At 61.0% G+C, this 55,048-nt stretch carries 55 protein-coding genes and 1 pseudogene (1 of these 56 cut by a window edge); 27 read left to right on the top strand and 29 right to left on the bottom strand.

Annotated elements, in window-relative coordinates; all coding sequences use genetic code 11:
* Together EIY71_RS22000 and EIY71_RS21995 are read right to left on the bottom strand one after the other, a co-directional pair.
* On the bottom strand, window positions 1–419 hold the 5' portion of the coding sequence (locus EIY71_RS22000; protein ID WP_011333516.1) for a CoA transferase subunit B. Its footprint begins 247 nt before the window's first position; 419 of the gene's 666 nt are visible here — the first part of the coding sequence; its start codon is at window positions 417–419; its stop codon lies beyond the left edge, outside the window.
* Between the two features lie 24 nt (window positions 420–443).
* The gene (locus tag EIY71_RS21995; protein WP_064382369.1) at window positions 444–1,142 is read right to left on the bottom strand and encodes a CoA transferase subunit A; all 699 of its coding nucleotides are present in this window, start codon (window positions 1,140–1,142) and stop codon (window positions 444–446) included.
* 284 nt (window positions 1,143–1,426) lie between these two features.
* On the opposite strand from EIY71_RS21995, the gene EIY71_RS21990 reads away from it, so the two are divergent.
* The gene (locus EIY71_RS21990; protein ID WP_102718641.1) at window positions 1,427–2,305 is read left to right on the top strand and encodes a LysR family transcriptional regulator; all 879 of its coding nucleotides are present in this window, start codon (window positions 1,427–1,429) and stop codon (window positions 2,303–2,305) included.
* A gap of 10 nt (window positions 2,306–2,315) precedes the next feature.
* Here the strand turns inward: EIY71_RS21990 and EIY71_RS21985 are convergent, their stop codons facing one another.
* Together EIY71_RS21985 and EIY71_RS21980 are read right to left on the bottom strand one after the other, a co-directional pair.
* On the bottom strand, window positions 2,316–3,158 hold the full coding sequence (locus EIY71_RS21985) for an NAD-dependent protein deacetylase (protein ID WP_134023087.1): 843 nt from the start codon (window positions 3,156–3,158) through the stop codon (window positions 2,316–2,318).
* Between the two features lie 81 nt (window positions 3,159–3,239).
* The gene (locus EIY71_RS21980) at window positions 3,240–4,286 is read right to left on the bottom strand and encodes a class I SAM-dependent methyltransferase (RefSeq protein WP_134023085.1); all 1,047 of its coding nucleotides are present in this window, start codon (window positions 4,284–4,286) and stop codon (window positions 3,240–3,242) included.
* Between the two features lie 342 nt (window positions 4,287–4,628).
* Here EIY71_RS21980 and EIY71_RS21975 point away from each other — a divergent pair, with 342 nt between their 5' ends.
* Both EIY71_RS21975 and EIY71_RS21970 read left to right on the top strand, forming a co-directional pair.
* On the top strand, window positions 4,629–5,468 hold the full coding sequence (locus EIY71_RS21975; RefSeq protein ID WP_134023083.1) for a DUF692 domain-containing protein: 840 nt from the start codon (window positions 4,629–4,631) through the stop codon (window positions 5,466–5,468).
* Window positions 5,461–6,210 (top strand): DUF2063 domain-containing protein, encoded by a 750-nt coding sequence (locus EIY71_RS21970; RefSeq protein ID WP_134023081.1) that lies wholly within the window; start codon window positions 5,461–5,463, stop codon window positions 6,208–6,210. Before EIY71_RS21975 ends, EIY71_RS21970 begins: the two co-directional genes overlap by 8 nt.
* Before the next feature lie 59 nt (window positions 6,211–6,269).
* Here the strand turns inward: EIY71_RS21970 and EIY71_RS21965 are convergent, their stop codons facing one another.
* Window positions 6,270–7,577: an ATP-binding protein gene (locus EIY71_RS21965; protein ID WP_134023079.1), complete on the bottom strand. Its 1,308-nt coding sequence runs from the start codon at window positions 7,575–7,577 to the stop codon at window positions 6,270–6,272.
* Window positions 7,574–8,314 carry a response regulator gene (locus EIY71_RS21960; protein WP_011333526.1) on the bottom strand — a complete coding sequence of 247 codons (741 nt, stop codon included), beginning with the start codon at window positions 8,312–8,314 and terminating at the stop codon, window positions 7,574–7,576. The genes EIY71_RS21965 and EIY71_RS21960 overlap by 4 nt, the downstream gene beginning before the upstream one ends.
* A gap of 305 nt (window positions 8,315–8,619) precedes the next feature.
* Here EIY71_RS21960 and EIY71_RS21955 point away from each other — a divergent pair, with 305 nt between their 5' ends.
* The 3 genes from EIY71_RS21955 to EIY71_RS21945 all read left to right on the top strand — a co-directional run bounded on the left by EIY71_RS21955 (window position 8,620) and on the right by EIY71_RS21945 (window position 10,507).
* Window positions 8,620–8,889 (top strand): DUF2790 domain-containing protein, encoded by a 270-nt coding sequence (locus EIY71_RS21955; protein WP_007956290.1) that lies wholly within the window; start codon window positions 8,620–8,622, stop codon window positions 8,887–8,889.
* A gap of 29 nt (window positions 8,890–8,918) precedes the next feature.
* Complete coding sequence (locus EIY71_RS21950; protein ID WP_129974012.1) at window positions 8,919–9,215, top strand: hypothetical protein; 297 nt, start codon at window positions 8,919–8,921, stop codon at window positions 9,213–9,215.
* 77 nt (window positions 9,216–9,292) lie between these two features.
* Entirely contained in the window at window positions 9,293–10,507 is a 1,215-nt protein-coding gene (locus EIY71_RS21945) for a cytochrome c biogenesis protein DipZ (protein ID WP_134023077.1), read from the top strand.
* An 18-nt stretch (window positions 10,508–10,525) separates the two neighbouring features.
* Here EIY71_RS21945 and EIY71_RS21940 read toward each other — a convergent pair whose 3' ends face one another.
* On the bottom strand, window positions 10,526–10,987 hold the full coding sequence (locus EIY71_RS21940) for a GNAT family N-acetyltransferase (protein ID WP_134023075.1): 462 nt from the start codon (window positions 10,985–10,987) through the stop codon (window positions 10,526–10,528).
* A 230-nt stretch (window positions 10,988–11,217) separates the two neighbouring features.
* On the opposite strand from EIY71_RS21940, the gene EIY71_RS21935 reads away from it, so the two are divergent.
* Together EIY71_RS21935 and EIY71_RS21930 are read left to right on the top strand one after the other, a co-directional pair.
* Window positions 11,218–11,490, top strand: a complete 273-nt coding sequence (locus EIY71_RS21935) for a DUF4242 domain-containing protein (RefSeq protein ID WP_007957179.1) — start codon at window positions 11,218–11,220, stop codon at window positions 11,488–11,490.
* A 25-nt stretch (window positions 11,491–11,515) separates the two neighbouring features.
* Window positions 11,516–12,328, top strand: a complete 813-nt coding sequence (locus tag EIY71_RS21930; protein ID WP_085748256.1) for a class I SAM-dependent methyltransferase — start codon at window positions 11,516–11,518, stop codon at window positions 12,326–12,328.
* A gap of 41 nt (window positions 12,329–12,369) precedes the next feature.
* Here EIY71_RS21930 and pcsA read toward each other — a convergent pair whose 3' ends face one another.
* The 3 genes from pcsA to EIY71_RS21915 all read right to left on the bottom strand — a co-directional run bounded on the left by pcsA (window position 12,370) and on the right by EIY71_RS21915 (window position 16,010).
* Complete coding sequence (gene pcsA / locus EIY71_RS21925) at window positions 12,370–13,092, bottom strand: phosphatidylcholine synthase (RefSeq protein ID WP_039767868.1); 723 nt, start codon at window positions 13,090–13,092, stop codon at window positions 12,370–12,372.
* A gap of 190 nt (window positions 13,093–13,282) precedes the next feature.
* Entirely contained in the window at window positions 13,283–14,584 is a 1,302-nt protein-coding gene (locus EIY71_RS21920) for a cation:dicarboxylate symporter family transporter (RefSeq protein ID WP_102688473.1), read from the bottom strand.
* A 70-nt stretch (window positions 14,585–14,654) separates the two neighbouring features.
* The gene (locus EIY71_RS21915) at window positions 14,655–16,010 is read right to left on the bottom strand and encodes an adenylosuccinate lyase family protein (protein WP_085748258.1); all 1,356 of its coding nucleotides are present in this window, start codon (window positions 16,008–16,010) and stop codon (window positions 14,655–14,657) included.
* A gap of 117 nt (window positions 16,011–16,127) precedes the next feature.
* On the opposite strand from EIY71_RS21915, the gene EIY71_RS21910 reads away from it, so the two are divergent.
* The 5 genes from EIY71_RS21910 to ligD all read left to right on the top strand — a co-directional run bounded on the left by EIY71_RS21910 (window position 16,128) and on the right by ligD (window position 22,754).
* Window positions 16,128–16,862: a GntR family transcriptional regulator gene (locus tag EIY71_RS21910; RefSeq protein ID WP_007957169.1), complete on the top strand. Its 735-nt coding sequence runs from the start codon at window positions 16,128–16,130 to the stop codon at window positions 16,860–16,862.
* A gap of 92 nt (window positions 16,863–16,954) precedes the next feature.
* Complete coding sequence (locus EIY71_RS21905) at window positions 16,955–17,680, top strand: tellurite resistance TerB family protein (RefSeq protein ID WP_134023073.1); 726 nt, start codon at window positions 16,955–16,957, stop codon at window positions 17,678–17,680.
* Window positions 17,681–17,848: 168 nt separating this feature from the next.
* Complete coding sequence (locus tag EIY71_RS21900) at window positions 17,849–19,225, top strand: iron-containing redox enzyme family protein (protein ID WP_134023071.1); 1,377 nt, start codon at window positions 17,849–17,851, stop codon at window positions 19,223–19,225.
* Window positions 19,226–19,236: 11 nt separating this feature from the next.
* Complete coding sequence (locus tag EIY71_RS21895) at window positions 19,237–20,190, top strand: methyltransferase (RefSeq protein WP_134023069.1); 954 nt, start codon at window positions 19,237–19,239, stop codon at window positions 20,188–20,190.
* Between the two features lie 17 nt (window positions 20,191–20,207).
* Entirely contained in the window at window positions 20,208–22,754 is a 2,547-nt protein-coding gene (gene ligD, locus EIY71_RS21890) for a DNA ligase D (RefSeq protein ID WP_134023067.1), read from the top strand.
* On the opposite strand, the gene EIY71_RS21885 is transcribed toward ligD, so the two are convergent.
* Together EIY71_RS21885 and EIY71_RS21880 are read right to left on the bottom strand one after the other, a co-directional pair.
* A complete protein-coding gene (locus tag EIY71_RS21885; protein ID WP_173892852.1) occupies window positions 22,755–23,159 on the bottom strand; it encodes a hypothetical protein in 405 nt (134 codons plus the stop codon). It lies immediately after the preceding gene.
* A gap of 117 nt (window positions 23,160–23,276) precedes the next feature.
* Entirely contained in the window at window positions 23,277–23,591 is a 315-nt protein-coding gene (locus EIY71_RS21880) for a DUF2388 domain-containing protein (RefSeq protein ID WP_039770957.1), read from the bottom strand.
* 247 nt (window positions 23,592–23,838) lie between these two features.
* Here EIY71_RS21880 and EIY71_RS28975 point away from each other — a divergent pair.
* Window positions 23,839–24,597 (top strand): annotated as a pseudogene (locus EIY71_RS28975) (MCP four helix bundle domain-containing protein); the annotation flags it as partial.
* Window positions 24,589–25,452, top strand: a complete 864-nt coding sequence (locus EIY71_RS28970; protein ID WP_371915880.1) for a methyl-accepting chemotaxis protein — start codon at window positions 24,589–24,591, stop codon at window positions 25,450–25,452. The pseudogene EIY71_RS28975 and the gene EIY71_RS28970, both read left to right, overlap by 9 nt.
* A gap of 42 nt (window positions 25,453–25,494) precedes the next feature.
* On the opposite strand, the gene EIY71_RS21870 is transcribed toward EIY71_RS28970, so the two are convergent.
* The 3 genes from EIY71_RS21870 to EIY71_RS21860 form a co-directional block, all read right to left on the bottom strand.
* Complete coding sequence (locus tag EIY71_RS21870) at window positions 25,495–26,001, bottom strand: hypothetical protein (protein ID WP_134023065.1); 507 nt, start codon at window positions 25,999–26,001, stop codon at window positions 25,495–25,497.
* Window positions 25,998–27,233 carry an AAA family ATPase gene (locus tag EIY71_RS21865; protein ID WP_134023063.1) on the bottom strand — a complete coding sequence of 412 codons (1,236 nt, stop codon included), beginning with the start codon at window positions 27,231–27,233 and terminating at the stop codon, window positions 25,998–26,000. The genes EIY71_RS21870 and EIY71_RS21865 overlap by 4 nt, the downstream gene beginning before the upstream one ends.
* 157 nt (window positions 27,234–27,390) lie before the next feature.
* Window positions 27,391–27,816 (bottom strand): nuclear transport factor 2 family protein, encoded by a 426-nt coding sequence (locus EIY71_RS21860; protein WP_134023061.1) that lies wholly within the window; start codon window positions 27,814–27,816, stop codon window positions 27,391–27,393.
* 432 nt (window positions 27,817–28,248) lie between these two features.
* Here EIY71_RS21860 and mqo point away from each other — a divergent pair, with 432 nt between their 5' ends.
* Entirely contained in the window at window positions 28,249–29,898 is a 1,650-nt protein-coding gene (mqo, locus tag EIY71_RS21855; protein WP_064595368.1) for a malate dehydrogenase (quinone), read from the top strand.
* Between the two features lie 67 nt (window positions 29,899–29,965).
* On the opposite strand, the gene EIY71_RS21850 is transcribed toward mqo, so the two are convergent.
* From EIY71_RS21850 to EIY71_RS21835, 3 genes are all read right to left on the bottom strand, one after another.
* Complete coding sequence (locus tag EIY71_RS21850; RefSeq protein WP_134023059.1) at window positions 29,966–30,394, bottom strand: nuclear transport factor 2 family protein; 429 nt, start codon at window positions 30,392–30,394, stop codon at window positions 29,966–29,968.
* A gap of 402 nt (window positions 30,395–30,796) precedes the next feature.
* Window positions 30,797–31,663 carry a CAP domain-containing protein gene (locus EIY71_RS21840; protein WP_134023057.1) on the bottom strand — a complete coding sequence of 289 codons (867 nt, stop codon included), beginning with the start codon at window positions 31,661–31,663 and terminating at the stop codon, window positions 30,797–30,799.
* A 130-nt stretch (window positions 31,664–31,793) separates the two neighbouring features.
* Window positions 31,794–32,564, bottom strand: a complete 771-nt coding sequence (locus EIY71_RS21835; protein ID WP_134023055.1) for an alpha/beta hydrolase — start codon at window positions 32,562–32,564, stop codon at window positions 31,794–31,796.
* 111 nt (window positions 32,565–32,675) lie between these two features.
* Between EIY71_RS21835 and EIY71_RS21830 the strand changes: the two genes are divergently transcribed.
* On the top strand, window positions 32,676–33,620 hold the full coding sequence (locus tag EIY71_RS21830) for an aldo/keto reductase (protein WP_178083790.1): 945 nt from the start codon (window positions 32,676–32,678) through the stop codon (window positions 33,618–33,620).
* A 55-nt stretch (window positions 33,621–33,675) separates the two neighbouring features.
* Here the strand turns inward: EIY71_RS21830 and paoC are convergent, their stop codons facing one another.
* The 4 genes from paoC to EIY71_RS21810 all read right to left on the bottom strand — a co-directional run bounded on the left by paoC (window position 33,676) and on the right by EIY71_RS21810 (window position 39,444).
* The gene (gene paoC, locus EIY71_RS21825; protein ID WP_134023053.1) at window positions 33,676–35,874 is read right to left on the bottom strand and encodes an aldehyde oxidoreductase molybdenum-binding subunit PaoC; all 2,199 of its coding nucleotides are present in this window, start codon (window positions 35,872–35,874) and stop codon (window positions 33,676–33,678) included.
* Window positions 35,871–36,827 (bottom strand): xanthine dehydrogenase family protein subunit M, encoded by a 957-nt coding sequence (locus tag EIY71_RS21820; RefSeq protein ID WP_085748273.1) that lies wholly within the window; start codon window positions 36,825–36,827, stop codon window positions 35,871–35,873. The genes paoC and EIY71_RS21820 overlap by 4 nt, the downstream gene beginning before the upstream one ends.
* On the bottom strand, window positions 36,824–37,447 hold the full coding sequence (gene paoA / locus EIY71_RS21815) for an aldehyde dehydrogenase iron-sulfur subunit PaoA (RefSeq protein WP_064600752.1): 624 nt from the start codon (window positions 37,445–37,447) through the stop codon (window positions 36,824–36,826). The genes EIY71_RS21820 and paoA overlap by 4 nt, the downstream gene beginning before the upstream one ends.
* A gap of 242 nt (window positions 37,448–37,689) precedes the next feature.
* Window positions 37,690–39,444, bottom strand: a complete 1,755-nt coding sequence (locus tag EIY71_RS21810; protein WP_134023051.1) for an L-lactate permease — start codon at window positions 39,442–39,444, stop codon at window positions 37,690–37,692.
* 234 nt (window positions 39,445–39,678) lie between these two features.
* Here EIY71_RS21810 and EIY71_RS21805 point away from each other — a divergent pair, with 234 nt between their 5' ends.
* Entirely contained in the window at window positions 39,679–39,885 is a 207-nt protein-coding gene (locus EIY71_RS21805) for a hypothetical protein (protein WP_064382340.1), read from the top strand.
* Window positions 39,886–39,928: 43 nt separating this feature from the next.
* Here the strand turns inward: EIY71_RS21805 and EIY71_RS21800 are convergent, their stop codons facing one another.
* A complete protein-coding gene (locus tag EIY71_RS21800) occupies window positions 39,929–40,201 on the bottom strand; it encodes a hypothetical protein (protein WP_102688489.1) in 273 nt (90 codons plus the stop codon).
* Window positions 40,202–40,424: 223 nt separating this feature from the next.
* On the opposite strand from EIY71_RS21800, the gene EIY71_RS21795 reads away from it, so the two are divergent.
* Both EIY71_RS21795 and EIY71_RS21790 read left to right on the top strand, forming a co-directional pair.
* Complete coding sequence (locus EIY71_RS21795; protein WP_134023049.1) at window positions 40,425–41,504, top strand: hypothetical protein; 1,080 nt, start codon at window positions 40,425–40,427, stop codon at window positions 41,502–41,504.
* Between the two features lie 2 nt (window positions 41,505–41,506).
* Window positions 41,507–41,860 carry a DUF1428 domain-containing protein gene (locus EIY71_RS21790; protein ID WP_085748278.1) on the top strand — a complete coding sequence of 118 codons (354 nt, stop codon included), beginning with the start codon at window positions 41,507–41,509 and terminating at the stop codon, window positions 41,858–41,860.
* Window positions 41,861–41,875: 15 nt separating this feature from the next.
* Here the strand turns inward: EIY71_RS21790 and EIY71_RS21785 are convergent, their stop codons facing one another.
* Window positions 41,876–42,070 (bottom strand): hypothetical protein, encoded by a 195-nt coding sequence (locus EIY71_RS21785; protein WP_007957125.1) that lies wholly within the window; start codon window positions 42,068–42,070, stop codon window positions 41,876–41,878.
* A gap of 107 nt (window positions 42,071–42,177) precedes the next feature.
* On the opposite strand from EIY71_RS21785, the gene thpR reads away from it, so the two are divergent.
* Window positions 42,178–42,717, top strand: coding sequence for an RNA 2',3'-cyclic phosphodiesterase (gene thpR / locus EIY71_RS21780; protein WP_134023047.1), 540 nt, complete (start codon window positions 42,178–42,180; stop codon window positions 42,715–42,717).
* A gap of 121 nt (window positions 42,718–42,838) precedes the next feature.
* Here thpR and EIY71_RS21775 read toward each other — a convergent pair whose 3' ends face one another.
* From EIY71_RS21775 to EIY71_RS21755, 5 genes are all read right to left on the bottom strand, one after another.
* On the bottom strand, window positions 42,839–43,936 hold the full coding sequence (locus tag EIY71_RS21775; RefSeq protein WP_039770922.1) for a polyamine ABC transporter substrate-binding protein: 1,098 nt from the start codon (window positions 43,934–43,936) through the stop codon (window positions 42,839–42,841).
* A 69-nt stretch (window positions 43,937–44,005) separates the two neighbouring features.
* Window positions 44,006–44,890 carry an ABC transporter permease subunit gene (locus EIY71_RS21770; protein ID WP_007957119.1) on the bottom strand — a complete coding sequence of 295 codons (885 nt, stop codon included), beginning with the start codon at window positions 44,888–44,890 and terminating at the stop codon, window positions 44,006–44,008.
* Window positions 44,887–45,801: an ABC transporter permease subunit gene (locus EIY71_RS21765; protein ID WP_039770920.1), complete on the bottom strand. Its 915-nt coding sequence runs from the start codon at window positions 45,799–45,801 to the stop codon at window positions 44,887–44,889. Before EIY71_RS21765 ends, EIY71_RS21770 begins: the two co-directional genes overlap by 4 nt.
* Entirely contained in the window at window positions 45,798–46,940 is a 1,143-nt protein-coding gene (gene potA, locus EIY71_RS21760) for a polyamine ABC transporter ATP-binding protein (protein ID WP_134023045.1), read from the bottom strand. The genes EIY71_RS21765 and potA overlap by 4 nt, the downstream gene beginning before the upstream one ends.
* Before the next feature lie 219 nt (window positions 46,941–47,159).
* Window positions 47,160–47,921 (bottom strand): gamma-glutamyl-gamma-aminobutyrate hydrolase family protein, encoded by a 762-nt coding sequence (locus tag EIY71_RS21755; protein WP_102687367.1) that lies wholly within the window; start codon window positions 47,919–47,921, stop codon window positions 47,160–47,162.
* A gap of 282 nt (window positions 47,922–48,203) precedes the next feature.
* Between EIY71_RS21755 and EIY71_RS21750 the strand changes: the two genes are divergently transcribed.
* From EIY71_RS21750 to EIY71_RS21725, 6 genes are all read left to right on the top strand, one after another.
* Window positions 48,204–49,580 (top strand): glutamine synthetase family protein, encoded by a 1,377-nt coding sequence (locus EIY71_RS21750; RefSeq protein WP_011333558.1) that lies wholly within the window; start codon window positions 48,204–48,206, stop codon window positions 49,578–49,580.
* Window positions 49,581–49,838: 258 nt separating this feature from the next.
* Window positions 49,839–51,329, top strand: coding sequence for an aldehyde dehydrogenase (locus tag EIY71_RS21745; RefSeq protein ID WP_134023043.1), 1,491 nt, complete (start codon window positions 49,839–49,841; stop codon window positions 51,327–51,329).
* Between the two features lie 53 nt (window positions 51,330–51,382).
* Window positions 51,383–52,666, top strand: a complete 1,284-nt coding sequence (locus EIY71_RS21740) for an FAD-binding oxidoreductase (RefSeq protein ID WP_085607508.1) — start codon at window positions 51,383–51,385, stop codon at window positions 52,664–52,666.
* A 205-nt stretch (window positions 52,667–52,871) separates the two neighbouring features.
* A complete protein-coding gene (locus EIY71_RS21735; protein ID WP_011333561.1) occupies window positions 52,872–53,420 on the top strand; it encodes a cupin domain-containing protein in 549 nt (182 codons plus the stop codon).
* A 362-nt stretch (window positions 53,421–53,782) separates the two neighbouring features.
* Window positions 53,783–54,139 (top strand): hypothetical protein, encoded by a 357-nt coding sequence (locus tag EIY71_RS21730; protein ID WP_134023041.1) that lies wholly within the window; start codon window positions 53,783–53,785, stop codon window positions 54,137–54,139.
* Window positions 54,140–54,205: 66 nt separating this feature from the next.
* The gene (locus EIY71_RS21725; RefSeq protein ID WP_134023039.1) at window positions 54,206–54,805 is read left to right on the top strand and encodes a hypothetical protein; all 600 of its coding nucleotides are present in this window, start codon (window positions 54,206–54,208) and stop codon (window positions 54,803–54,805) included.
* Window positions 54,806–55,048 lie beyond the last annotated feature (243 nt).

Here is a 55,048-nt window from a genome sequence, read left to right as displayed (position 1 = left end):
ATGATGTTGTCGGCGCCGGCCACCAGGTCCATCGCGCCGCCCATGCCCTTGACCAGTTTGCCGGGGATCATCCACGAGGCGATGTTGCCTTGCACGTCGACTTCGAAGGCGCCGAGCACGGTCAGGTCGACGTGGCCGCCGCGGATCATCGCGAAGGACTCGGCGGAGTTGAAGATCGACGCGCCGATACGGGCGGTTACGGTCTGTTTGCCGGCATTGATCATGTCGGCGTCGATGGTGTCTTCAGTCGGGAAAGGCCCCATGCCGAGCAGGCCGTTTTCCGATTGCAGCATGACTTCCATGCCTTCGGGGATGTAGTTGGCGACCAGGGTCGGAATGCCGATACCGAGGTTCACGTAGTAGCCGTCCTGCATTTCGCGGGCGACGCGTTGAGCCATTTGTTCGCGGGTAAGTGCCATGTTCTTGTTCTCCGTCAGCCTGGATTATTTGCGGATGGTGCGTTGTTCGATGCGTTTTTCGAACGTGCCGCAAATGACCCGGTCGACGTAGATGCCGGGGGTGTGGATCTGCGACGGATCCAGTTCGCCGGGTTCGACGATTTCTTCGACTTCGACCACGGTGATCTTGCCGGCGGTAGCGGCCAGCGGGTTGAAATTCTGGGCGGTGTGGCGGTAGATGACGTTGCCGAAATGGTCGGCTTTCCAGCCTTTGACGATGGCGAAGTCGCCGGTGATGGACTCTTCCATCAGGTACTTGCGACCGTGGAACTCACGCACTTCCTTGCCTTCGGCGACCGGAGTGCCGACGCCGGTGGCGGTAAAGAAGGCCGGGATGCCGGCACCGCCTGCGCGCATTTTTTCGGCGAGGGTGCCTTGCGGGGTCAGGACGACTTCGATGTCGCCTTTGAGCAGTTGCTCTTCGAACAGTTTGTTTTCGCCGACGTAGGAGGCGACCACCTTGCTGATCTGGCGGTCGGTCAGCAGCACGCCGAGGCCGAAGCCATCAACGCCGCAGTTGTTGGAGACGACGGTGAGGTCGCGGGTGCCCTTGCGCTTGATCTCGGCGATCAGGTTTTCCGGGATGCCGCACAGGCCGAAGCCGCCGGCGATCACGGTCATGCCGTCTTCAAGACCTGCCATGGCTTCCTCGTAGGAATACACGCGCTTGTCGAAACCTGCCATATGCACCTCTTTTATTGTTTGTCGGGCGGCTGGCTAGCCGAATGACTGGAGTGTCGCGCTGAAGGATATATTTGTTAAGTTGATTTTTAAGGTTGATTGATTGATAAAGCTCAATAATTGACCTCGTTGATCGTTCCCACGCTCTGCGTGGGAATGCCTCTAGGGACGCTCCGCGTCCCAGTGACGCGGAGCGTCACGGGCTGCGTTACCACGCGGACGGTTCGACGCCTCGACGTGGGAACGATCAATGAGGTGTTCAGCTTAGTCCCTTGAGTGAATCGTTCATGACCATCAAGCAGATCCGCGCTTTTCTCGCCGTGGCCCAGAGCCTGAGCTTTGCCGTGGCCTGCGAGCGCCTGCACCTGTCTCAATCGGCGCTGAGCCTGACCATCAAGGCGCTGGAAGAAGGTCTGGGCGGGCGCCTGTTCAGCCGCAACACGCGCAACGTGGCGCTGACCCCGGAGGGCGAATCGCTGCTGCCGCTGGCCCGGCGCCTGATCGCCGACTGGGACAACGCCGAAGACGAAATGCGCCAGCGCTTCAGCCTGCAGCGTGGGCGGGTGACGCTGGCGGCGATGCCGTCGTTTGCCGGTAACCTGCTGCCGCCGATCCTCAAGACCTTCCGCGCGCGCTATCCAAACGTCAACGTGACAGTCAACGACGTGATCAACGAGCAAGTGCTGGAAATGGTGCGCGATCGTCAGGTCGAACTCGGCGTGGCGTTCGAGCCGATGCAGAGCACTTCGCTGACGTTCACGCCGCTTTACCGCGATCGCTTTGTCGCCGTCGTGCCGCAGGATTCGTCGCTGGCCGACCGTAGCGACATTGATTGGCAGACCTTGCTGCAGGAACCGTTCATCACCCTGCAACGACCGTCCACGGTTCGGGTGATGCTGGAGGAACACTTGCAGGCCCGGGGCATGAAACTGCCGGTGGAATTTGAAAGCCATCAACTGGCGACAGTCGGGCGCATGGTGGCGAGTGGGCTAGGCGTCAGTGCGGTGCCGGCGTTGTGTGCCGGGCAGATGCGCGAGTTGGGCGCGCATTGCCTGACCTTGCACGAGCCCGTGGTTGAGCGGGCGATAGGCGTGCTGACGGATCCGGGGAATGAACTGTCGGCGGCGGCGCAGGCGCTTTTTGACATTCTGAAGGCTGAGCACTGACTTTGGGAAATCACGAAGTCAGGCGTTGAGTCAGTAGCGGCAATAGCTGTTCGCAGGACGCTTCAATCTTCAAATCCAGCAACTCATCCGCCCGCGTCTTCCCCAGATTGATCGCAATCAGCGGCTTGCCCCGATCCGCAATCACCCGGCACAGGCGAAACGCCGAATACGCCATCAACGACGAACCCACCACCAGCATCCCGGCGGCATTTTCCGCCAGCGCCATGGCCCGCGCTGCTGTCGGCTGCGCCACGTTCTCGCCAAAAAACACCACGTCCGGTTTCATCCGTTCGCCTGCGCAATGCGGGCAGTGCGGCACCTGGAAGCGCGCCTCGAAGGCCGGATCGAGCAGAGTGTCGCCGTCCGGCGCCTGCACGGCATCGACGCCGGCCAGATACGGGTTCTGCGTTTCCATCAATTGCTGAATCGAATCCCGCTCGCTGCGCTGACCGCAATCCAGACACAGAACCCGGTGCAGGCTGCCGTGCAGTTCGATGACGTCGTGACTGCCGGCCTGATCGTGCAGGGTGTCGACATTCTGGGTAATCAGGCCGCCAATCCGCCCTTGGCTTTGCAGACTGGCCAACGCCTCATGGGCCGCGTTCGGCCGTGCCTGGCGCACGCGCGGCCAGCCGAGCATGGCCCGGGCCCAGTAGCGCCGACGCGATTCCGGGGCGGCGAGGAATTCCTGGTACATCATCGGCTGCCGGCCACGGCGTACGCCGTCGGTGTCGCGGTAGTCCGGGATGCCCGACGGCGTGCTGATGCCGGCGCCGGTCAGCACAATGAAGTCGCCATCGGCCATGATTTGTTGCAGAGAGTCGAGCGGGTCGGGGAGGGGACGGTCGAGCATGATCAGCGCTCCGCAGGCTGTAAGTGCCTTGCAGGTTAGCACCGACGGACACCTCTTTTCAGAGGCGTCCGCTGCCCGAGGTTATTTGCGAGCCTCCAGAATCAGGTTGAACGGCGTCTGCGTCGCACGCCGGAAGTGTTTGAACCCCGCTTCGGTAAACACCTTGCGCAAGCGCGACTCGCCCGCCTGCGCGCCGAGACCGAGTCCTACTTCCTGGGACAGCGAGTTTGGCGTGCAGATGAACGTCGACGCGGCATAGAACAAGCGCCCGACCGGCGTGATGTTTTCGTCCAGGGTGTCGTTGGCAAACGGTTCGACCAGCAGTACCGTGCCGTCGTCTTTCAAGGATTTAAACGCATGCTTTGCCGCACCGACCGGATCGCCCATGTCGTGCAGGCAGTCGAAATAGCAGATCAGGTCATAGTCATCGCCGGGGTAGCTTTTCGCCGTGCCCTGGAAGAACCGCGCGCGATTGCTGACACCGCCTTCTTCGGCCCGTTGGGTGGCGACGGTGATCGAAGGCGCGTGATAGTCGAAGCCGACGAACCGCGAGTTGGGATACGCCTGGGCCATGATCACCGTGGACGCACCGTGACCGCAGCCGATGTCGGCGACCTTGGCACCTTCTTCGAGTTTGGCAACCACGCCGTCCAGCGCCGGCAGCCACTCGGCGATCAAATGCCCCTTGTAGCCGGGACGAAAGAAGCGCTCGGTGCCGGTGAACATGCACGGATGGTGATCGCCCCAGGGCAGGGCGCCGTTGCCGCGCATGGCCTTGACCAGTTTGTCCTTGTCATGGAAAAACGACGCCACCACCCCGAGGCCGCCGGCCACGTACACCGGCGAATCCTCCTTGGCCAGGGCCAGCGCCTGTTCTTCCGGCAGGCGGAATTTGCCGTCGTGGTGTTCCATGTAGCCGGACGCCGCGTGGGCGCTCAGCCATTCGCGCACCAGTCGCGGGTTGCAGGTGGTTTTTGCAGCGAGGGATTCGGGGCTGATCGGCTGGCTGTCGGCCATGGCCCGGTACAGGCCGAGTTCTTCGCCGACAATGACATTGGCCAGCATCGCCGCGCCGCCCATGTCGTTGACCAGTTTGCCCATGAATTCGTTGAGTCTGGCCTCGTCCATTTCATGTGCTCCTTTGACAGGATCACAGTCCGGTGGCGTTGGGGGTCGAGGCATTCACCACCGGGCGGTGGTCGTGGAAACGGGCAGGGCGACACTGCTGTCCTGCGTCCCCCTCGACTGGGTACTGATTGAGTCTAGCCGCTGTTGGCGCCGGCGGGAGCGGGCTGCGGGGATTTCGGGTTGTGTATCGCGACGGTGTCTGTATCCCTCTGTGTACAGACCCGCCGCCGATACAAATCCCGCCACTTCCCCCGCATTACCCACACAGCCGCGATACACCCGCCGGTTTAACTGAGCCTGTCAGTCGCCGCCCCCGGCGGCTCCTCAGCAGAGACCTTGCCCATGCAGACTCCCCACCCCACCTTGCAGGCCAGTGTCGGGCTCGGCCTGCGTCGCGGCCTGATGAAAGACCTGCAAGCCGCTCGCACCGGCGATTTCGACTTTCTGGAAGTCGCCCCGGAAAACTGGATCGGCGTCGGCGGCGCTCATGGCGCCGCGTTGCGTGAGCTGGCCGAGCGATATCCCTTGTCCTGTCACGGACTGTCGTTGTCGCTCGGTGGCTCGGCGCCGCTGGACGTCGTTTTCCTCCGGGAAGTGCGGACCTTCCTCGATCATCACAAAGTACCGCTGTACAGCGAACACCTGAGCTATTGCAGCGACGACGGTCACCTCTACGACCTGCTGCCGTTGCCGTTCACCGAAGAGGCGGTGCACCACGTCGCCGCACGGATCCGCCAGGCCCAGGACATCCTCGGTCGGCGACTGGCGGTGGAAAACGTTTCCTACTACGCCGCGCCTCGCCAGGACATGGACGAAGTGACCTTCACCAACGCCGTGCTGCGCGAGGCCGATTGCGACTTGCTTCTCGACGTGAACAACGTCTACGTCAACTCGATCAACCACGGTTTCGATCCGCAGACGTTCCTGGCCGCCATCGAGCCGGGCCGGGTGGTCGGGATGCACGTGGCCGGGCATTTCGACGAGTCCGACACACTGAAGATCGACACCCATGGCGCCTCGGTCAAACCGGTGGTCTGGTCGTTGCTGGTCGACGCTTATGCCCGATTCGGCGCGCAGCCGACCTTGCTGGAGCGGGATTTCAATTTCCCCGCGTTCTCTGAACTGGTGGCCGAACTGCAAACCATCCGCCGCCTGCAAGCCGAAGGAGGCCCGCGTGGATAATCTTCTGCTGCAACAACAGGCCCTGACCCGCTATTTGCGCGATCCAGAACATGAAGCGCCACCCGCCGACATGAACGCGGCGCGGGTCAATGTCTATCGCGATCTGGTGTTCAACAATGTCTCGCAACTGCTGGGCAGCACATTTCCGGTGCTGATCCGGATCATCGGTCAGGAACGCTGGCGCATGTTGATCCGCGGCTTCCTGCGGGACTACCGCGCGCAGACGCCGAAATTCGGTGAGATCGCCGAGGAGTTTGTCGGCTACCTCGCCTCGGAACCTGCCGTGTTGAGCGAGGGCGACTGGCCGGCGTTTCTGGTGGAGCTGGCGCATTACGAATGGGTGGAAATGGTGTTGCAGCAGTCCGACGCCGAAGCCTTGCCGGCGAGCGATCCGGCGCACTTGCTGGATCGGCCGTTGCAGGTTTCGGCACTGGCCTGGCCGTTGGCGTACACCTGGCCGGTGCAAATCCTCAGCCCTGACCATCAACCGTCTACACCACCGGCCCAGCCAACGTTGTTGCTGGTACGGCGTGCGGTAGATTTCAGTGTGAAGTTTTCCGAGCTGAGCCCGCTGGCGTGGCGGTTGTTGCAGCGGATCGAGGAGTTCCCGTTGCTCAATGGTCGTGAGCAACTGCAAGGGTTGGCGTTGGAGGCGGGGTTGCCGGAAACAGTGTCATTCATGGACAGCGGTCTGGCGTTGTTGCAGCAACTGCATGAGGACGGAGTGATCGGCATCAACTGATCTCACCGACAACAAAAAGCCCTGTGAGAGCATTGGCTCCCACAGGGCTTTTTGTTGGTTCAGGCCTGTAGCGGCAATTTCAGCTCCGCACACAACCCGCCACCTTCGCGATTGCTCAGCGTCAGCGAACCGCCCAGCGCCAGTGCCAGTTGCTGGGCAATCGCCAGCCCCAGCCCGGTGCCTCCCGTGCTGCGGTTGCGCGAGTTCTCCACGCGGTAGAACGGCTCCATCACCTGGGCCAGTTCTTCTTCGGCGATGCCCGGGCCGCGATCCATGACCTTGATCGACAGGCTGTTCTTATCGCGTTGAATCAGCAGCTCGGCAGCGCCGGCGAACTTCAGCGCGTTGTCGGTCAGGTTGACCAGCACCCGGCGCAACGCGTGGGGGCGGGTGTCGATGACCGCCTCACTCTTGCCGCTCAACTGCACTTCCTTGCCCATGTCCTGATAGTCGAACACCAGGCTGTCGAGGAACGAATCCAGATTGGTGCGCCGGCTTTCCTCGGTCGAACCGTGGATGCTGCGGGCGTAGGCCACACCTTCGCGCACCAGATGTTCCATCTCGCCGAGGTCGTTCCACAGTTTGTCTTTCTCGGCCGAATCGTCCATGAACTCCGCCCGCAGTTTCATGCGGGTGATCGGGGTTTGCAGGTCATGAGAGATCGCCGCCAGCAGTTGCATGCGCTCTTTCAGGTACGCGGCGATGCGCGCCTGCATCGAGTTGAAGGCGCGGGCGGCGTAGGCCACTTCGTTCGGGCCTTTTTCGTCGAGGTTGATCGGGTGAGCGTTGGGGTCGAGGGTTTCCACGGCGTTGGCGAGGCGGGTGAGGGGGCGGATGGCGATGCGCACCGCCAGCCAGGTGCAGGCGAGCATCAGCGCCAGTTGCCCGAGCAACACCACCGGCAGCCATGGCGACAGCGGCACCATCGACGGGCGCACATCGATGGTCACCGGGCTGCCGTCGCTCAGGCGCAGGTGGCCCTGAAAGTGTTTTTTCGGGCCGGGAATATCGGTGAAGGTCAGCGGATAGGCCTCGCCAATTGCGTCGGTGATCGAGGTGACGGCAATCGGCACGTCCTGCGGATCCAGCGGTGTGCCCGGTTCGCCTTCGCTCAGCAGATAGCCGTAATTCTTGCGAGCCAGGCGTTTGAGCCACATTGGGCGTTCTTCGGCGGGCAGTCGGTCGAGGATGGCAATCGAGGTCGAAACGTCGGTTTCGAGGTTGCCGAGCATGGTGTTTTTCGCGCTTTCGTAGCGCTCGTAATATTGCGCGCCGAACGACAGCGCCTGAGCGAGGATCAGGCCGATCAGGAAAATCAGCGACAAGCGGGAGGCGAGGGTGCGCGGCCAGCGCAGGGCGAGATTCATGCGGGGGCTCCGAGGACTTCGACCGGCAGCGAGAACACATAGCCTTCGCTGCGCACGGTCTTGATGTAGGCCGGTTCACGGGCGTCATCCAGCAGGCGCTGGCGCAGACGGCTGACCAGCAGATCGATGGAGCGGTCGAACAGATCGGCGTCGCGGCCCTGGGTCAGATTCAGCAATTGATCGCGGCTCAACACCCGTTGCGGATGGTCGAGGAACACGCGCAACAGACGGTATTCCGCGCCACTCAGCGCGACCATGGTGCCGTCCTTGTCCAGCAGATGCCGAGCCGATGTGTCGAGCTGCCAGCGACCGAACGCCAGCAGCCGACCGCTTTCGGTGACCACCAGGTTCGGCGGCAGCATCCGGGTGCGGCGCAGCACGGCATTGATCCGCGCCAACAGTTCGCGGGCGGCGAAGGGTTTGGTCAGGTAGTCGTCGGCGCCCATTTCCAGGCCGAGGATGCGGTCGGTTTCATCATTGCGCGCGGTCAGCATCAGGATCGGTGTGGCCTTGTGTTTGCCCGAGCGCAATTCGCGGCACAGCAGCAGACCATCGTCGCCGGGCATCATGATGTCGAGCACGATCAGGTCGACGGTATTGGCTTCCAGAAAACTGCGCATCTGCCGGCCATCGGCAACCACCGTGGTGCGCAGGCCGTTCTTCTTCAGGTAATTGCCGACCAGTTCGCGAATCTCGCGGTCGTCGTCGACGATCAGGATGTGATCGACATGTTCCATGGGGCCAAACCTCAATCAAAGGGGATTGCCGGGCAGTCTATCGAGCCTGCGCGAGGCCGCCTGCCTGCCTTTGTATTGCAGTGTATCCAGCGCTGTGACGGATACACGCCGACGCAAAAAGCGGATTTTTACAGGGTTTTGTATCGCTGTGTATCCCGGGCGCGTGCGGATACGTAGCGATTTATACACGGCATTTGCCGACACATGCGCGATACCTCGCGAGCTTTAAATGAGCTCCATCGAGGCACACACAGAACGCCTCGGCCCACTCAACGATTCAACCATTGAAGCCCGAGGAAAACGCCATGAACACCAAGACCAAATCGATCGCTGCCGCTTGCCTGTTTGCCGCTTTGAACATCTGCACCCTGTCGGCCCGCGCCGAAGCCGATGTCACCCCGCAAACCTACTCCTACGGCAGCCACCTGGATATCCAGAAAGTCGTGTCGCTGAAACAGGACAACTCGATGACCTGCGGCATCGTCGACGCCCGCCTGACCTACCTCGACTCGGCCGGCAAGACCCAGGTGCTCGACTACCGCAAATTCGCCGACGGCTGCAACGAAGACAACTGATTACCCACCTCTATAAAAGGAACATCGCCATGAACAACGTATCGCGCTATCTGACCGCTGTTGCCTTCTCCCTCGCCGGCGTTGCGGCCCATGCCAACGCTGCCGTCGAACAGAACAGCTGTGGCAGCAGCACCTGCTTCCAACTGGCTCCGGTGGCCAAGCCGGGCAGCGACGGCCTGATCGCCGCCGACGGCACCAGCCGCACACCACAAGGCCAAACACTGGCTGCCGACGGTTCCAGCCGCACGCCACAGGGCCAGACACTGGCCGAGAACGGTGCCAGCCGCACGCCGCAAAGCCAATGGCTGGACAACCAGACGGCTTGAGGATTGAAGGGGGCTGCCCGTAACGGGCGGCCCCCGATCCAGTCAACAGACCATCCCTCATTCAAAAGGTGAACCTCATGTTTCTCATCGCTTTCCTGGGCGGTCTGTTGACTGTCCTCAGTCCGTGCATTCTGCCGGTGGTGCCGTTTCTGTTCGCCGGTGCCGACCGCACTCGTTCTTCGATCCTGCTGACCCTCGGCGGCATGGCCCTGACCTTTGCCCTGATCTCCAGTCTGGCGGTGGTCAGCAGCGAGTGGGTGATCGAGGCCAGCAACACCGGTCGCCACATTGCGCTGGCGGTGATGGTGCTGTTTGCGCTGTCGCTGATTTCCGCCCGTATCGGTGACTGGCTGGCCCGGCCCTTCGTGCTGCTGGGCAATCGCCTCGACCCGGACAGCCGGAAAAAGACCGGCCCGATGGCGTCGATCATGATCGGTGTCGCCACCGGTCTGCTGTGGGCGCCGTGCGCCGGTCCGATCCTCGGCGTGATCCTCACGGGTGCCATGCTGCAAGGCGCCAACGCCCAGACCAGCCTGTTGCTGCTGGCCTACGGTGCGGGCAGTGCGCTGTCGCTGGGGACGCTGATCTTCGCCGGTCGCGGCCTGGTCAACCGACTGAAACCGTCGATTCCTTTCACTGGCTGGTTCCGCCGCGGCGCGGGTGTTGCGGTGCTGGCGACGGCGGCGGTGATCGCCACCGGTGCTGACAACCTGCTGCTGGCCAACACCTCGTCCCAAGGCGTGGCGTCGGTCGAGAAAAGCGTGCTGGAAAACGTGCCGAAGGTGGTGGACTACTTCGTCAGCAAAGTCCGTGCGGACTCGACCGAAGACGAGGCGAGCAAAGGCGCGATGCCGTCGCTGTCCGGCGCGGTGCAATGGCTGAACTCGCCGGAACTGACCGCTGAGTCCCTGCGCGGCAAAGTGGTGCTGGTGGACTTCTGGACGTATGACTGCATCAACTGCCAGCACACCCTGCCGTACGTCAAAGAGTGGGAGAAGAAGTACGGCAAGGACGGTCTGGTGGTGATCGGTGTGCACACCCCGGAATACGGCTACGAGCGGATCATCGACAACGTCAAGGATCAGGTGCACAAGCTCGGCATCACCTACCCGGTGGCCATCGACAACAACTACGCGATCTGGCGCAACTTCGATAACCAGTACTGGCCGGCGCATTACCTGGTCGACGCCAAGGGGCAGGTGCGTTACACCCACTTTGGCGAAGGCAGTTACCAGGCGCAGGAGCAGATGATTCAGCAACTGCTCAAAGAGGCCAAGGCACCGGCTGCGTAAACCGCGAAACTCAATGGCTCACAGGTCGCGCACCATGAGCCATTGTTCGTTGCCCCAGGCGTGAAAACGCTCCAGCACCGTCCAGCCGCGTTTGGCGTAGTAGCCCTGCTTGCTCTGGGTGTGCAGGTAGAAACGCGGCAGACCCCGGCGTTTCGCTTCTTCCGCGATTCCCTCGATCAGTCTTTCAGCCAGCCCCTGGCCGCGTGATTCGGGGCTCACCAGCACACAGGCCAGCCACGGCCCCAGATCCGGTCGAAGGGCCAGGTCCGCCCGGGCCAGTGCCGCACCGCCCAGCAGTCGATCCCCGTCCAGCGCAATCAGGCAGCGCCAGTCGCCATTGGTCTGGCCCTCGGCAAATTCGCGCTGCCATTCGGCCAGGGGCTGCTCGGCATATTCGTAGTGAAACTGGCGGTGGATCCATGCCGCGTAAGTGTCGCTGTGTTGCATGTGATCGGCGAGCCATTCGAAGCGCAAGGACATGATCGAATTCCGTTTCGGGGGAGGGTCTGCATGAGAGCCGATCAGCCGGCGCGTTGGCAACCCCCCGACAGTGTTTCGGGGGCTTTACAAAATCCCGCCACTCATCGGCCAACGCCCGGTTTTACGGGCTCTCCGGACGATTGGCAGGGACGCCGGACAGCGCCCGCGCGATAGTGGGCGAGCAGGGCCGCCAACGGCTCTGACATCCATAAAAAGAAAGCGAGGTTGCCATGCCGAAGTTCGTGATTGAACGCGAGATTCCAGGAGCCGGAAAGCTATCGGAGCAAGAACTCAAGGCCGTATCGCAAACGTCCTGCAACGTGCTGCGTGAACTCGGGCCAGAGGTGCAGTGGCTGCAGAGTTATGTGACTGCCGACAAGATCTATTGCGTGTACATCGCACCCAACGAAGAGCTGGTGCGCGAACACGCCAAGCGTGGGGGATTTCCGGCCAACAGCGTGTCCCGGGTGACGAGCATCATCGATCCGACGACCGCCGATTGACCCCTCTGCCGTGGAGCCCCCATTCATGAGTACCCCCATTGATCTCACTGCCCTGAAGGAACGCCAGAAAGTCGCCTGGGCCAGTGGCGACTACGCCGTGATCGGCACCACCTTGCAGATCGTCGGCGAAACCCTCGCCGAGGCCTGCGACCTGCGCTGCGATGAAGAAGTACTGGACGTTGCCGCCGGCAACGGCAATGCCACGCTGGCGGCGGCACGCCGTGGTTGTCTGGTGACGTCCACCGACTACGTTGCGGCGTTGCTGGAGCGCGGCCAGGACCGGGCGCGCGCCGAGCATCTGGAGGTGACCTTTCAGGTCGCCGATGCCGAAGCGCTGCCGTTTGCCGATTCCAGTTTCGACGCGGTGCTGTCGACCTTCGGCGTGATGTTCGCCCCGGATCAGGCGAAAGCGGCCAAGGAACTGGGTCGGGTCTGTCGCCGTGGCGGACGGATCGGCCTGGCTAACTGGACCCCGGAAGGCTTCGTCGGCCAGATGTTCAAGACCCTCGGTCGCTACCTGCCACCGCCACCCGTTGCGCAACCGCCCTCGAACTGGGGCGCGGAAGCCTGGCTGCATTCGCATTTCGACGATCGCCAGTTTCAGTTGCAGGTGACTCGACGCCACTTCAACTTCCGCTATCGCTCGGCGGCGCATTTCATTGATGTGTTTCGCCACTGGTACGGCCCGGTACACAAGGCATTCGCGGCGTTGCCGCCCGAGAGCGGGCAGGCGCTGGAGACGGATCTGACGCTACTGATTGATGGGTTGAATCGGGCGGGGTCGGAATCGATGGTGGTGCCGAGTGAGTATCTGGAGGTAGTCATCACCAAACGCTGAAGCCATTGTGGGAGCGAGCCGGCTCGCTCCCACAGGAGTTTCTATTTCAGATGCGCACTGTCGAACCACTCCAGCGCCGTGCGCCAGATGCAGATGCCGAGAAAGTACGCCGACGCCAGCAGCCACAGGCCCATCACCAGCGGGTTGATCACCGGGTGGTTCAGCACCAGCGACAGGCTGCACAGCAACCAGATCGCCGTCACCGCAATGTTGATCGGCATGAACCGGCGCACCCGGAACGGGTGCAGGAATTTCATCCGGGTCACGGTCAGCAGCGCCAGGCCAATCACCGTCAGGAAGGTGAGCCACGGCCCCGGATCGATGATGTACAGGCACAACGCAACCACGTTCCACGCGGCGGGAAAGCCGACGAAGTAGTTGTCCTTGCTCTTCATGTTGACGTTGCAGAAGCAGAACAGCGACGACACCAGAATCAGCGACACGGTCAGCAGCAAGGTGTAGTCGGGCAGGGGAATGTAGCGATAGATGAACAGCGCCGGGATGAACACGTAGGTCAGGTAGTCGATCACCAGATCGAGGATCGATCCGTCGAAGCTCGGCAGCACCGACTGCACGTTGACCTTGCGCGCCAGCGCCCCGTCGAGGCCGTCGACGATCAGCGCCACGCCCAGCCACATCAGGCAGTGGATCGGCTGGTTTTCCAGCAGGGCAAGGGTGGCCAGGAAGGCGGTGACCACGCCGGTCGCGGTGAAACCATGGGCGCCCCAGGCCTTGAGCCTGGCGATGTGGACGGTCGATATCACGAAGGCGTTCTCCAGAAAGTGCAGCAAGCCGCGTAAGCCCTTGGGCAGCAAGGGCGGCGACCAACCGGGTCGGGGTTGCAGTTATCGACCGGTCGGGCCGGGTCAAGGTTCACCCATTCTTGAAGATTAGCTGGCCCTGAAAAAAATACCCCGGCAGGGCCGGGGCATTTTTATGTGACATCGGTAACCGTCAGAGCGCGGCTTCCGGACTGCGGCCGAACACCCGGCTGTATTCAGCCTTGGCGGTCTGCTCGGTGAACTCCCCCGACCACTTCGACACCACCACGGTTGCCACGCTATTGCCGATGGTGTTGCAGGTGGCAATGGCCATCGACATGAAGCGGTAGACGCCGAACAGCAGCGCCAGACCTTCCACCGGCAGGACGCCAATCGCCGTGACGGTTGCTGCGAACACCACGAAGCTGCCACCGGACACCGCCGCCGCGCCTTTGGAGGTGACCAGCATGATCGCGATGGTGCCCAGTTGTTGCTCCCAGCTCATCGGCACACCGTAGGCATTGGCGATGAACAGCACGCACAGCGACATGTAAATGGACGTGCCGTCGAGATTGAAGGCATAACCGGTGGGCAGCACCAGACCGACGCTCTGTTTCGAGCAACCGAACTTCTCGAGTTTTTGCAGCAGGCGCGGCAGGGCGCTTTCCGATGAAGCGGTGCCGAGCACGATGAAAATCTCATCCTTGATGTACTTGAGGAACCGCCACAGGCTGAATCCGGAAATACGGCAGACCGCACCCAGTACGACAAAGATGAAAAACGCCACGCCGACGTAGAACATCAGCACCAGATTGGCCAGCGACATCAGCACCGCCGAGCCGTTGCTGCCAACCGCGTACGCCACCGAACCGAACGCGCCGAGCGGAGCGAACTTCATGATCAGGTTGATGAACTCGAAGAAGCACTCCGAGACCCGACTCAGACTATCCTCGATCACGCTGCGGCGTTCCGGTTTCAACGCCAGCAGGGCGAAGCCGAACAGCACCGAAATCACCAGCACTTGCAGCAATTGGCCGCCGGCGAAGGCGCCGACGAAGTTGTCCGGGAAAATCCCGTAGATGAAGTCCAGGGTCGACGCCGGGGCATGGCCCTTGGCGACGGCGGCACTGGCGGCTGCGGCAGTGGCGCTGCTCGGGTGAGCGTCGTGCATGCCGGAGCCGATGTTCAGCAGGTTGCCCCAGAGCAGGCCGATGGCCAGGGCGATGGTCGATACCACTTCAAAGTAGATCAACGCACGCAGGCCGACTTTGCCCACGCGTTTGATGTCGCCCGCCGAGGCGATGCCGTGGACCACGGTGAAAAACACCAGCGGGGCGACGGCGGTCTTGATCAGCTTGAGGAAGATGTCGCCGAGAATCTTGAAGCTGGCCGCCAGTTCCGGCGCGAGGAAGCCGAAGGCAATCCCCAGCAGCATGGCGGCGATTACCTGAAAGGTCAGGTCCTTGTACAGCGGTTTTTTGTCGGGGGTGGTCATGTCTGCGGTCTCGTTGTTGTTATTGGCGAGCGATGGGCAGAGGGCTCGCGCGCGGCGAGCCCGGTGAGGATCAGCGTTTGACCGAACCCTCACGTGCCAGGGCGATGTCGACCATCTGCGGCGCAAGGCCCAGGTAGTTGGCCGGATCGGTCAGGCGCTTGAGTTCCTCGACATCCAGTTGCGCGGTGGCCTCACCCTGGGCCAGCAGCGCGTCGAGCAGGCTGGTGCCCTGATCGTTGGCCATGCGGCAGGCGGCATAGACCACGTCATGCGCAACCTGACGACCGAGTGCTGGCGCCAGCCCCATCATTACGGCTTCGGCGACGATCAGGCCCTGGGTCATGTCGAGGTTTTTGCGCATGCGCTCGGTGCGCACTTCAAGGCCGGCGAGCATGAACTTCGCCTGACCCAGCGAGGCAGCGCTGAGGGCAAAGGCTTCCGGGATGGCGATCCATTCGGCTTGCCATGGACCGGTGGAGCGCTCGAAGTCCTGAATCATTGCGTCAAGCATCAGACCCGCCTGCTGGCGCACGCCTTTGGCAGCGGCATACATCAGCTCGCAGGAAATCGGATTGCGCTTTTGCGGCATGGTGCTGCTAGCGCCACGGCCCTTGACGAACGGTTCGTAAACTTCACCCAGTTCGCTGGTCATCATCATCATGACGTCGAGGGCAATCTTGCCCAGCGAGCCGGTGACCAGACCGAGGAAGTTCAGGGTTTCCGCCAGACCATCGCGGGCGACGTGCCAGGTGGCTTGCGGCACGCCCAGACCCAGTTCAGCCATCAGCGCTTCCTGCACTTCCAGACCTTTGTCGCCAAGGGAGGCGAGGGTGCCCGCCGCGCCGGCAAACTGACCGATTTCCACCCGTGGACGCAGCTCCACCAGACGTTCGGCGTGGCGGTCGAACATGCTCAGCCACACCGCGCACTTATAGCCGAAAGTGATTGGCAGCGCGTGCTGCAAATGCGTGCGGCCGGCCATTGGCGTGTCGCGATAGTGCTTGGCAAGGTCGGCGAGCAAACCGCGCACCGCTTGAATGTCGCGCTCGACGATGGCCAGCGCAGCGCGGACTTGCAGGACGACGGCAGTGTCCATGATGTCCTGGGTGGTCGCGCCCCAGTGCACGTAACGGCCGGCTTCACCGCAGGTTTTCGACAGCTGCTCCACCAGCGGCAGGATCGGGTAACCGACGATTTCGGTCTCGTGCTGCATCAGCGCCAGATCGAGCGAGGCATAGGTTGCCAGCTCGGCAATCTGTTCGGCGGCAGCCGCCGGGATCACGCCGCAGCGCGCTTCGGCCCGGGCCAGGGCGACTTCCACTTCAATGTAGCGTTCGATCAGGGCTTGGTCGGAAAACACGCTGCGCATCTCGGCGGTGCCGAACATGTCGCGGAACAGGGCGGAGTCGAAGACAGTGCTGGACATGAGGGAATCCTGAATATGTTTGTTATTGATCGGACATATTTATTATGTCCGTACATAATTCTTGCGCCCTCGCTGATACACTGTCAACTCGCTTAACCATCGGGACTGATGAAAGGTATGAACACGCGCTATGCGGTCGTTGCAAAAGACTTGATGGAGGGCATCTCCAGCGGTCGCTATCCGCTCGGATCGCTGCTGCCGACCGAGTTCGAACTGTGCGAGCTGTACGACGTGAGCCGGCACACCGTGCGGGCGGCCATTACGCAGTTGCAGAATCAGGGGCTGGTCTCGCGGCGCAAGCGGGTCGGAACCCGCGTCGAGTCTGTCTCGCCGAAGGGCGGGTACTCGCAGTCGCTGGCCTCGGTGTCCGACCTGGTGCACCTGGCGGAAACCCAGATGCGCAGCATTCAGAACGTCTCCCGTTTTGTCGCCGACATCGCCCAGGCCCGACGCCTGGGCATGGAGCCGGGGGAGCATTATTTTTGCGTGTCGAGCATTCGCGTCGACGAACAGAACCGGCGGGCGCCGCTGTGCTGGACCGATGTCTACGCGCAGGAAACCTACGCCGAAGTCATCGAGCTGGCCGAACAGCATCCGGACGAACTGATCGCCGCGCTGATCGAGCGCCATTTCGGCCGGCACATCGACGTGGTCGACCAACAGGTGCGCGCGGTGTTGCTGAGTCCGGAGATCGCCAAAAGCCTCAACGCCGAAGCCGGGTCGCCGGGGCTGAACATCATTCGCCAGTACCGTGACGAGGACGGCGCGCTGATGGTGGTATCGGAAACCACGCACCCCGAAGACCGCTTCACACTGGTGACACAGATGCGCCGGGAAAAGAGTCCGGGTTGATGCCCGGCGTCAGCCCAACGGTGCTGGCACATCGCATCAAGAGGACTATCGTTGCCTGACGCAGTCATACCCCTTTGCCTGAGGACGACGTCATGAACACCAGTGATCTGCTTGAACAACTGCTGCGAGGCCAAGCCTCGGCGGGACAACCAGGTGGCGCGTCGACCGGCGGGGGAGCGGGTGGGCTTGGCGGGTTGCTCGGCGGTCTGCTGGGCGGCGGCAGTGGCGGCGGTTCTCCCGCCGGAGGGCTGGGTGGCCTGGGTGGGCTGCTTGGCGGATTGCTCGGCGGTGGCGGGGCGCTGGGGGGCGGTACGCAGCGTCGGTCCGGCGGCACCAACTACGCGGCGCTGGCCTCGCTGGGCATGATGGCTTTCCAGGCGTATCAGGCCTGGCAACGCAGCCAGGCGTCCGCCGCGCCGCAGCAAACCCCGCAAACTGCGGACCTGTTGTCCGGCCCGCAAGTCGAAGAACACAGCCACGCCGTTCTGCGTGCATTGATCGCGGCGGCCAAGGCTGACGGGCGGATCGATGAGTCGGAAAAACACCTGATCAGCAGCGAAATCGGCAAGCACATCGATGACCCGAACCTGCAGCAATGGCTCGACGATGAAGTCGCCAAGCCGCTGGACCCCACCGAAGTGGCTCAGGCGGCGCAGAACGATCCGGCCATGGCCGCCGAAATGTATCTGGCCAGCGTGATGCTGGTGGACGATCAGCAGGACGCCGAGCGCAATTATCTGGATGAACTGGCGGCGGCGTTGCAGATCGACCCCGAGTTGCAGGTTCACCTGGAGCAGCAGGCCAAGGGTACGGCCTGACAGCAAAACCTCGCAGCCTTCGACCGCGTCTGTTCAAACCAGGAACGTGTCGGGGGCTCCGTCCGTCCGGGCAAATTTAACGTCGATTGAATTTTCGGCAGGCGCCGCCTCTCTGCTGCATTAGAGGCGAGTGACTGAGCGTCCTGCCAATTGATCGAGAATATTGCCATGACTGTCCTGACTCACCTGCAAGCTGCCCCCGCCCAATCGCGACCGCTCGACTCTTCGGGTGAGTTGCGGCGTATCCATGAAGCGCTTTTATCCGACGAACATCCGCAGCCGCTGGCGCGCGCCTTTCTGGAAGATCAACTGCTGCAAGCCGCTCGGTTGAAGGATGAGTTGCCATCGGAGCCCGCGCAGTGGCATGCCTGGGTGGCAGAGCACTGTGCCGATGTTGCCCGGCAATATGCCGACTACTTGCAACAACGCAAGGCTGGAGGCGCACCGCAGTTCTTCAGTTGCAAGGCTCATGCGCTGTATTTCCTGCAAGCGGTGGCGCCGACCAAGCTGGTTGATGGCGCCTGGCTCTATGGTCTGCTGGGACAGTGGCGCGATCCGCGCTTCAGCAGCCTGCTCAGCACCTATCTGGAAGAGCTGGGCGATGGCAATCCGGCGCAGAATCACGTCGTGATCTACCGTCAACTGCTCGCCGAACAAGGCCTCGAGCCCAGCAGTCCTCTGCCCGACGAACGCTACCTGCAAGGCGCGCTGCAATTGGCCCTGGGTGCCGGCGGCATGGATTTTCTCCCGGAGGTGATCGGTTACAACCTTGGTTACGAACAGCTGCCCTTGCACCTGTTGATCAGCAGTTACGAGCTCAGTGAGTTGGGGATCGATCCCTACTATTTCACCCTGCACGTGACCATCGACAACGCCAGCACCGGCCATGCGCAAAAAGCCGTTCAGGCCGTTCTTGATCTGTTGCCTCTGGAAGCCGATCGCAGCGATTTCCTGCGCCGGGTCTCGCTGGGCTATCGGCTTAATGACCTGGGACAGGGCAGTCGCGCAATCATCGAGGAGTTCGATCTGGAGCGCGAACTGTTGGCGATGCTTGAACGCAAGTGTCCGTTCGCCCAACACATGCACTCCGACTATTGCCGCTTTGAAGGCAAGACCGTTAATCAGTGGCTGGCCGATCCGCAGCAGCTGTCCGGATTCTTGCAGGCCATGCAGGACAAAGGCTGGATCAAGCGCAACGAAAATCCGCAGGGCAGCCGCTTCTGGCAATTGATCGATGGCGATGGTGCGGCGATGTTCGGCGTGTTCAGCGCCTATGAAAAACAACTGGTGCACGACTGGATTGCCGGAAACTGGACTTCTGCGGACAAACCCGTCGCGTTCCGCCGCCGCCCCTCGGTCCCTGCGCCGATCGAGGTGCCCGAACAGGACCCTGATGTGCAGCGCCTCAGTGCGGCGCTGCAAGGGCAGGACGCTCACAGCCAAATCGCAACGTTGATCCCTTGGCTTGCGCCGGCACGCCATGCACATCCGGCCGGGCTGCTCGCCACTCGCCGTTTCATCCAACTCAAATCCGGCCTGCGTTAAGGAAGTCATCAATGAATCAGGAAGAACAACTGTCCGCCAACGACCTCGTGCTGCTGCAACTGGGGCGGCGCTTGCAGGCCGACGGCTATCGTTTCATCACCCCGACGCCGCTGACCCATCAACGGGTCAACCAGCGTGACGAAGGACAACCAGCCGATTGCCTGCGGGATGTGTTCGGATGGTCGCGCCCGTTCGAACCGGGCCTTCTGTCCGCCGATGAACAACGGCAATTGCAGGACGCCAAGGTGATCGATGAGTTCGACGGGCGCTTAAAGAGCCGGGTGCGCTGGTCGAGCGTGGATGACTTGCTTTTCGTGCATTCCGGATTCCCCACCGATGCCGCCGACTCAGTGTTCTTCGGCCCGGACACCTATCGCTTTGCTCAACTGATCCACAGTCATTTGCAGCAGAACTTTGCGCCCATCCACCGTGCGGTGGACATCGGTTGTGGCGCCGGAGTCGGCGCGATCCTGATCGGCCGTGCCCGGCGAGAAGCGCAAGTGCTGGCGGTGGATATCAACCCCGCCGCATTGCGCCTGACCACGATCAACGCGGCGTTGGCCGAAGTAGCCAATGTCGAAGTGCGCGCCAGTGATGTATTGCAGGGCGTCGACGGCGAATTCGACCTGATCGTCGCCAACCCGCCCTACATGGCCGATCCGGCCGGGCGAGCTTACCGCCACGGTGGCGGGACGCTGGGTGCGGGGCTGTCGTTGCGGATCGTCGAACAGGCGCTCAATCGCCTGACTCTCGGCGGCTCGCTGGTGCTTTATACCGGTGTGGCGATGGTTGATGGCCGCGATCCCTTCCTCGATACCGTAGTGCCACGGCTGGATGAAAAGCGCTTCGGCTGGACCTACCGCGAACTCGATCCCGATGTGTTCGGCGAAGAGTTGTTGAACCCCGGCTATCAGCGCGTCGACCGGATCGCCGTGGTCGCGCTGACGGTGACTCGAACAGGCTGAAACAAGGCAGGTGCAGGATGAGCAGGAATCTCGACGACTACAACCGGAAGCGCGACTTTTCGGCGACCTCTGAACCGGCAGCTGAACGACGTCGGGGCAAGAAATCCGCCGGCGACCACGCCCTGCAATTCTGCATTCAAAAGCACGACGCCTCGCACCTGCACTATGACTTTCGCCTGGAACTCGACGGCGCGCTCAAGAGCTGGGCGGTGCCCAAGGGCCCGTCGCTGGATCCCAAGGTCAAGCGGCTGGCGGTGCACGTCGAGGATCACCCGCTGGATTACGCGACGTTCGAGGGCAGCATTCCCGAAGGGCATTACGGTGCCGGCGATGTGATCGTCTGGGATCGCGGCGTGTGGATTCCGCTGGAAGACCCGGAGAAAGCCTACGCCAAGGGCAAGCTCAAATTCGAACTGCAAGGCGAGAAGCTCGCCGGGGTGTGGAATCTGGTGCGCACCCACATGCCAGGCAAAAAAGAGCAGTGGTTTCTGATCAAGCATCAGGACAGCGCCGCGCGCCCGCAAAGCGATTACGACGTGCTGGTCGCCGAGCCCGACAGCGTGCTCAGTGAACGCACGATCGTCGACAAACCCAGCCTCAGTGCGAAGCAGGTCAAGCCGCTGAAGGCTTCGTCGAAAGCGCCGCGCAAGCCGGCTTCGGGCAAACTTGCCGGGGCGCACAAGGCCAGGATTCCCGCGCAACTCAAACCGCAACTGGCCACCCTGGTGGAGAGTGCGCCGGAAGGGGATTGGCAATACGAGATCAAGTTCGACGGCTATCGGATCATGGCGCGTATCGATCAGGACGAGGTGCAGTTGTTCACCCGCAATGGCCATGACTGGACGCACAAATTGCCGAAACAGGCGCAAGCCCTGGCGACGCTGGGCCTGGAGTCGGCGTGGCTGGATGGTGAGATGGTCGTCGCCGACGCAGACGGAGTGCCGGACTTTCAAGCCCTGCAAAACGCGTTCGATTCGGGACGCAGCGAAAACATCGTCTATTACTTGTTTGATCTGCCGTATCTGAACGGTGTCGACCTGCGCGAGGTGCCGGTGGAGGAACGGCGCGCAGCGCTGGCCACTGTTCTGAAAACCCATCAAGACCCGCTGCTGCGTTTCTCCGAAGCGTTCGACGAAACCCCGCAGGCGTTGCTCAACAGCGCCTGCCAGATGCGCATGGAAGGCTTGATCGGTAAACGCCTCGGCTCGCCTTACGTGTCGCGCCGCAGCAGCGACTGGATCAAGCTCAAGTGCAAGCATCGCCAGGAATTCGTGATCGTCGGCTACACCGATCCGAAAGGCGCGCGCAGTTCGTTCGGCGCGTTGCTGCTGGGTCTGCATGATCGTGACAGCGGCGAGTTGCGGTACGCCGGCAAGGTCGGCACGGGATTCAATGAAACCACCCTCAAGAGCATCCTCGCGCAGCTCAAACGGTTGCGGGTGAAGAAACCGGCGGTGGCCAACCCGCCCACGGGGTTCGAGGCCAAGGGTGTGCACTGGCTCAAGCCTAGTCTGCTGGCGGAAGTGGCGTTTGCCGAAATGACCCAGGACGGCTCGGTGCGCCACGCCGTGTTCCATGGCCTGCGCGAGGACAAACCGGCCAAGGACATCACCGAGGAGCGCGCCAAACCGATGAAGACTTTAAAGGCTCAATCTACCGCGCCGTCCCAAACCGATCTGGCCGACGGCAAGGTGCGGATCACTCACCCCGACCGGGTGATCGACGCCAGCAGTGGCACCACCAAAATGCAGCTGGCCGAGTATTACGCCAGCGTCGCCGAATGGATTCTGCCGCAGCTCAAGGACCGCCCCGTGGCGCTGGTACGTGCGCCGGACGGCATCGCCGGTGAGCTGTTCTTCCAGAAGAACGCCGAGAACCTGGCGATCCCCGGCATCCGCACGCTCGACAAGGAGCTGACCGGCCAGCCGGTGATGCTGATCAACAACGCCGAAGCCTTGATCGGCGCGGTGCAGATGAGCACGGTCGAACTGCACACCTGGAACGCTACCACCACCGATCTGGACAAGCCCGACCGCTTTGTCCTCGACCTCGACCCGGATCCGGCGCTGCCCTGGAAAAGCATGGTCGAAGCCACGGCGCTGACCCTGACCGTGCTGGACGAGTTGGGCCTCAAGGCGTTTCTCAAGACCAGCGGCGGCAAGGGCATTCATCTGGTGGTGCCGCTGACCCGCAAGCATGGCTGGGACGAGATCAAGGATTTCAGCCACGCCATCGTCACGCACATGGCGAAATTGTTGCCGGAGCGCTTTTCTGCGGTGTCCGGGCCGAAAAATCGCGTAGGGCGGATCTTCATCGATTACCTGCGCAACGGCCTGGGCGCCACCACCATTTGCGCCTACGCAGCGCGTACCCGCGAAGGGTTGCCGGTGTCGGTGCCGCTGTTTCGGGAGGAGGTCGGCGAGATCAAAGGTGCCGATCAATGGAACGTGCGCAATGTTCACGAACGGCTGGCGGAAGTGGGGGATGAACCTTGGGCGGATCTGAAGAAAACCCGGCAAAGCATCACGGCCGAGATGCGCAAGCGGGTGGGCATGAAGAAATGATCAGGTGCCGCGCAGCAAGTCGTGAGCGTTGAGCAGATCGAAGGCGACTTGCGGGTTTTTTTCCAGACCACGGCGGATGGCGGCGGGGATGGTTTTGCGGGTTTTGCGGCAGAGTCCAGGAAGCTCTTCGACCTCGATTTCGATGCCGCCTCGCACAGTCCGCACTTCACCGAACTTCGGTGCGATCAGCACGCGAATCCCGAGCTGATCGAACATCTTGCCTTGCAGCCGCTGGAGGTCGGCGAGGTCTTTGAGGTTTTCCAGACGCTCGAGCAGACGCTTTTCTTCCTCGCGAGTCAGCAACAGGATGCGCACATCCGCGCCGGGCGTATCCAGCAGCGGATCACGCCCGCAGATGCACAGACCCGGCGGGCAAGGGGAGCGGAGTGAGGCGGAAATCGTCATGGCCTCCATCATAGAGGCCGTTCGACGGTTTTGCCCATGGTCGTTCGCCAGCCGTCCATCGGCAGGGCGTAACGGTGGCAAGTCCGTCAGCCACCATCATCATCGAACGTGCCGTGGTTACTGCGACAGACCTTCGTAGTGAACCAGGATGGCGTTGGCCAGCTCTTCATCGCTGGCGTTCAGGCCGGGATTGTCCTGACGCACCTGCTGCAGTACCGATTCCAGGTACACGCCACGGATCGTTCCGCCGCTGGCGACGAATGCCGACAAGTCGTCACGGGCCGGAATCACCATTTTGTGATCCTTGAACGTGGAATACAGCGAGGCGGAAACGCCGGCCGAAGTGGCGACATCCCCCGCATCCACGCGGGCGAAAGCCGAACCGAAAGGCAGGCACAGCATAAGAGACGAAACCAGTAGTAAACGACGCATGACGGTGTTCCTCCAGCAGCGTAAAGCGAAAAGGAAGTACCACATAATGTGAGAGGTGTCGGCGGGCACGGGAGTTCCGTAAGTCGGCTCAGCCGGTTGGGGGCGGCATGAGAACCGTCGCACAGTGCGGCATTTTTACTGGATGTAACGAAACACGCTGAGACGCTCTAACGCAGCGTGTTCATGGAAATAGGCTTAACTGAAGCGTTGAACGGCGCCGCGTGGCGCGACCTGGGAGGAAATCACGGTGTCGATCAAACTGCGTTTGGTGTTGCTGATTGCGACCAGCCTGCTGACGGCGCTGATCGTGAGCCTGGTCAGTTATGTCGGCAATCAGCGGATGGCTTCGGCGGTCAGTGACAACGCGGTCAGCATGAGCGCGCTGCGCAACCACATGGAAGCCGACATGATGCACGACGCCCTGCGCGCGGACGTGTATTCGGCGATGCTGGTGGGGCTGGGCAAAAGCACCAGTTCGGCGGACGAGGTGCGCAGTTCGGTCGAAGAGCATGCGGCGCATTTTCGCGAAGTGCTGGGTGAAAACCTCAAGCTTCCGGTGAACCCGACGATCAAGTCCGCGCTCGAGCAGATCAAGCCAAGCCTCGACACCTACATCAGCGCCGGCGAGCAGATCGTCGGTCTTGCGCTGGAAAATCCGGACAGCGCCCAGCAACAACTGGGGACCTTCAATACCGCGTTCAGCCAGCTCGAAGAACAGATGGCCGCTCTCAGCGAGCTGATCGAAACCAATACCCGGCAGACCAGCGAAGGCACCGAGGCGGCGATCCACAACGCCAATGTCGCGCTCGGCATCGTTCTGATCGCCAGTCTGTTGCTGCTGTTGGCCCAGGGTCGCTGGGTGATGCTGAGCATCATGGGTCCGCTGAAATCCGCCAGCCGCATCGCCGAAAGCATCGCCCACGGCAACCTCAGCGAACCGATCGCCGAACCGTCAGGCAAGGACGAAGCCAGTGCGCTGATCCGCACGTTGGCCACCATGCAGCGCGACCTGCGAGACATGATCGACGTGGTGCGACGCAACGCCCATGGCGTCAGCGGCATGAGCGAACAACTGAGCCACGGCTGCCATCAGGTGGCCGACAGCAGCCAGCAGCAAAGCACCGCCGCCGGCACCATGGCTGCCGCCGCGAGCCAGATGACCGCCAGCATCGAGGAAATCACCCGTCACGCCGAGCGTGCTTTGAACATGGCCAGCCAGGCCGAGTCACTGGCGAAAAACGGCGGGCAGGTGATCCATCAGGTGGTCAGCGACATGGACGACATCGCCCGTTCCGCCCAGCAATCGGCGCAGGTGATCCGCACCCTCGATCAGGAATCCGAGGGCATCTTCAACATCATTCAGGTGATCAAGAGCATCGCCGACCAGACCAACCTGCTGGCGCTCAACGCGGCCATCGAGGCAGCCCGGGCGGGCGAGCAAGGCAGGGGCTTTGCGGTGGTGGCCGATGAGGTGCGCAGCCTCGCTGCGCGCACCAGCGCCTCGACCCAGGAAATCGCCGCGATGGTCGCACGCATCCAGAACAGCACCCGCGAGGCCGTCAGCAGCATGGAGGCCGGCGTCGCCCAGGTCGACAAAGGCATGGCGGTCACCGCCGACGTCGAGCGCGCCATCCGCGAAATCCTCGACGCCACCCTCAGCACCACGCAACTGGTCAACGACATCACCCGCACCATCGGCGAACAGAGCCAGGCGAGCAACGAGATTGCCCATCAGGTGGAGATGATCGCGGGGATGTCGGAGGGCAACAGCAAGGTGATCGGTCAGACGGCCAATACCACGGATGAGCTGTCGAGTCTGGCGGGGCGGCTGGCGCAGTCGGTGGATCGGTTTCGGTTGTGAGGGGAATGCGAATATCTGCTCAATATGGACTGAGCTAGCGGATCACTGATCCGCTTTTCGCCGCACATTGATGGTCGCCTCAACCTTCAGTCTGAAGTTATGCTTCTTGAAGCGATTCTTCGCGTTGAGTTCTGGTTTAACAAAGGGTGACTTTTTGTTGCAGACGTAGGCTATTTTGGGATGGTAGTTGGCCAAGAAGTGCTCGCCGTGCGCAGCTATCAAAAACTCGATGGTCGATTCCAATTGTTTGACCCCTTGGCCTTGCCAACCCCCTCCATCTCGGTCTTTCAACTCAACCAAGTACAGAGCGTCATCAGTCCTCAGCATGCAGTCACACCGATCCCGACCTTTTTCCTCGCCGTCTCTGATCACGCATTTGTCAATCGCGGTAAATACGATCGGTCTTTGGAGCGGGTTCAATACCGTGGCTACCCATTCTTTCGGATTGTCTAAGTCGACATAAGCAAGGGGGCGCTCTTGATCGTCGCGTAGTCCAAATTCGGCATCAGTAAACGGGCCTGTCTGGCAGCGGATATCAAGAAAATTCACCCTTTAAGCTCCTCCTCGATATCGAGGAGCGCGTCAAACAAATCATTGCCTTCTTGCAAGGATCTGTTCAGAAAATTGTCATCGGAAGGTATGCCATCAATCATAGGCAGTTTCGTGATAGACCCAGTTTTTTCATCAGCTTGGTATATCGCCAACTCGTCGGCGTCTAGCAAGGCGTGCAAAGGAATAACGGAGGCGAGTTTAGGGAGTAGTTCCTTATCCTGCTTTTTCTGAAGAATACTGTCCTGCAGGTGCTTGCCCTGTACCGAAATGGTCAGGTAATTCACTATGTATGGGCTGTGGGTTGTCAGCACCAGGCGATTGCCCCGACCTTGGTTGAATTGCAGAAGACTCTGCAAAACGCTCCATTGTGACTGGGGATAAAGGTTCTGCTCAGGCTCTTCGACAATGTTGATAAACGCTGACTTGTTGAATCTGGAGGACAGCGTGGAGAGAGCAATGCGCCTTTGTTCTTCTGTCAGCGAATCAATGGCAAAGATCTCTTTAACCTCTTTCCTGAAGCGATCCAGCTCATCGGCGCTCATGGTTTCCTGCCGCTCTTCGCTACGCTCTTGAACCGCGTTGGACAGGTAGTGGCTTACCAGATGCAATGGCACGGCAGACTGAAAGCCACTGGAGGCGTCTGCCAACCTGAGTTTGTAGTCGGATTCACGAATATTGAGGATATCGTTGAGCTTGTCATATTCGAGCTCTGCCTGGTTGATAGGCAGAAGCAACGTGCCTTTCATATTGGCTTTGGCTGCGTCGAATTCGGTCAGGAATTCCTTCAGAGAGTCAGAGGACAGTTTCAGCTCGCGGGGGTGTCTGACATAGGAGATGAAATTGCGCTCGGCAGGCACGTACATGATCTGAGGTAGATAGTAGCTACTACCTTTTGATTCAGTGACATGCAGCTGTCCTCTAATGAAAAAAATCGAGTAGGCCTCGCCCTCGTATTCGATCTCTGTTGCATCGGAGAGGTAGTGTTCCAGCCTGTGATAGGTCAAATACGGTTTGATGAATTTGTTCTTTCGTTCAAACCATTTCTTATCGTAATCACCCCGCACCAACGACTTCTCTATCCAGGAGAATGTCGAGTAAAGCTTGGCCAGCGTGCTCTTCCCGGAGCCCTGATTACCGACGAAAACCGTCACGCGTTTGAACTCTATCCAGCCATTGTTCTTAACACCATCGCGGATAGGGCCGAAATGCTTGACGCGTAGTCGGGTCATTGATCACTCCATTAGGACGAGCTTGTGCGGTTTAGCGATGCAGCATATCAGGGCAGGGGACAAACGGCAGGAGCAAATTGGAGCCAATGGACAGGTAGGGGAATTGCTGCCAGGGAGAGAGCTCTGACGAGGTACTCGACAGAGCCTTCTGCTTCAGTCAGAACTTGTACGCCTGACGCCCCACCAGCAACCACTTGCCAGCCAGCTTCTGCCAGATCTGGAAGTTCTCGATTTCTGTCGGCACGACCTCGGTGCCTCTGAGGGCCTGTGCTGAAAAATGATGGCGTACCAGCGCGGTGTCCCCGGACAGGGTGATGGTCTGGTTCTGCATCTCCAGGGTCTTGAACGCGCTCTTGCCGGTTTCGATATCGGCAATGAAGGCTTTCTTGTCCTGGATTTTGCCGCTGGAGTGGCCGTAGGTGAGGTTGTCGGCGGTCAGGGCGTTCAGTTCGGCGATGTCCTTGTGCAGCATCGCCTGGGTCAGGTGATCGACGGCCTGGGCGACGTCCTGTTCCGCCGGGGCGGCGGCGACGTAACCACTGAAGAGGCAGGCGAGAACGAGCAGCAATCTGGTTTTGTTCATGGGTATTCCTTGTTGTTGTAGGTGATGAGATCGACTGGATATTTGTCAGTCGTCGTACAACTTAGCAGGAATTCATCGGCGTAAGAAAGCGCTTGAGGAACCAATCGAAAACTATCCGGTCGCGAACAGACGCGCGGGTTTGCCATGACGTGATATTCTTCGCCCCACTTGGTTTGACCTAATTCAGTCTGGCGCGCTTTTCGGCGGGCCAGACAGAACCCCTGTCGCTCAAGTAGCTGAAGCCAATAATGATAAGAAGTCAGTTCAGAAGGGACATATAACTGAGGTCGACACTGCCTGTCGGTCTTGTGTGCCCACCCGTCAAAATTGAAGTGTGCCGGAACCCGCGACGCTGGCCTGAGTGTCGCGAAAGAGGGGACCTCATACGTACAACAGCGGCGGGCGGAAGGCGTTTTATCATAGGTGCAACAGATGTTTAAGAAAGTGAACACAGCCTTGCTGGGGCTGGCTTTGGCGATGGGGATGTCTTCCGCCAATGCCGAAGAAGCAAAGAAAGTCGACGTCCTGCTGATCGGCGGCGGCATCATGAGCACCACCCTCGGTGTGTGGATCAATGAGCTGGAACCTACCTGGTCGATGGAAATGGTCGAGCGCCTCGACGGCGTCGCCCTGGAAAGCTCCAACGGCTGGAACAACGCCGGTACCGGTCACTCGGCACTTGCCGAGCTGAATTACACCCCGGAAGACGACAAGGGCAATGTCACCATCCCGAAAGCCGTCGAGATCAACGAAGCGTTCCAGGTCTCCCGTCAGTTCTGGGCCTGGCAGGTTCGTCAAGGCGTCCTGAAGGACCCTCGTTCGTTCATCAACACCACTCCGCACATGAGCTTCGTGTGGGGCGATGACAACATCAAGTTCCTGAAAAAGCGCTACGAAGCCCTGCAAGCGAGCCCGCTGTTCGCCGGCATGCAGTACTCCGAAGACCCGGCTGTGATCAAGAAGTGGGTTCCGCTGATGATGGAAGGGCGTGACCCGAACCAGAAAATCGCGGCCACCTGGAGCCCGCTGGGTACCGACATGAACTTCGGCGAAATCACCCGCCAGTTCGCCGGTTACCTGCAGACCAAGCCTAACTTCAACTTGAAGCTGTCCAGCGAAGTACAGGACATCACCAAGAATGCCGATGGCACCTGGCGCGTCAGCTACAAGAACCTGAAAGACGGCACCAAGACTGAAACCGACGCCAAGTTCGTGTTCATCGGCGCCGGCGGCGGTGCACTGCACCTGCTGCAGAAATCCGGTATCGAAGAAGCCAAGGAATACGCTGGCTTCCCGGTAGGCGGCTCGTTCCTGGTGACCGATAACCCGGCCATCGCCGAGCAGCACCTGGCCAAGGCCTACGGTAAAGCTTCGGTTGGCGCGCCTCCGATGTCCGTTCCGCACCTGGACACCCGTGTTCTGGACGGCAAGCGCGTCATCCTGTTTGGCCCGTTCGCGACCTTCAGCACCAAGTTCCTGAAGGAAGGTTCGTACCTGGACCTGCTGACCAGCACCACCACCCACAACATCTGGCCTATGACCCGGGTCGGCATCAAGGAATACCCGCTGGTCGAGTACCTGGCCGGTCAACTGATGCTGTCGGATGAAGACCGTCTGAACGCGCTGAAGGAATACTTCCCGAACGCCAAAGCCGAAGACTGGCGCCTGTGGCAAGCCGGCCAGCGCGTGCAAATCATCAAGCGTGATGAAGCCGCTGGCGGCGTGCTGAAACTGGGCACCGAAATCGTTGCTTCCAAGGACGGCTCCATCGCCGGTCTGCTGGGCGCATCCCCAGGCGCATCGACCGCTGCACCGATCATGCTGAGCGTGCTGCAGAAAGTCTTCAAAGACAAAGTCGCCAGCCCAGAGTGGCAAGCCAAGCTGCACCAGATCGTTCCAAGCTACGGCACCCAGCTGAACAACGATCCAGCCAAAGTGGCTGAAGAGTGGGCTTACACCGCCAAGATCCTGCAACTGCCAACCCCTCCGGTGATTGGTCAGGTTGCAGCTCCAGCGGCGGACGCCTCGGCTGAAAAAGCTCCGGCTCCGAAAGAAAGCGCTGCACGTGACATGGCTCTGTAATCCAGACGCCTGACACACGAAGCCCACTGAACCGGCGACGGTCAGTGGGCTTTTTTGTGTGCGGATTTCAGGCCTTGGCGGCCGCCAGATAGGCGCCAAGCCGCCGTCCCATCTCTTCACCCAGCGCCTGCAACCCGCTGAGCGGCCGCACCATCACCTCGAACTCGACGATCTTGCCTTGTTCATCGAAACGGATCATGTCGATGCCTTTGAGCTCTTTTGCGGCGACTTTGGCGCTGAACTCCAGCACCACATTCAAGCCATCGGCTGTCGCCAGTTCACGGTGGTATTTGAAGTCTTCGAACACCTCGAACACGGTGTTGAGGATCATCGACACCACCGGGGCACCGGGGTAGGGGGTATGCGCCATCGGCGAGCGGAACACCGCTTTGGAATCGAGCAGGTCGGGCAGGGCCTTGAGATTGCCGGTGCGGATCATCTCGTGCCAGCGATTCAGGGACTCGGCGGCGTTGGGGTGCAGGTTCAGGTCGGACATGGTTTCACTCCTGTATTTTTGTTGTTCTTGGCGCGGCGCCCATGACTCTAGATCAAAGCGGCGCAATGGAAACCATTTGTACCGATCTGAATGTCGACCCATGCGCCACCCCGATCCATCTGATCCGCTTTTTCCTGTCGAATCTGCATCTGTAACCATCTCAGCCACGGGCCCAAAATGGCCCTGCCGTTCGGTCATACGCGACGCGCTTCATTCCGGAGCGCCCGGTGCGCCGGACATTGAGTATTCAGGAGGCCTTCATGGCTAAGATGGCGATTTTCCTCGGCGGCTTTCTTGTGTTGACCATCATGATTGGCGTGCTTGCCACGATTTCTCCGGTCTGACGATCAGCCGTCGAGTTGCGACTTGCAGCGCTCTTCGACGGTTTCGGATGGAACCGGATCAAGGCGCCCCGAACAGCATCGTCCAGTAAACCCCTTCATCACTGCGCGCCTCACTGGCAAATCCGGCGCCGACCTGGGTGAACATTGGGTTCATCAGGTTGGCGCAGTGTCCGGGGCTGGCCAGCCAGCCGGCCATGGCTTTGCCCGGTGAGCTTTGTCCGGCGGCGATGTTTTCGCCGATCTGCCGGCCACGGTAACCGGCCGCCCGGGCGCGATCTGCCGGGCCGTCGCCGTCCGGGTCGCGGTGGGCGAAATAGTTGCCGTAGGCCATGGCCTTGCTGTGGCCCTGAGCGGCGGCGCCGAGTGCCGGGTTCCAGCTCAAGGGGCGGGCGGCGGCGAAGCGCTGGCGACCGCACATGCGCGGTCGGGCGCGGGCGGCGTTGACCTCGGCCAGCAGGGCCTTGCCGACGCTGCGGTTGTCGCCGACGCGACTGTCGAGCACCGGCCGGGCCAGCACCACTTGCCATTCGCTGCGAGCGCGACTGATGCCGATGTCGGCGTATTGACCGTCGAGCAGCGCGCCGCAGTAGTCGCTTTGCAGCAGATCGAACGCCTCTTCGGCGTCCTGCGCGCCGACGATCCGGATGCTGCGCACCGCGACGGCCGCGTATCCGGAATCTTTCAATCGTTCGCGCAATCCACCGCCATAACCATAACCGACCGGTAACGCCAGGCTCGACTTCAGCGTCAGCGGCGCCAGCCGTTGGGCGGGGCGTCGGTCACAGCGTTGCGGATGGGCGCGGTAGTCGTTGATGGCGGCCACCAGTTGTCGCTCGGCACCGGCGTGGGCAGAGGGAGAAAGCAGGGGAGAAAGGATCAACAGGCACAGCGAAACGAAGCGAGACGAACGAACGGCGTGGCGCATGGGACGCAAAGCTCTGAAAAAGGACAACACAGAAGGTGAGTGAACCGCAGAACGCGGCGCGGGTAGGACTGGCCTTTTTGCACTTGGTTCACGAAGCAGCGCCGGGTTTCATCGGCTGCCGACGAAGTGCTCAGCGATTCAACACATCCTGCATCCATTGCAGATATTGCGGCCGTTCGGAAATCGAATTGTGTGCCGAGTCGTTCACCACTTTGAGCGTGGCCACACCGTCGGGAAAACTGTGCAGCAAGCGCTCGGTGCTGGCCCTTGGAATCACCTCGTCATCACTCGCCGCCAGCAGCAGCGTCGGCACGCGGATATGTGCCGCGTACTGGCCGGACCGGAAACGATCCTTGAGCAACCACTGCACCGGCACCCACGGATATTGGCGGGCGGCGATTTCTTCGAGGCTGTTGTAGGGCGTGACCAGAATCAGCCGCGCCACCGGCCGTTGGCTGGCCAGACGCACCGCGACACCGGAACCGAGGCTGCGTCCCAGCAGCGCGACCTGCGGATGACTGGCATAGACCTGATCGAACAGCGCCAGCGCATCCTCGGCGATCGCTTCTTCGGAGGGCGAACCGCCGCTGCCACCAAAACCCCGGTAATGCAGCAAATACAACGAATAGTCAGGAAACGCCTCGGAAAACTCCGGCAGATTGTGCGAAACGTCCTCGGCATTGCCGCCGAAATAGATCAGCGCTCTGGGCCCGGCGCGCTCGCGCACCGTCACGCGGATGTCGGCGTCGGGCATGGCCAGCGTCAACCGAGACTCCGGTGAATCGAGGCTGGCGGGCTGCGGAAAATAAATCAGCGCCCGCTGAAAAACGAACAGCGCCGCGCACAGGATCAGGTACACGGCGACGATCAATGCGACGAGTGACAACAGGGTTCTGGACATTCGACTAACTTTAACCGGGCGCGCAGGTTGGCTGTCGCAGTGTAGTCCAACGGTTTTGCGGGCTGCGTCAAAACACAAGGTGCAACAGATCCACAGGGCAAGGGCGCCAGCATGAACCACACTGAGGGATATTCCCGCCGCCGGTTGCTGACACTGGCAGCCGGGGTGTCAGCGGTTTTCACCTTTGACCGGGCGCTGGCCGCCATTTCGTTGCCGAACGCCACAGGAGCCCAGACCATGCAGACCCGCGCCATCCCTTCGAGCTCCGAGCCACTGCCGCTGGTGGGGTTGGGCACTTATCGCGGTTTCGACGTCGCTCCCGGCGATCCGGTCTACAAACAATTGCCGGCGGTGCTCGGCGAGCTGTTCAAAAAGGGCGGGACGCTGATCGACAGCTCCCCCATGTACGGCCGCGCCGAGGAAACCACCGGTGAATTGCTGTCGATCCACGAACCGCGCTCGCCGGCGTTTCTGGCGACCAAGGTCTGGACCCGTGGTCGCGAGGAGGGCATCGCGCAGATGGAGCAGTCGTTCAGCCTGCTGCGCACCGAGCGCATCGACCTGATGCAGATCCACAACCTGCTCGACTGGCAAACCCACCTGCCGACCCTGCGCGACTGGAAAGAGCAGGGGCGCATCCGCTACATCGGCATCACTCACTACACGCCGTCGGCCTATGAGGAGGTCGAAGCGGTGCTCAAGGCCGAGCCGCTGGATTTCCTGCAAATCAACTACGCCCTGGATGATCGCGGGGTCGAGAAACGCATCCTGCCGCTGTGCCGCGAACGCGGGGTGGCGGTGATCTGCAACCGGCCGTTCGGTGGTGGTGACCTGCTCGCGCGGCTCAAGGGCAAGCCGCTGCCAGGCTGGGCGGCTCAGGTGGGGGCGAAGAGCTGGCCGCAACTGGCGCTGAAATTCCTGCTGGCGCATCCGGCGGTAACCTGCGTGATTCCCGGCACCAGCAATCCGCTGTACATGGCCGACAACGCCGGCGCCGGGTTCGGGTTGATGCTGACCGATGCGCAGCGTCAGCAGTTGATTGCGCTGGTGAGTTAATCAACTTCCCGGGAGTGGTAGCGCACTAGCACCCCATGCTAGTGCGCTACCGGTTTCAGATCATCGACGGCAACGCATCCAGAACCTTGTCGAGGGTAATCGGGTACTCCCGCACCCGTGCGCCCGTGGCGTTATAGATCGCATTCGCCACCGCCGCACTCACGCCGCAGATCCCCAGTTCACCGACCCCCTTGGCTTTCATCGGCGATGAAATCGGGTCGGTTTCATCGAGGAAGATCACCTCCTGATGCGGGATGTCGGCATGCACCGGCACTTCGTAGCCCGCCAGGTCATGGTTGACGAAAAAGCCCTGGCGCTTGTCCACCGCAAGTTCTTCCATCAGTGCCGCGCCGACGCCCATGGTCATGGCGCCGATCACCTGGCTGCGGGCTGATTTCGGATTGAGAATCCGCCCGGCGGCGCAGACTGCGAGCATGCGCCGCACGCGGACTTCGCCGGTGGCGGCATCGACGGCGACTTCGACGAAGTGCGCGCCGAAGGTCGATTGCTGATATTGCTTGGCGAGGTCGGCGAATTCGATGCTGTCCTCGACTTCGATCGGGGCATGTTGCGCGGCCTCGCGTAACGGCACGTTCTGGCTGCCCAGTCGCACGTGGCTATCGACAAACTGCGCTTCACCCGCGTTCATGCCCAGTTTGGTCGCGACCGCTTCGCGCAGCTTCATGCACGCCGCGTAAACCCCGGCGGTCGAGCAGTTGGCGCCGAACTGGCCGCCGGAGCCGGATGACACCGGAAAGTTCGAATCGCCCAAATGCACAACCACATCGTCGAGACGCACGCCCATCACTTCGGCGGCGGTCTGGGCAATGATCGTGTAGCTGCCGGTGCCGATGTCCGTCATGTCGGTTTCCACGCTGATCTTGCCGTCGCGCTCCAGCCGTACGCGTGCGCCGGACTTCACCAGCAGGTTGTTGCGAATCGCCGCCGCAACGCCCATGCCGATCAGCCAGCGACCTTCACGACGGCTGCCGGGCGTCGCATTGCGCTTATTCCAGCCAAAACGTTCGGCGCCGGTTTGCAGGCATTCAATCAGACGCCGCTGGGAGAACGGCCGCTCGGTTTTCACCGGATCGACTTGGGTGTCGTTGAGGATGCGGAACTGGATCGGATCGAGTTTGAGCTGTTCCGCCATCTCGTCCATGGCGATCTCCAGTGCCATCAGCCCCGGCGTTTCACCCGGCGCGCGCATGGCGTTGCCTTCCGGCAGATCCAGCGGCGCCAGGCGCATGGTCACCAAGCGATTTTCAGCGGCATAAAGCAATTGACTCGGTTGCGCCGCGACTTCGACCTTGCCGTCGGCGAGGTTGCCCGACCAGCCTTCATGGGCGATGGCGGTGAGTTTGCCGTCCGCTGTCGCTCCCATGCGAATCCGCTGAATCGTGGCGGGACGGTGGGTAGTGTTGTTGGCGATCTGCGGACGGGCGAGGGCGACCTTCACGGGTCGGTTCGCCAGGCGTGCGCCGAGGGCGGCGAGGATCGCGTCGGCGCGAATGAACAGCTTGCCGCCGAAACCGCCACCAATGTACGGCGAGATCAACCGCACGTTTTCCTTGGGCAGGCCTAGGGTGGCGGCGATATCGCCGACGCTCCAGGCGATCATCTGGTTGGAGGTCCAGAGCGTCACGTGATCGCCTTTCCAGGCGGCGAGGGTCGCGTGGGGCTCCATCATCGCGTGGGATTGATCCGGCGTGGTGTAGGTCTGGTCGAACTGCACGGGCGCGGCGGCGAAGGCGCTGGCGAAATCGCCGTGCTTGACGTCCGGCAGATCGTCTTTCGGCTCCACGCCCTGGTCGCGCACGCTGGCCAGATCAAATTGGCCCTTGTCTTGCGCGTATTCGACGTTGACCAACTGCGCGGCAGCCCGCGCCTGTTCGAAGGTTTCGGCGACCACCAGCGCTACTGCCTGGTGATAGTGCTGCACTTGCGGCCCGGCCAGCAGGTGCGCGGCGTTGTATTGGCCTTTGCCGAGCTTGCCGGCATTGGCGGCGGTGACGATGGTCAGCACCCCCGGCGCAGCGCGGGCGGCCTCCAGATCGATGCGGGTGATGCGACCTTTGGCAATGGCCGAACCGACCACTACGCCGTAGGCCTGATTCTTCACGGCTTCATGTTGCTCGTAGGCGTAAGGCGCCTGGCCGCTGGTCTTCAGCGGGCCTTCAATGCGGTCGGTGGGTTTACCGATGACGTTCAACTGATCAATCGGGTTGGTCGTGGCGGGCGTGTCGAATTTCATGCTTCGTCCCTCGCTTGGGCCAGCACCGAGGCAATCGTGCGCTCGACCAATGTCACTTTGAACTGGTTGTCAGAAGTAGGCGTGGCGCCGTCGAGCAGGCGCGCACTGACGGCCTTCGCGCCTTGGGGCAGCAGCGCTTCCGCCGCTTCGACTCGCCAGGGTTTCGGCGCGATGCCGCCTACCGCGATGCGACCGCTGCCATCCTTCTGCAGGATCAGACCGACGGAAACCAGGGCGAAGGCGTACGACGAGCGGTCGCGCACCTTGTGATAGACATGTGTGCCGCCCACTGGCGCGGGCAGGGTGACGGCGGTAATCAGTTCGCCGGGTGTCAGACTGGTTTCGACATTCGGCGTGGTGCCGGGCAATTGATGGAAGTCCGCGATGGCGATGCGTCGAGTGCTGCCGTCGGCTTTGAGCGTTTCGACCTGGGCATCCAGCGCCCGCATCGCAATCGCCATGTCACTCGGATGGGTCGCGATGCAGGCGTCGCTGACGCCGATAATGCCGAGTTGTCGACTGACCCCGCCAATCGCCGCGCAGCCACTGCCGGGATTGCGTTTATTGCAGGCCTGATTGGTGTCATAGAAATACGGGCAGCGCGTGCGCTGGAGCAGATTGCCGGCGGTGGTCGCCATATTGCGCAACTGGCCCGATGCGCCGGCAAGCAGGGCGCGAGCGAGCAGCGCGTAGTCTTTCCGGACCCGACTGTCGGCGGCCAGATCGGTGTTGCGCACCAGTGCGCCGATGCGCAAGCCGCCGTCGTCGGTGGCTTCGATCCGGTCGAGGCCCAGGTGATTGACGTCAATCAGCTGCTGCGGTGTTTCGATGTCGAGTTTCATCAAGTCCAGCAGATTGGTGCCGCCGGCGATAAAGCGGGCGCCCTCGATTTGCGCAGCTTGGGCAGCGGCTGCGGCAGGAGAGTCGGCGCGGCTGTAGTTGAACGCTCTCATGCTGGCACCTCCGCGACTTCGCTGATGGCTTCGATGATGTTCGAATAGGCGCCGCATCGGCAGATGTTGCCGCTCATGCGTTCCTGCAATTCGCTGGCGATCAGTTGCGGCGCTTCGGTGAGGCTGGCGCTGGCGTGGCTGGGGATGCCGTCACGGATTTCCTGGAGCACGGCGACCGCCGAGCAGATCTGCCCCGGCGTGCAGTAGCCGCATTGATAGCCGTCATGCTTGATGAACGCGGCCTGCATCGGGTGCAGGTGGTCCGGCATGCCGAGGCCTTCGATGGTGGTGACTTTGGCGCCGTCCTGCATTACCGCCAGGGTCAGGCAGGAATTGATTCGCCGGCCATCGACGATCACCGTGCAGGCGCCGCACTGGCCGTGGTCGCAGCCCTTTTTGCTGCCAGTCAGCTGCAGGTGTTCGCGCAGGGCGTCGAGCAGGGTGGTGCGAGTATCAACCTCCAGCGCCTGTGGCTTGCCGTTGACTTCGATGGTTACTTTGGCCATGGCCGGTTGCTCCAGGCTGGCCGCGTAGGCCTTGAGGCTGATGAAAGGGGGCATCGCGAACGCGGTTGCGGTCACGGCACCGAGAATCAGGAAACGGCGTCGGGAGATCGCCATTGGCGGATGGTCGTTCATTGGCTTGGCTTCCTCTATCAGGTCGGCAGGGTGTGAAAGACCCGCACGGGTACGCTGGCGTGGTTGCCAGTCTCGCTCTGTTCTAGGAGTGACCACGCTGGAGAGGAAAAGGTTTTCTTTGATTTGCGCATGGCCTCATGCGCACGCTTCATGAATCGACGGAATGAAGGTGGGTGCCTTGGCTGTGAGTCAGATCGCTCTCACAACCGAGGCACCCGCGATTCTCAATGTGCGCCGACCACCATGGACGTAAACGGCGCCACATACGCCTGCAACGTCACCAGGCCGCCGACCAGGATTGCCAGCACGATGGAATGGAAGAACACGTAACGCAGGATTTCCCCTTCATGCCCGTACCAGCGTGTCGCGGTCGAGGCGACCACGATCGACTGCGCGTCGACCATTTTGCCCATCACTCCGCCGGAGCTGTTGGCCGCCGCCATCAGGACCGGGCTGATGCCCAGCTGTTCCGACGTCACCCGTTGCAAGCCGCCAAACAGCACGTTGGACGCGGTATCCGACCCGGTCAGCGCTACGCCAAGCCAACCGAGCAAGGTGCCGAACATCGGGTAGAAAATCCCCGTGGCAGCGAATGCCAGCCCCATGGTCGCGTCCAGCCCCGAGTAGCGGGTCAGGAATCCCAGCGCCAGCATCGCGGCAATCGTAATCAGCGAGAAGCGCACCACCCACAGTGTGCGAAGGTACTGTTTGATCAGTTGCGGGATCGAGTAGCCCATCAGCAACCCTCCGACAATCGCCGCGAGCAGGATGCCGCTGCCGGTGGCAGTGAACCAGGTGAACTGGTACACCGCCTCTTCAGCTTTCGGCGCGGCGACCACCGGAGGGACTTTTTCGATTTGCAGATGCAGGGAGCTGAAAGTCACGGCCGGGGCGAACACCGGATTGGCCTCGCGCAGCGGTTTGCCCTGCGGATCGAGCCTGGCCGATTGGCTGACGGGATCAATCGCCGGACGGGTGTCGAACATGTTCTTGAAACCCTGGGTGCCCCAGGCAAACACGAACACCGTGAGGATGATCCACGGCATCCACGCGCGCATCACTGCCGGGCGCGCCTGATCGCTGAATGCACCGCTGGCCGTGATTTTTTCTTCTTCGACCTTCGAGTCGTCATGCCGTCCCGTCAGCGCGGCCGAGGTATGAACAGTCGCCGGCCTCCAGACCTTGAGGAACAACGTCAGGCAGGCCATGGAAATCAGCGCGGCGATCACATCCACCAGCATCGGCCCGTGGAAGTTCGAAACCAGAAACTGCGGGATGGCGAAACTCACGCCAGCCACCAGAATCGCCGGCCATACTTCCAGCATCTTGCGCCAACCGGCGAATGCCCAGATCAGCCAGAACGGCACCAGCACCGAGAAGAACGGCAATTGCCGTCCCACCATCATCGACAACTCCATTTCATCCAGCCCGGTGACCTTGGCCAGCGTAATGATCGGCGTGCCCAGGGCGCCAAAGGCCACGGGCGCAGTGTTGGCGATCAGCGCCAGACCGGACGCTGCCAGTGGCGAAAAACCAAGACCGATCAGAATGGCCCCGGTCACCGCCACCGGGGTACCGAACCCGGCGGCCCCTTCGAAGAAAGCACCGAAACAAAAGGCGATCAGCAGCAATTGCAGGCGCCGGTCGTCGGTGATGCGGGCGAGTGAATCCTGCAACACCTTGAACGAGCCGTTCTCGGTGGTCAGACGATGCAGAAAAATGATGTTGAGCACGATCCAGCCAATCGGCAGCAGCCCGTTGGCCGCCCCGAACAGCGCCGCAGAACCGGCCATGTTGGCGGGCATGCCGAAGGCGAAGATCGAGATCAACAGCGCTGAGGCCAGCGCCAGCAGTGCGGCCAGATGAGCCTTTACGTGAAAGAAGGCCAGCGCCGCCAGCATCACCACCACGGGAACGGCGGCCATGATCGTGGAAATCACCGGATTGCCGAACGGGTCATAGACTTGTTGCCAGACCATGTCGCACCTCTGCTTGTTGTTCTTGAGGGGCAGATCCTTTGCGCGTTGCAAGCAGTATAGGTGGCATTTGGCCGCCGCTCGGGCGAGGCGGGCGAGGCGATCAACGGTCATCGGCGGTCGGTGAATCATCGTCGTTTTCCCCGGTCGTATCTGCGGCAGCGCACACCGCGCCTCTTCGGTGCGGGCAGCGCTGCCGTTTCCGTCGTCAAGACCTTGGTTTTAGGGAAATTCTGAATGATGCGTGCAACAAGCCTGCTGCTGACCGTTTCCGCCGCTGTACTGCTGGGCGGCTGTGTGGCGGATTTCGATGATGACCATCGCCATGGCCGGCATTACGACCGCGATCATGGCCGTTATTACGATCATGACCGGCGCTGGGACGACCGCGACGACGACCGCCGCGACGGGCGTCGTTATCACCGCGACCGGGATGATGACTGACTGAAACGAAGAGGGCGCTCCCCTGCGGGAGCGCCCTCTGGCATTAAAAATGAGCGCTCGCCCGGACGCTGGATCGCGCAGGCACGGAGGCCTCGATGTCCAGCAAATGGGTGGCGAGAATGTCGCTCAGAAAACGGAACTGATCGTTGAGACCGACCACTTCATTGCTGAAATGATTGCTGGCGGCGGGCATCAACAGATCTTCGAAGGCTTCGTCGAACACCAGCGCTTGTGTCTTGCGCGACACGACGTGCTGATCGTAGTAGTTGCTGCCGAAGACCGGGAAACTCACGGCGAGGGTGACGGTACTGATCATGATGTGAACTCCTCGTGCGGTGTGTTTCGGATGGGTTAATCGTGCCTTTGACGAGCGGTCGGCGGAAGGCAATCGTCGCAATGGTGAATATCGACGCCATTGATGGTTGGACTGATGCAGCCCTGACCAGCGGATAAACGGCGTACCGCACGCACCTATACTCATGTCATCTCCCCCGGATTCTTCAGGTCTCCCGCCCGAAGAACAGATAAGGACCGCCACCGTGAACCTGCGTGCGCTGCTCGTCGCCGCACTGGTGTTGCTGGCCGGCTGCGCCACCACGGCGCGGGCCCCGGTGAGCGCGCCGGCGGTGGTGGTCTCGCCGGCCACCTGGCAGCAGATCGACCGGGAAATCGTCAGTGCCTCGAAGCAGGCCACCGAGCAGGTCAAGCTGTTCGCCCGTGGCTCGATGGAACATTGGCGCATTCGGGTCTATGAGCAAACTGAAGAAAATTTCATCCCGTGGTTCAGCAGCTACTGGACCCAGGAATGGCTGTCGATGAAGGTCAGTTGGTACACGATCAGTGCCAGCGGCGAGCAGGACGCCTCGGCCAAACGCCTGGCGGCCTATCTGCTTGAGCAATATCAGGAACGGGTGCTGGCGCCGGTGGCGGTGGAGATCGATCCGGACGCGATCCTCGGCCAGTCCACCGCGTTCTACGCGCAGCTGATGGCGCAGCAGATGCCGGTCATCGCCCAGCGCCATGGCGTGCCCATCGCCCAGCTCAACGGGCGGTTGCAGAAAATCCCCGCCATCGCCCTCGGCCCGCCGCCTGCCCGGGATGCTTCGCTGTACCAGATCGTCAGCACTGAGCCGTTGAACACGCTGCCGGCCTACGCGGCGCTGATCGACAAGATCCATACCGACGGCGGCTCGAAAGGCGTGGCCTCGACCGATACGGCCATGGCGCCGGTGGCCAAGCGCGCCAGTCAGCGCATGGAGGCGGAAATGGCCCCGCGCGGCGCGGCCAGTGCGGTGGCGGCCGCAGCCGGCAAACTGGCCGGGGCGCTGATTTCGGTCGGCGTGGCAGGCGTGCGCGCAATCATTCAGGCCAACGACCGCCCCGACAGCGAAGCCCTGATCCGCAGCAGCCTGGGCAACACGTTCGACAAGGCCTGGCTGAAACTGGTGCAGAACCCGACCACCGGCGTGATGGCCGGCACGCTGCACATGGCGGCGCAGGTCGAGGGCAATCTGGGCGGGCGGAACGAGCCGTCGGTCGGGTTGGGCGTCAACCGTGTCGAATGGCGGCCGCCCGAGTCGACTACTCAGCAGATCGAACCCACCCTGCAAGGAGAATGATCATGGCTTACATCGATGTGTTCGTGGCGCCCGTGCCGAATGCCAATCGCGAACAGTACAAGAAGCACTGCGAAATCGCCGCCAAGCTGTTCAAGGAATACGGCGCGCTGGAGGTGATTCAGGGCTGGGGCGATGACGTGCCGGACGGCAAGGTCACCTCATTCCCGATGGCGGTGAAACTCAAGGAAGGCGAAACCGTATCGGCGGGCTGGCTGGTCTGGCCGGACAAAGCCACCCGCGACGCCGGCATGGCGAAAATGATGGAAGACCCGCGCATGCAGCCGGACGTCAATCCGATGCCGTTCGATGGGCAGCGGATGATCTTCGGTGGCTTCAAGGACATTCTCGAGCCCTGATACACAGCCGTCGGATCACTCCGCCGACGGGGTGATCCGGCAGCCTTTGCGGTTGCGGATCTGCTCGTCCGTCGGCCGCTCGCGCACAAATTCGAAACGCGGCTCACCTTCGCTGTAATGCACCAGCCAGCCCCATTCCAGTTCGCTCTCATCCTGTCCGGGATTCGGCGGTCGGGCCCACCAGGGTTCTTTGCTGAGGATCTCGCGCATGATGTCCTCCGGTTGATGGCAATCGTTGAACTATAAACCCCACGCCGAGAGTCGCCAGAAACGGGCGTGTAGAATCCAGGGATCTCGACGAACGAAGGAGCGTGGCCATGACGGACGAAACGCGCGGGGATCAACCGTTCAAGCGGCTGTTCTTCGCCCTGGACTGCCCGCCGGCGCAGCGCAAGGCGATTGCCCAGTGGCGCGGCGAACTGGGTTTGCGTACCGGCAAACCGGTGCCGGCGGACAACTTTCATCTGACGCTGCTGTTTCTCGGTGCGGTGCCGTTGGCGCAGATTGGCGAAGTCTGCGAGGCGGCGGCAAAAGTGCGCACGCCGGGGGAGGGGCTGAGGATTTCGCTGGATCGGTTGCAGGTCTGGCGACGTGCCGGGGTGTTGTCGCTGGCGCCGGAGCAGGCACCGCAGGGATTGCTGCGGCTGGTGTATGCGCTGGAGCAGGCGATGTTGCCGTTCGGGTTTGAAGAGGCGACACGCGAGTATCGCCCGCACCTTACACTGGCCCGGGACTATCGGGCGCCGGAACCGGAATCCGCCACGCCGCCGGAGTTTTTCCTGCGGGCTGAACGCTTTGCGCTGTTCGAATCCCACAAGGGCCGTTATCGCTCGCTGGCCGACTGGTCACTGATCTGAGCCCACAAAAAAAGGCGCCCGAGGGCGCCTGAATTCACCTGAACCGAGGAAGCCAGGTGAGGCCGTTCAGAGCAGGGGGCAGCGGTGGTAAGGCGCTGCATGAACGGAAATCGATGTGTGTTTATTTGCCGAGTTTCACGCGGGTCCAGCCCCGGGTCATGATCCGTTGCGTGGCAATCGGTTGATCCGGCACCGCATACAGCGTGGCCATCACCGCTTGCGGCGGGTACGAGCCCGGGTCGTTGCGGATCGCTTCGTCCACCAGCGGCGTCGCGGCTTCGTTGGCGTTGCTGTAGCCGATGCTGTTGGTGACTTCGGCGATGATGTCCGGGCGCATCAGGAAGTTCATGAACAGGTAGGCGTTCTCGACGTTGGCGGCATCTCGCGGGATGGCGACCATGTCATAGAAACTGCCGGCGCCTTCCTTGGGAATGCTGTAGTCGATCTCGACCTTGTTGCCCGATTCGACCGCGCGAGCCTTGGCCTGCAACACGTCACCCGAATAGCCGACCGCTACGCAGATGTTGCCGTTGGCCAGATCGGAGATGTACTTGGACGAATGGAAGTACGCCACCGACGGCCGGATCTTCATGAACAGCGCTTCGGCTTCGGCGATGTGCTTCACGTCCTTGTCGTTCACCGGATAGCCCAGGTAGTGCAGGGCGGCCGGGAGCATTTCGGTCGGCGAATCGAGGAAGCTGATGCCACAGGCCTTCAGCTTCTCGGCGTTTTCCGGTTTGAACAGCAGGTCCCAGGAGTTGGTCGGCGCATTCTTGCCGAGCACTTCCTTGACCTTGTCCGGGTTGAAGCCGATGCCGATCGAGCCCCACATGTACGGGAACGCGTGGGCGTTGTCCGGATCACTGGCGGAGGCGTTTTTCAGCAGCACCGGGTTGAGGTTTTTCCAGTTTGGCAGCTTCGATTTGTCCAGAGTCTGATAGACCCCGGCCTTGATCTGCTTGGCCAGGAAACTGTTGGACGGCACCACGATGTCGTAGCCGGATTTACCCGCGAGCAGACGTGCCTCGAGGGTTTCATTGCTGTCGAACACATCGTAGGTCACGCGGATGCCGGTCTCGTCCTCGAACTTCTTGACGGTGTCCGGGGCGATGTAATCCGACCAGTTGTAAACGCGCAGCACCTTGTCGTTGGCCTGGGCGCCCGTGGCGATTGCGCCCAATAAGGACAGTGTCAGCAGAGTCCTGCCAAACATTTTCATCGGTGAAACTCCATTCTTTTTATTCAAAAGCTTTTAAGCCAAAGCGCAAAGCCGTAAAACGCGACGGCCCTAGGCCGTCGCTGCCACTCGTTGAGGTTGCGGTTGCTGCCACGATTCGTTGGCGGTCTGATCCATCGCTTCCTGAATCGCACGCTTGCGGTTGGCTTCTGCCTTGCGGCCGAAGTACCAGACCAGGAAAGTCACCAGCGACACCGCCAGCAGAATCAGGCTGGCCACGGCGTTGATCTCGGGCTTCACGCCCAGACGCACGGCCGAGAACACTTCCATCGGCAGGGTCGTCGAACCCGGGCCCGACACGAAGCTCGCCAGCACCAGATCGTCCAGCGACAGGGCGAACGACATCATGCCGCCCGCCGCCAGCGACGGCGCGATCATCGGGATGGTGATCAGGAAAAACACCTTGAACGGTTTCGCGCCCAGATCCATCGCCGCTTCTTCGATCGACAGGTCCAGCTCGCGCAAGCGGGCGGAGACTACCACTGCCACATAAGCGGCACAAAACGTGGTGTGGGCGATCCAGATCGTGACAATGCCACGCTCCTGCGGCCAGCCGATCAGTTGCGCCATCGCCACGAACAGCAGCAACAGCGACAGACCGGTAATCACCTCAGGCATCACCAGCGGCGCGGTGACCAGACCACCGAACAGCGTGCGACCCTTGAAGCGTGTCACGCGGGTCAGCACGAAGGCGGCGAGGGTGCCCAGCGCCACGGCGGCGATCGCGGTGTAGCAGGCGATTTCCAGGGAGCGCACCACCGAGCCCATCAGTTGGGTGTTGTCGAGCAGGCCGACGTACCACTTCACCGACCAGCCGCCCCAGACCGTCACCAGTTTCGAGGCGTTGAACGAGTAGATCACCAGAATCAGCATCGGCAGATAAATGAACGTCAGGCCGAAGATCAACATGAACTTTGCAAAACCGAAGCGTTTCATCCCCGTGCCTCCATCTCTTTGGCCTGGCTGCGGTTGAACAGCAGAATCGGCACAATCAGGATCAACAGCATCACCACCGCCAGCGCGGACGCCACCGGCCAGTCGCGGTTATTGAAGAACTCTTGCCATAGCACGCGACCGATCATCAGGGTCTCCGGGCCGCCCAGCAGTTCCGGAATCACGAACTCGCCCACCACCGGAATGAACACCAGCATGCAGCCGGCGATGATGCCGTTCTTGGCCAGCGGCACAGTGATTTTCCAGAAGTTGTTGAAGTTGCTCGAACCCAGATCCTGCGCGGCTTCCAGCAGGCTGCCGTCGTGCTTCACCAGGTTGGCGTAGAGCGGCAGCACCATGAAAGGCAGGTAGGCGTAAACCACGCCGATATACACGGCCGTGTTGGTGTTGAGGATCTCGATCGGGTGATCGGTGAGCCCGGTCCACATCAAAAATGCGTTGAGCAAACCGTTGTTGCTGAGGATGCCCATCCACGCGTAAACGCGGATCAGGATCGCGGTCCAGGTCGGCATCATGATCAACAGCAGCAGGACGTTTTGCGTTTCCTTGCCGGTCTTGGTGATCGCGTAGGCCATCGGGAAACCGATCACCAGACACATCAGCGTACTGAGCAGCGCCACCTTCAGCGAACCGAGATAAGCCGACAGGTACAGCTCGTCTTCGCCGAGCAGGGTGTAGTTGCCGATGTTCAGGAACAGCTGGAATTTCTGTTCGGCGTAGGTGTAGATCTCCGAGTACGGCGGGATCGACAGCGCGGCTTCCGAGAAGCTGATCTTCATCACCAGAAAGAACGGCAGCATGAAGAACAGGAACAGCCAGATGAACGGGATGCCGATGACGAACTTTCGCCCGCTGGGCACCAGGCGCAGGAATTGCTGATTGAAGGTTCTCATGAGCGCAGTACCACGCCGCTGTCGTCTTCCCACCAGACGTAGACCTTGTCGTCCCAGGTCGGACGCGCGCCACGACGTTCGGCGTTGGCCATGAACGACTGGACGATCTTGCCGCTCGGCAGCTCGACGTAAAACACCGAGTGGCCGCCGAGGTAGGCGATGTCATGCACCTTGCCTTCGGACCAGTTGTAGCGGGTCTCCGGCTTGATCGTGCTGACGAGCATTTTTTCCGGGCGGATCGCGTAGGTGATCGACTTGTCCTGCACCGAAGTGCTGACGCCATGACCGACGTAGATCTTTTGCTGCAAGTCCGGGCTGTGAATGATCGCGTGACCTTCAAGGTCCTCGATCACGGTGCCGTCGAAGGCGTTCACGTTGCCGATGAATTCGCAGACCATGCGGCTGACCGGCGCTTCATAGATGTCGACCGGGCTGCCGATCTGGGCGATCCAGCCCAGGTGCATGATCGCGATGCGCTCAGCCATGGTCATGGCCTCTTCCTGGTCGTGGGTCACCATCACGCAGGTCACGCCGACGCGCTCGATGATCTCAACCAGTTCTAGCTGCATCTGCGAACGCAGTTTTTTATCCAGTGCGCCCATCGGTTCGTCGAGCAGCAACAGCTTCGGACGCTTGGCCAGGGAGCGGGCGAGGGCCACGCGCTGACGCTGGCCGCCGGACAGTTGATGCGGGCGGCGCTTGGCGTATTGGGTCATGTGGACGAGGCGCAGCATTTCTTCGACGCGGGCATCGATTTCGCTGGCCGGCAAACGGTCCTGCTTGAGGCCGAAGGCGATGTTCTGCGCCACGGTCATGTGCGGGAACAGGGCGTAGGACTGGAACATCATGTTGATCGGCCGCTCGTACGGCGGCATGTCGGTGATATCGACACCGTCGAGCAGAATGCGTCCTTCAGTCGGCCGTTCGAAACCGGCGAGCATGCGCAGCAAGGTCGATTTGCCCGAGCCGGAGCCGCCGAGCAGGGCGAAGATTTCGCCCTGATGGATCTCCAGGGACACATCGTCCACCGCAGTGGTTTCGTCGAACTTCTTGGTAACTCGATCGACCTTCACCAGAACCTTTTTCGGTTGCTGATGACCTTCAAGAGCCTTCCTGTAAGTGCTGGAGGCGTTTGCCATGTGAAACTCCCAACAGGTTTCAGTCGCCGGGCCAACGCGGCCTGGCTTAAGAGTGGATTGCAGACCCGCACCGTGCGGGTTGTTCGGCGCCGCCGTCCTGGCTGCCGGGTGGTGCTTTTTGTTTTCGCGGTGTGTTGCTGATCGCGGATGACGGATGCGCAAACGCGCAGCCGCCGACCCCGCGGGGGCAGTAAATGGTTTTGCAATCGTTGGGTGGCGTCAGCGCTGGTTGCGTCGCGCCGCACGCTGGCGGCAAGCCTCGCCGAATGCCTGGAAAATCCGCAGGTAGTTCGGGTTGTCCAGCACTTGCCATTCCGGGTGCCATTGCACGCCGAGGGCGAAGGTCGGGCTGTGCTCTACCGAGACCGCCTCGATCAGGCCATCCGGTGCCACGGCTTCGGCGCGCAGGCCGGGAGCGAGGCGGTCGATGCCCTGACTGTGAATCGAGTTGACCTGGAATTCACCTGGCAGCTCCAGCGCTTCGAACACGCCACCGGGCAGCACCGTCACGGCATGGGCCGGGGCGTATTGCACGGCGACATCCGGGCTGTCGGCTTCGCGGTGATCGAGCATGCCCGGCAACTCATGCACCTTCTGGTGCAGGCTGCCGCCGAACGCTACGTTCATTTCCTGGAAGCCCCGGCAGATACCGAGTACCGGAACGCCCGCCGCGATGGCTGCACGCAATAAAGGAAGGGTAGTGGCATCCCGCGCCGGATCGTGATCCGTGCCGGGAGCGCTGTCCGGGCCCTGATAGTGGAAAGGTTCCACGTTGGACGGCGAGCCGGTCAGCAACAGACCGTCGAGCTGACCCAGCAGGTCTTCGATTTCAGTCAGTTTGCCAAGGGAAGGAATGACGACGGGCAACCCCAGCGCCGCAACGCTGACAGCGCGAACGTACTTGTCGCCGCTGATGTGATAGGGGTGCAGGCCAATCTGTTTGACGCACGCAGTAACGCCGATCAATGGCTTGAATGCCATTTTTATTCACCTCGAAGTTTGACACTTGAACGAGCTTTTCCGGAGCTTAGCCTCGTTGATTTTAATTAACAACTCCCATGTAAAAAATTCTAAACGCCGTTCATCAAATCTTCATCAAGACCGGGGCTCTGGCGCATGTATTGGCACGAGAGTGTTAAAAAAAGCCCGAAAAATAAACGCTGAGCGGCCCTGTGTTCGCTATTGACTTCACTTTGCCGTTCGGGTTGACTGGCTCGGCGAAACAGCAGTGAACATAATAATTAACAGCTAAATAGGTGCATCATGTCGGTCCCTCTGCGTGCCGTTCAACTCAACGAAGCAAACGCATTCCTTAAGAAACATCCTGAGGTTTTGTACGTCGACCTTCTGATTGCAGACATGAACGGTGTGGTGCGCGGCAAGCGCATCGAGCGCACCAGTCTTCACAAGGTTTACGAGAAAGGCATCAACCTGCCGGCCTCGCTCTTTGCCCTCGACATCAATGGCTCCACGGTGGAAAGCACCGGCCTGGGCCTGGACATCGGCGACGCCGACCGTATCTGCTACCCGATCCCCGGCACCCTGAGCATCGAGCCTTGGCAGAAGCGTCCGACCGCGCAACTGCTGATGACCATGCACGAGCTGGAAGGCGAGCCGTTCTTCGCCGACCCGCGTGAAGTACTGGCCAACGTGGTGCGCAAGTTCGACGCACTGGGCCTGACCATCTGCGCCGCGTTCGAACTCGAGTTCTACCTGATCGACCAGGACAATGTGAACGGCCGTCCGCAATCGCCGCGTTCGCCGGTGTCGGGCAAGCGTCCGGTGTCGACCCAGGTTTATCTGATCGACGACCTCGACGAATACGTCGACTGCCTGCAAGACATCCTCGAAGGCGCGAAAGAGCAGGGCATTCCTGCCGACGCCATCGTCAAGGAAAGCGCCCCGGCGCAGTTCGAAGTCAACCTGCACCACGTCTCCGATCCGATCAAGGCGTGCGACTACGCCGTCCTGCTCAAGCGTCTGGTGAAGAACATCGCCTACGACCACGAGATGGACACCACCTTCATGGCCAAGCCGTATCCGGGCCAGGCGGGCAACGGTCTGCACGTGCACATTTCGATCCTGGACAAAGAAGGCAACAACATCTTCGCCAGCGAGGATCCCGAGCAGAACGCCGCGCTACGTCACGCGATCGGCGGTGTGCTGGAGACCCTGCCTGCGCAAATGGCCTTCCTGTGCCCGAACGTCAACTCGTACCGCCGCTTTGGCGCGCAGTTCTACGTACCGAACTCGCCGAGCTGGGGCATTGACAATCGCACCGTGGCCGTCCGCGTGCCGACCGGTTCGCCGGACGCCGTGCGCATCGAGCATCGCGTAGCCGGTGCTGACGCCAACCCGTACCTGCTGATGGCTTCCGTGCTGGCCGGTATTCACCACGGCCTGACCAACGAAATCGAGCCGGGCGCCCCGGTCGAAGGCAACAGCTACGAGCAGAACGAACAGAGCCTGCCGAACAACCTGCGCGACGCCCTGCGTGAGCTGGACGACAGCGAAGTCATGGCCCGCTACATCGATCCGATGTACATCGACGTATTTGTCGCGTGCAAGGAAAGCGAGCTGGCCGAGTTCGAGAACTCGATCTCTGACCTTGAGTACAACTGGTATCTGCATACGGTGTGAGGCCCTAAAAAGCCAAGAGCCCCTCACCCTAACCCTCTCCCGGAGGGAGAGGGGACTGACCGGGGGATGCTCGGGAAATCCGCCGACCTGAACGATTTTTACCGAATCCATATTCAACTCGGTCGTTCAAGTCGGTGCATCTCCCGAGACACTTCGGTCGGTCCCCTCTCCCCCCGGGAGAGGGCTAGGGTGAGGGCAGCCATCTCAAGTCGAACACACACCAGACACCCCCAAATTCCCCCGCGTCGAGCCACCACCATGACAACGACCCGCAACGACTGGGAACAACGCTTCCAGTCCCTGACCCTCGAATCCCGCGCCTTCATCAATGGCGAATACCGTCCGGCCATCAGCGGCGACACCTTCGAATGCCTGAGCCCCGTAGACGGCCGTTTCCTGGCCTCCGTCGCCAGCACCGATGAAGCCGACGCCAACCTCGCCGTCGAGGCCGCGCGCCAATCCTTCAACTCCGGCGTGTGGGCCAACAAGCCCCCGACCGAGCGCAAGCGCATCCTGATTCGCTTCGCCGATCTGATCCTGCAACACCAGGAAGAACTGGCGCTGCTCGAAACCCTCGACATGGGCAAACCGATCAGCGACTCGATGAGCATCGACATCCCGGCGACCGCCAACGCGATCCGCTGGAGCGCCGAAGCCATCGACAAGATCTACGACGAAGTCGCCGCCACCCCGCACGATCAACTCGGTCTGGTCACTCGCGAGCCGTCCGGCGTAGTTGCTGCGATCGTGCCGTGGAACTTCCCGCTGATCATGGCCAGCTGGAAATTTGCCCCGGCATTGGCGGCGGGTAACTCGTTCATCCTCAAACCTTCGGAAAAATCCCCGCTGACCGCGATCCGCATCGCGCAGCTTGCGCTGGACGCGGGCATTCCGAAAGGCGTGTTCAACGTCCTGCCAGGCTTCGGCCATACCGTCGGCAAGGCGTTGGCGTTGCACATGGACGTCGACGTGCTGGCCTTCACCGGCTCCACGGCGATTGCCAAGCAACTGATGATTTATGCCGGCCAAAGCAACATGAAACGCGTCTGGCTCGAAGCGGGGGGCAAGAGCCCGAACGTGGTGTTTGCCGACGCACCGGACTTGCGCGCGGCAGCACAAGCGGCGGCCGGCGCCATTGCGTTCAACCAGGGCGAAGTCTGCACCGCCGGCTCGCGCCTGCTGGTGGAGCGTTCGATCCGCGAGCAATTCATCCCGCTGCTGGTGGAAGCGCTGCAAGCGTGGAAACCGGGGCACGCCCTCGATCCGGCGACCACCGTCGGCGCCGTGGTCGATCAGCGTCAACTGGACAACGTGCTGCGCTATATCAGCATCGGTCGGGAGCAGGGTGCCGAGCTGATCGCCGGCGGTCAGCGCACCCTCGAAGAAACCGGCGGCACCTACATCGAGCCGACGATTTTTGACGGTGTGACCAACGCCATGACCATCGCCAAGGAAGAAATCTTCGGCCCGGTGCTGTCGCTGATCACCTTCGACACCGTCGAGGAAGCGCTGCACATCGCCAACGACAGCATCTTCGGCCTGGCCGCCGGGGTCTGGACCAGCAACCTGAGCAAGGCCCACACCTTCGCCCGTGGCCTGCGCGCTGGCAGCGTGTGGGTCAACCAGTATGACGGCGGCGACATGACCGCGCCGTTCGGTGGCTTCAAACAGTCGGGCAACGGTCGCGACAAATCGCTGCACGCGTTCGACAAGTACACCGAGCTGAAAGCGACCTGGATCAAGCTCTAATTCTATTTACAACGGTGGACGCCGGTTTTTCCGGCGTCCCTCGGAGAACAATAATGAAACAACAACACGTCAATAGTTATTACGCCGCCACCCGCAACGAAGTGATCGATTTCCCGATCCTCGAAGAGTCGGTGGAGTGCGATGTCTGCATCATCGGCGCCGGCTACACCGGCCTGTCCTCGGCACTGTTCCTGAGCGAAGCCGGCTACAAGGTGACGGTGCTGGAAGCGGCGAAAGTCGGCTACGGCGCCAGCGGTCGCAACGGCGGTCAACTGGTCAACTCCTACAGCCGCGACGTCGACGTGATCGAAGCGCGCTACGGCGACAAGACCGCCGAAATCCTCGGCAGCATGATCTTCGAAGGCGCCGACATCATTCGTTCGCGCATCAAGGAATACGACATCAAGTGCGACTACCGCCCGGGCGGCATTTTCGCAGCGATGAACAAGAAACAACTGAACGGCCTGGCCGAACAAAAGCGTAGCTGGGAACGTTACGGCAATAAAAACCTGAAGATGCTCGACGCTGCGGACATCCGCCGCGAAGTCGGCTCCGACGCCTACGTCGGTGGTCTGCTGGACATGCAGGGCGGCCACATCCACCCGCTGAACCTGGCCCTCGGTGAAGCCGCCGCCATCGTGCGTCTGGGCGGCAAGATCTACGAGCAATCCGCCGCCGTGGAAATCAAATACGGCGAGCCCAACGTCGTACGCACTGCCAAAGGCCAGGTCCGCGCCAAGTACCTGCTGATCGCCGGCAACGCCTACCTGCCGCAAGGCCTCGACAACCGCGTGACCGCCAAGAGCATGCCGTGCGGCTCGCAGATCTGCGTCACCGAACCGTTGACCGAAAAACAGGCCCGCAGCCTGATCACCAACAACTACTGCGTCGAAGACTGCAACTACCTGCTCGACTACTACCGCCTCACCGCCGACAACCGTCTGCTCTACGGCGGCGGCGTGGTCTACGGCGCCCGTGAACCGGACGACATCGAAACCCTGATCCGCCCGAAGATCCTCAAGACCTTCCCGCAGCTCAAGGACGTGAAAATCGATTACCGCTGGACCGGCAACTTCCTGCTGACCATGTCACGCATGCCGCAATTCGGCCGCATCGAGAAAAACGCCTACTACATGCAGGGCTACAGCGGCCACGGCGTCACGTGCTCGCACCTGGCCGGCAAACTGATCTCGGAAATGATCCGCGGCGACGCCGAACGCTTCGACGCCTTCGCCTCCCTGCCACACATGCCGATGCTCGGCGGCCGCACCTTCTCCGCGCCACTGACCGCCCTCGGCGCCGTGTACTACTCGCTGCGCGACCGTTTCGGCATCTGATTAACCTCGCCGGCGGCGCCCCCAAAAAGGGCGTCGCCGGCTTTTTCATGTGCCGTCCATCGAACCTGCTGAGCAACACCAGCAAACGTGATTTAATAGCCGCCTTTCACGGTTCCGGGACACGGGAGCAACGTGATCCGCGCGACCTGCGCGGCACCCGCCACCCACCCCCATCGCCCTTAAGTCGTTCTCACATAAGGCTGTCATGGATACGGGTTCTCGACTCAAACTAGTACGCGAAAGCTACAAACTCTCCCAGCGCGAGCTGGCCCGGCGTAGCGGCGTGACCAATGCCACCATCTCCCTGATCGAACAGAATCGTGTCAGTCCTTCCGTCAGCTCACTGAAAAAGCTGCTCGAAGGCATCCCGATGTCCCTGGCCGACTTCTTCACCTTCGACCAGCCCCCTCGCGAACACCAATACGTCTTCCGCGCCAACGAACAACCCGACCTCGGCCGTCACGGCCTGCGCCTGCTGCTGATCGGCGCCTCGGTCCCCAGCCGCCAGATGCGCTTGCTGCGCGAGCAATACGCACCGGGCGCGAGTTCCGGGGAAGAGCCGATTGTTCACGCGGAAGGTGAGGAGTGCGGGTTGGTGACCCGTGGCACCGTGGAGTTGACGGTGGACGGGCAGGTGAGCGTGTTGAGTGCGGGGGACGGGTATTATTTTCCGACGACGCTACCGCACAAGTTCCGGAATATCGGGGCGGATGAGGCGGAGATTATCAGTGCGAATACGCCGGCGAATTTCTGAGTCTGATTTTTCGTAGCGCTTTCGAGTGATCTATAAAAAACCGCAGAAGTGCGGTTTTTTTGTGCCTGATTTTCAGTACCCCGTTTCGGTTCATGTGATAAATTTGGCGATGTCTATATGCCATCATTTAGGGCGAGAGTGAAGATAATCGCTAAGGCTCGCGATAAAGCCGTGTGATTTATTGCCCTCGTTGCTGCGGCTTCCACGTGTAAGGTCTTGAGAAAGTGGACGTGGCGATTGATTGAAATGAAAGCGACGAAAAGCTTCTTCACGGGTTTTCGGATTGTTGAGTCAGTGGATTTCGATTGAATTTGTAATTGGGGTGAGTCTTGCTTGGGAAAATTGCTGGTTTGTTAGGGATCGTGAGTAAAGACAGATCAACTCCAGCTGTCATACTTAATACAAGGCGACTCAATCGTTTCTCGAAAGGTTTGTTGTGTTTTTCTTTTTTTCTGACGTTGATGGCCTATTCGCTCTGGATTTATCCAGTATTTGAAGAAGTCGATATCACAAATTCGGCAGTGGTGGGTGTTGTGACTTCAAAGGAGTATCAATCGATCACCAATGGGCAGTTTGAAAAGCTCGCTTCTTATAATGAAGGGTCTTTAAGTGAAAATGATTTTGTAAGGTATGATCTTCATGGGGTTCAGGCTTTTAAAGGTGTAATTGTAAAGTTTGACCTTAATCTTGTTCCTGTGTCGGAAGAAAGGTCTGGATGAGGACATAAATACAAGTATGAGAGTGTTTACAGGTTGAGTTTGAACTTCGTTCACCTGGTTGTGTTTTTGATCATTGAAGCCTGTATTTTGTTGTTCGGCTGGTATTTTCTTCTTTGGAAGCCGCCCGCGGCGCAGATTGAGTTTGAAGAAGATGTATTAAGGAATTTTTTTGCTTTTGAAACGGGTGAAAACGCCCCCAGCAACTTGAGCGTGGAGGAGCGTGTAGAGTTGCTTCTTCGGAAATTTCATCGTTTCGCGAAAGACTTGAGTGTACGCAAGCAAAAGCGTCCGGCACTTTTGGTGGAGGATGAGTACGATGTTCAGTATCTGGTTTTCGCATTGTTGAGAATGTATTTTTCAAATGTCAAATCAGAGGACATCGCGCCAAATGTCCTAGGTGGAGGGTCAAGGGTGGACTTCTCGATTCCCGATGAGGAACTGGTGGTGGAAGTCAAAATGGCACGAGCAAGTATGACTGATCGCTCGCTTGGTGATGAGTTGATTCTGGATATCGCCAGGTATCAGTCGCACACGGCGTGCAAGACAATTATATTTTTTGTATATGATCCGGACGGTCATATAAGAAACCCGGCTGCCTTGAAAAAGGAGTTTTGCGCGGCTTCAGATAAGTTGAAAATTATTGTGGTGTTTGCTCCCGATTACTAAGTCTGCTTTGCAAGAGAAAAGGTGACAAGAGAAAAGGTGACACCCATTAGCCGGTCTCAAGTCAAGGTTAAAAGCCACCGCGCCCTGCAGTTTTCAACTGTAGGGTTTGCTCTCCCACTCAACCTGATCGGTTGAACCCGTCGAACCCGTTTCCTCTTCATTGGCTACGAACGAGTCGTGCCAGACACCCATTTGGATCAAGCGGTAGCGATACAACCTGCACCGCCCTGGCAGTTAACTGCC

The organism is Pseudomonas sp. CH235 (genome assembly GCF_004368175.1).
GTDB classification, from domain to species: Bacteria; Pseudomonadota; Gammaproteobacteria; order Pseudomonadales; family Pseudomonadaceae; genus Aquipseudomonas; species Aquipseudomonas paraglycinae.
The sequence above is the reverse complement of the archived record's forward strand: the minus strand, read 5'-3'. Positions and strand labels throughout refer to the sequence as shown.

What these genes read in the sequence shown, in the direction of transcription:
- EIY71_RS21995 (WP_064382369.1), bottom strand. Translation starts at nt 1,142, where the DNA reads ATGGCAGGTTTCGACAAGCGCGTGTATTCCTACGAGGAAGCCATGGCA.
- EIY71_RS21990 (WP_102718641.1), top strand. Translation starts at nt 1,427, where the DNA reads ATGACCATCAAGCAGATCCGCGCTTTTCTCGCCGTGGCCCAGAGCCTG.
- EIY71_RS21985 (WP_134023087.1), bottom strand. Translation starts at nt 3,158, where the DNA reads ATGCTCGACCGTCCCCTCCCCGACCCGCTCGACTCTCTGCAACAAATC.
- EIY71_RS21980 (WP_134023085.1), bottom strand. Translation starts at nt 4,286, where the DNA reads ATGGACGAGGCCAGACTCAACGAATTCATGGGCAAACTGGTCAACGAC.
- EIY71_RS21975 (WP_134023083.1), top strand. Translation starts at nt 4,629, where the DNA reads ATGCAGACTCCCCACCCCACCTTGCAGGCCAGTGTCGGGCTCGGCCTG.
- EIY71_RS21965 (WP_134023079.1), bottom strand. Translation starts at nt 7,577, where the DNA reads ATGAATCTCGCCCTGCGCTGGCCGCGCACCCTCGCCTCCCGCTTGTCG.
- EIY71_RS21960 (WP_011333526.1), bottom strand. Translation starts at nt 8,314, where the DNA reads ATGGAACATGTCGATCACATCCTGATCGTCGACGACGACCGCGAGATT.
- EIY71_RS21955 (WP_007956290.1), top strand. Translation starts at nt 8,620, where the DNA reads ATGAACACCAAGACCAAATCGATCGCTGCCGCTTGCCTGTTTGCCGCT.
- EIY71_RS21950 (WP_129974012.1), top strand. Translation starts at nt 8,919, where the DNA reads ATGAACAACGTATCGCGCTATCTGACCGCTGTTGCCTTCTCCCTCGCC.
- EIY71_RS21945 (WP_134023077.1), top strand. Translation starts at nt 9,293, where the DNA reads ATGTTTCTCATCGCTTTCCTGGGCGGTCTGTTGACTGTCCTCAGTCCG.
- EIY71_RS21940 (WP_134023075.1), bottom strand. Translation starts at nt 10,987, where the DNA reads ATGTCCTTGCGCTTCGAATGGCTCGCCGATCACATGCAACACAGCGAC.
- EIY71_RS21935 (WP_007957179.1), top strand. Translation starts at nt 11,218, where the DNA reads ATGCCGAAGTTCGTGATTGAACGCGAGATTCCAGGAGCCGGAAAGCTA.
- EIY71_RS21930 (WP_085748256.1), top strand. Translation starts at nt 11,516, where the DNA reads ATGAGTACCCCCATTGATCTCACTGCCCTGAAGGAACGCCAGAAAGTC.
- EIY71_RS21920 (WP_102688473.1), bottom strand. Translation starts at nt 14,584, where the DNA reads ATGACCACCCCCGACAAAAAACCGCTGTACAAGGACCTGACCTTTCAG.
- EIY71_RS21915 (WP_085748258.1), bottom strand. Translation starts at nt 16,010, where the DNA reads ATGTCCAGCACTGTCTTCGACTCCGCCCTGTTCCGCGACATGTTCGGC.
- EIY71_RS21910 (WP_007957169.1), top strand. Translation starts at nt 16,128, where the DNA reads ATGAACACGCGCTATGCGGTCGTTGCAAAAGACTTGATGGAGGGCATC.
- EIY71_RS21905 (WP_134023073.1), top strand. Translation starts at nt 16,955, where the DNA reads ATGAACACCAGTGATCTGCTTGAACAACTGCTGCGAGGCCAAGCCTCG.
- EIY71_RS21900 (WP_134023071.1), top strand. Translation starts at nt 17,849, where the DNA reads ATGACTGTCCTGACTCACCTGCAAGCTGCCCCCGCCCAATCGCGACCG.
- EIY71_RS21895 (WP_134023069.1), top strand. Translation starts at nt 19,237, where the DNA reads ATGAATCAGGAAGAACAACTGTCCGCCAACGACCTCGTGCTGCTGCAA.
- ligD (WP_134023067.1), top strand. Translation starts at nt 20,208, where the DNA reads ATGAGCAGGAATCTCGACGACTACAACCGGAAGCGCGACTTTTCGGCG.
- EIY71_RS21885 (WP_173892852.1), bottom strand. Translation starts at nt 23,159, where the DNA reads ATGACGATTTCCGCCTCACTCCGCTCCCCTTGCCCGCCGGGTCTGTGC.
- EIY71_RS21880 (WP_039770957.1), bottom strand. Translation starts at nt 23,591, where the DNA reads ATGCGTCGTTTACTACTGGTTTCGTCTCTTATGCTGTGCCTGCCTTTC.
- EIY71_RS28970 (WP_371915880.1), top strand. Translation starts at nt 24,589, where the DNA reads ATGCAGCGCGACCTGCGAGACATGATCGACGTGGTGCGACGCAACGCC.
- EIY71_RS21865 (WP_134023063.1), bottom strand. Translation starts at nt 27,233, where the DNA reads ATGACCCGACTACGCGTCAAGCATTTCGGCCCTATCCGCGATGGTGTT.
- EIY71_RS21860 (WP_134023061.1), bottom strand. Translation starts at nt 27,816, where the DNA reads ATGAACAAAACCAGATTGCTGCTCGTTCTCGCCTGCCTCTTCAGTGGT.
- mqo (WP_064595368.1), top strand. Translation starts at nt 28,249, where the DNA reads ATGTTTAAGAAAGTGAACACAGCCTTGCTGGGGCTGGCTTTGGCGATG.
- EIY71_RS21850 (WP_134023059.1), bottom strand. Translation starts at nt 30,394, where the DNA reads ATGTCCGACCTGAACCTGCACCCCAACGCCGCCGAGTCCCTGAATCGC.
- EIY71_RS21840 (WP_134023057.1), bottom strand. Translation starts at nt 31,663, where the DNA reads ATGCGCCACGCCGTTCGTTCGTCTCGCTTCGTTTCGCTGTGCCTGTTG.
- EIY71_RS21835 (WP_134023055.1), bottom strand. Translation starts at nt 32,564, where the DNA reads ATGTCCAGAACCCTGTTGTCACTCGTCGCATTGATCGTCGCCGTGTAC.
- EIY71_RS21830 (WP_178083790.1), top strand. Translation starts at nt 32,676, where the DNA reads ATGAACCACACTGAGGGATATTCCCGCCGCCGGTTGCTGACACTGGCA.
- paoC (WP_134023053.1), bottom strand. Translation starts at nt 35,874, where the DNA reads ATGAAATTCGACACGCCCGCCACGACCAACCCGATTGATCAGTTGAAC.
- EIY71_RS21820 (WP_085748273.1), bottom strand. Translation starts at nt 36,827, where the DNA reads ATGAGAGCGTTCAACTACAGCCGCGCCGACTCTCCTGCCGCAGCCGCT.
- paoA (WP_064600752.1), bottom strand. Translation starts at nt 37,447, where the DNA reads ATGGCGATCTCCCGACGCCGTTTCCTGATTCTCGGTGCCGTGACCGCA.
- EIY71_RS21810 (WP_134023051.1), bottom strand. Translation starts at nt 39,444, where the DNA reads ATGGTCTGGCAACAAGTCTATGACCCGTTCGGCAATCCGGTGATTTCC.
- EIY71_RS21805 (WP_064382340.1), top strand. Translation starts at nt 39,679, where the DNA reads ATGATGCGTGCAACAAGCCTGCTGCTGACCGTTTCCGCCGCTGTACTG.
- EIY71_RS21800 (WP_102688489.1), bottom strand. Translation starts at nt 40,201, where the DNA reads ATGATCAGTACCGTCACCCTCGCCGTGAGTTTCCCGGTCTTCGGCAGC.
- EIY71_RS21790 (WP_085748278.1), top strand. Translation starts at nt 41,507, where the DNA reads ATGGCTTACATCGATGTGTTCGTGGCGCCCGTGCCGAATGCCAATCGC.
- EIY71_RS21785 (WP_007957125.1), bottom strand. Translation starts at nt 42,070, where the DNA reads ATGCGCGAGATCCTCAGCAAAGAACCCTGGTGGGCCCGACCGCCGAAT.
- thpR (WP_134023047.1), top strand. Translation starts at nt 42,178, where the DNA reads ATGACGGACGAAACGCGCGGGGATCAACCGTTCAAGCGGCTGTTCTTC.
- EIY71_RS21775 (WP_039770922.1), bottom strand. Translation starts at nt 43,936, where the DNA reads ATGAAAATGTTTGGCAGGACTCTGCTGACACTGTCCTTATTGGGCGCA.
- EIY71_RS21770 (WP_007957119.1), bottom strand. Translation starts at nt 44,890, where the DNA reads ATGAAACGCTTCGGTTTTGCAAAGTTCATGTTGATCTTCGGCCTGACG.
- EIY71_RS21765 (WP_039770920.1), bottom strand. Translation starts at nt 45,801, where the DNA reads ATGAGAACCTTCAATCAGCAATTCCTGCGCCTGGTGCCCAGCGGGCGA.
- potA (WP_134023045.1), bottom strand. Translation starts at nt 46,940, where the DNA reads ATGGCAAACGCCTCCAGCACTTACAGGAAGGCTCTTGAAGGTCATCAG.
- EIY71_RS21755 (WP_102687367.1), bottom strand. Translation starts at nt 47,921, where the DNA reads ATGGCATTCAAGCCATTGATCGGCGTTACTGCGTGCGTCAAACAGATT.
- EIY71_RS21750 (WP_011333558.1), top strand. Translation starts at nt 48,204, where the DNA reads ATGTCGGTCCCTCTGCGTGCCGTTCAACTCAACGAAGCAAACGCATTC.
- EIY71_RS21745 (WP_134023043.1), top strand. Translation starts at nt 49,839, where the DNA reads ATGACAACGACCCGCAACGACTGGGAACAACGCTTCCAGTCCCTGACC.
- EIY71_RS21740 (WP_085607508.1), top strand. Translation starts at nt 51,383, where the DNA reads ATGAAACAACAACACGTCAATAGTTATTACGCCGCCACCCGCAACGAA.
- EIY71_RS21735 (WP_011333561.1), top strand. Translation starts at nt 52,872, where the DNA reads ATGGATACGGGTTCTCGACTCAAACTAGTACGCGAAAGCTACAAACTC.